A 57,158-nucleotide genomic window follows, 5' to 3' on the forward strand; every position below is an offset into this window, starting at 1 on the left:
CTCGCGACGCTCGATGCGGACGGCTACTGCAACATCGTCGGCCGGCTGAAGGACATGGTGATTCGCGGCGGCGAAAACATCTATCCGCGCGAGATCGAGGAATTCCTGTTCCGCCATCCGAAGATTCAGAGCGTGCAGGTGTTCGGCGTGCCGGACGCGAAGTACGGCGAGGAGCTGTGCGCGTGGATCGTGCTGCGCGCGGACGAGCAGATGACGGAGGACGACGTGCGTGCGTTCTGCAACGGGCAGATCGCGCACTACAAGATTCCGCGCTACATCCGCTTCGTCGACGAGCTGCCGATGACGGTGACCGGCAAGGTGCAGAAGTTCGTGATGCGCCAGCAGATGATCGACGCATGGGGGCTGAAAGCCGCCGATACCGCGTAGTACCGGACGGGCGGCCGCCGTGCCGCCCGCGACACTTGCGACAACCACCCGCCGGGCGGCTTTCCCAGCTGCCCTGTCCGCCCGGGGTAAAATGCGCGCCACGCCGCGATGTCGCGCGCGACGGACATCCACCGCCCCGACGAACGGTGCACGCAAATGTCCGGCGCCCGCACCGGGGCGTTCGAAGCGTCCCCCCGCATGAAAAGACCGGGCGAGGCAGCCGGCCGCCCGACAGGCACCCGATCCACGGATCGGCGGCTGCGTCGGCGCCCGGCGCGTTGCCGGCCTCCGATGCCCATCCTGCGCTTTCCCGATCGAACGGCCCGCATGCGGCCGGATCGTCCGATTCGTCGGATGAATGTCGCGCCGGCTTGCCCACGATGTCCGGCGGTTCGCCGGGGGCCATCGCGGGCTCATGTGCGGGCACGCTTCGCAGCTTCGTAACGGGTTTCGACAGGTCGAGTGGCGAGTTTTCCATCCAGAACAATGACGGTGAATAGAACAACAGCGTCGCGCGCACGGCGGCGGCGCGCGAAAGTCGGGCTTGGCGTCGGTCTCGGCATCACGCTTTTCGCGGCCCAGGCCGCCGCGGCGCAGGGCGATACGCCGGCGACGGACGCCAACGTAGCCGGCAGCGCGACGCTGCCGACGATCACGGTGAGCGGCGAGCGCGGCAATGCGCTGCGCGTACGCAACGCATCGGTCGCGGGGCTCGACGACACGCCGCTGCGCGACACGCCGGCGTCGGTGAGCGTCGTCACGCGCGAGCAGCTCGACGACCAGCAGGCAAAGCGGTTGAGCGACGTCGTGCGCAACGACGCGTCGGTCGTCAACGACTATGCGCCAGTCGGCTACTTCGAAGGCTTCGCGATCCGCGGCTTCCCGGTCGATCTCGCGAGCGCGATCCGGATCGACGGGCTGACGGTGTCCGGCGAGCAGAACGTGCCGCTCGAGAACAAGGAGCGCGTCGAGATCCTGAAGGGGCTCGCCGGTATCGACAGCGGTGTCGTCGCGCCGGGCGGCGTGATCAACTTCGTGACGAAGCGCTCGGCGAACGTCGCGAGCGTGACGGGCGGCGTCGACAGCCGCGGCTCGACGTCGGCGGCCGTCGATCTCGGCCGACGCTTCGGCCCCGACAATCAGTTCGGCTTCCGGATCAATGCCGCGAAGGAGAACATGCACTCGTACATCGACGGCACGAACGGACGGCGCACGTTCGGCTCGATCGCCGCCGACTGGGACATCAGCCCGCGCGCGAGCCTGCAGCTCAACGCCGAATTCCAGCAGTGGATCCAGCGTTCCGCACCCGGCTATCAGTTGCTCGGGGGCACCGTCGTGCCGTCGGTCAAGACGACGTCGAAGGCGCTCGGCACGCAGCCGTGGGCGAAACCGGTGACGACCGACGCGCTGAACCTGAACGCGCGCTTCGACTACCAGTTCAACGACGACTGGAAAGCCTACATCGCCGCCGGCCGCAGCCGCACGATGATCGACGACAACAGCGCGTTCGCGTACGGCTGCTCATATGCCGCGAGCTGCACGGCCGGCGCGACGTCGCCGTTCTTCTTCGGCGCGAACGGCGACTACGACGTCTACGACTTCCGCAGCCCCGGCGAATATCGTCGCAACGACGACCTGCGTGCGGTCACGACCGGCAAGTTCGCGACCGGCCCGCTGCGGCACGAGCTGACGCTCGGCGTGAGCGTGCAGCGCCGCGTCGTGAGCATGGCCGACGCCGTGTACGACTACGTGGGCAGCGAGAACATCTACGGGCCCGACACGGCGTTCTCGCCGTCGCCGAATTCGCCCGGCCCGTCGTATCCTCGCCTCGATGCGTGGCAGTACGGCGTGTTCGGGCTCGATCGCATCAGCATCGGCGAACACTGGCAGGTGCTCGCGGGCGGCAAGGAAGTGCTGCTGCGCCAGCGCAGCTGGAGCAGCCTCGACGGCGACGCGACGCATACCGACCGCTCGGTGTTCCTGCCGCAAGTGGCGCTCGTCTACAAGCCGGTGAACGTGCTGTCGCTGTACGCGTCGTACAGCAAGGCGCTGTCGCTCGGCGACCAGGCGCCCGTGCGCGCGACCAACGCGTATGCGTTCCTGCCGCCGGTCGAATCGCACCAGTTCGAGGTCGGCGCAAAATACGACTGGCTCGACCGACTGAGCCTCACGGCCGCAGTATTCTCGATCAGCAAGCCGTTCCAGTTCGCCGACCCGGACGCATCGGGCACGAGTTACACGTTCGTGCAGCGCGGCACGCAGCGGCACCAGGGAATCGAGCTCGGCGCGGCCGGGCGCGTGACCGAGCGCCTGGGGCTGACGGCCAGCGTCGCGGCGATCCGTGCGCGTGCGTACGATTCCGGGTCGCCGGCGTACGAAGGGCACCAGATCATCAACGTGCCGGCGCTGCGCGCGTCGCTGTACGCGGACTACGCGGTGCCGGGCGTCGCGGGGCTGAACGTGCTGGGCGGCGTCGAATACAGCGCGGCCCGCAACGCGAACGAGGAGGGCACCGCACGCGTGCCGTCGTGGTTCGTGTTCAATCTCGGCGCACGCTATACGACGAAGATCGGCGGCCATCGCACGGTGTTGCGCGTGTCGGTGGACAACCTGTTCAACAAGTTCTACTGGCGCGACGCGGGCGAGCAGCAGGGCGATGCGTACCTGTTCCGGGGTGCGCCGCGCACCGCGCGCGTGTCGTTGACCTATGATTTCTGATCGACCGGAACCGGCCGCGTGATGCGCGGCCCCGGTAGCCAACCTGGAGAGCACAGACGATGTCCCCACTCGAAATCGCCGGCGTGATCGTCAGCGCGCTCGCGATCTGGCTGACCGCGAAGCGGCGCATGCTGTGCTGGCCGGTCGGGCTCGTGTCGGTCGCGCTGTACGGCTGGATCTTCTTCGACGCGAAGCTGTATTCGGACATGCTGCTGCAGGGCGCGTTCGCGGTGCTGCAGGTGTACGGCTGGCAACGCTGGCTCGCGCAGCGTGCGAGCGAAGCCAATGGCAGTGCGGCACCCGCGGGCGACGTCGCACCCGTCACGGGCGTGCGGCCGCTGCAGATGTTGCCCGACCTGATCGCGGCCGTCGTCGGTAGCGCGCTGCTCGGCGGCGTGATGGCGCGCTGGACCGATGCGGCGCTGCCGTTCGTCGATGCATCGCTGACCGCGTTCAGCCTCGTCGCGCAATACTGGACCGCGCGGCGCTACATCGCGTCGTGGGGGCTGTGGATCGTCGTGAACGTCGTGTACGTCGGGATGTTCGTGTTCAAGGAACTGTATCTGACGGCCGGACTCTATGCGCTGTTCATCGGGCTGGCCGTCGTCGGCTGGCGCGACTGGAGCCGCACGGCCGCGGCGCTGCGCGCGGCGGCGGGCGGTGCGCTGGCAACCGGCGGTGGCGCGCGCTGATCCGCGTGCCGATCTGAATTCACCACGGAGCAACGTCGTTCATGTCATTCCCCCTCGAGCCGGACGGATCCCTGTCGCGTGACGTCGCGCCGCCGCAATTCGGCGTCGACGGCGAGCAGGCCGAACGCGACTGGCCGCTGATGACGCACGACGAGGTGGCGGCGGTGCTCGCCCGGATCGACGGCGCCGGGGAGCCGGCGCGGCTCACGTGGCACAGCCCGCGGCAGTTCGCGGCGGCCGTCCTGGTGCAGATGACGGACGGGCGCGGGCTGTTCGTCAAGCGTCATCACGTGAGCCTGCGCGATGTGGAAGGGCTCGAGGAAGAGCATCGCTTCATCGCGCATCTGCGCGAGCGCGGGATGCCGGTGGTCGACATTCTTGCCGATCGCGACGGCGCGACCGCATTCGCCTCCGGCGACTGGACCTACGAGGTGCACGTACGGGCGCCCGGCGTCGACCCGTATCGCGGCGTGATGTCGTGGCAGCCGTTCACGCATGCTTCGCACGCGTACGCGGCCGGCCGTGCGCTGGCCGAGCTGCATCGCGCGTCGGCCGGCTACGATGCGCCGGCGCGGCCCGTGCGGACGCTGCTGTCGAGCTTTCGCGTGCTGTCGTCCGCCGATCTGGCGGGCGCGCTCGAACGCTGGGTCGACGCGCAGCCGCTGCTCGTGCGCGCGCTCGGTGCGCGTGACTGGCGCGGCGACGTGGCCGACGCGATCGGCCCGTATCATGCGCGCCTCGTGCCTTTGCTGCCTGCGCTGCCGCCGCTGTGGACGCACGGCGACTGGCATGCGTCGAACCTCCTGTGGACCGAGGCAGGGCCCGGCGCGCAAGTGCGGGCCGTGCTGGATTTCGGGCTGTCGGATCGTACCTGTGCGGTGATGGACCTCGCGCTCGCGATCGAGCGCAATACGGTCGACTGGATGGCGCCGGCCGATGCGCGGCGCGTCGAGTACGCGCAGATCGATGCGCTGCTCGACGGGTACGAATCGCTCGAACCGCTGGGCGACGAAGCCTATGCGGCGCTGGTCGCGCTGCTGCCGATCGTGCATACGGAGTTCGCGCTGTCGGAAGTCGCTTATTTCGGCTGCATCATCGATGCGCCGGCCATCGTCGACATCGCATACGACGGTTACCTGATCGGGCATGCTCGCTGGTTCGGCGAGCGCGACGGGCGGCAATTGCTTGACTGGCTTGGGCAGCGGCGGCGCGCCAAGCGAGGGGCTGCCTGATTCGCAGGCGGAGAATCGCCGTGCACGTGTGCCGATTCTCCGTATCACCGTCATCCTCCGTGCGGCCGTCGCGCCGTACGTTCATCAAATCCTCCTGATCGCCGAAGCGGGGCATGACTCTCGCAGGGCGCCGCACGCGCGCACGCGGCCGCCCCCAACATGACGGAAATATCATCTTCGCCTCATGTTCGCACTGCGGCCGGACCGTAGCATCGGTCGCGAACCGTTACCGCAGAACCGAACATGCTCAAGCTCAACCTCGCCGTGGCCATCGTCTTCGCGATGGCCGCGACGGCTCATGCGCAGCCGTCGCTGTCGCCGGGGCCGGCCCCGTCTGCCTCCGGCAGCGTCGCGCCGATCAGCGTACCGCCCCCCGATGCTCTCCCTCCCAACTCATTGACGCTTGCCGACGCGCTATCGGTCGCGGCGCGGAACAACCCGGCGCTGCGCGGCGCGCGCGCGGACGTCGATGCGTCGGCCGGTGCACTGATGCAGGCCGGCGCGCGTCCCAATCCCGAAGTGTCGTTCCTGCAGGAAGGGTTCCGCCGCGCGGAACGCACGTCGACCGCGCTGATCAACCAGACGATCGAACTCGGCGGCAAGCGCAGCGCGCGGCTCGATGTCGCGTCGTACGGCAGGGAAGCGGCCAATGCATCGCTCGACGAGCAGGGCGCCGTCGTGCGCGCCGACGTGATCGCCGCGTTCTACGGGCTGCTCGCCGCGCAGCGCCAGCTTCAGGTGACCGAGGAATCGGCCGCGATCGCCGCGCGCTCTGCGGACCTCGCGAGCCGCCGGGCACAGGCGGGCAAGGTGTCGCCGGTCGAGGCGACCAAGGCGCACGTGGCGGCCGCCGGCGTGCAGATCGAAGTGGTGACGGCGCGCGGCCGTGTCGAGGTCGCGCGCGAAAAGCTGAACGCGGTGATGGGCGAAGCACGCGACGGCCGGCTTGCGGTGCAGGGCGACCTCGAAGTCGTGCCGCCGGTCGAGCAACTGTCCGCGCTGACCGCGCAGCTCGATGACGCTCCGCTGGCGCGGATCGCACGCGCCGAGATGCTGCGCTCGAACGCGGCCGTGTCGCTCGAACGGGCGCGGCGCATACCGGACGTCACGATCAGCGCGGGCGTGAAGCGCGTGACCACGGGCGGCGTGCCGGACAACCAGGCGGTCGTCGGCGTGTCGATCCCGATTCCGCTGTTCAACACGAACAAGGGCGCGCTGCTCGAGGCGACGCACAAGGCCGAGCGCGCGAATGCCGATCTCGATCGCGAACGCACGCGCCTGCGGCTGGACCTCACGCAGGCGTACGCGAATTTCGAAGCCGCCGCGCAGGAAGCGCAGCGGCTGAAGGCCGACATCCTGCCGGCCGCGCGCCTTGCACTCGATGCGATGTCGCGCGGCTACGAGCTCGGGAAGTTCAGCTTCCTCGACGTGCTCGACGCGCAGCGCACGCTGTTCCAGGGCCAGTCGCAATACGTGCGCGCACTCGCCGATGCCCATACGGCTCGCGCCGACATCGGCCGGCTGGTCGGAACGCCGCTCGCGCCGTTCGCACCGGCACCGGTCGCGCAATAGCGCAACGGACGCCTCTTTCACCTGAAGGATCACCATGTCACGCAACAGAATCCTGATCATCGCGGCGGTCGTGCTCGGCAGTGCCGGGATCGTCATCGGCGCACTCGGCGTTACCCGCAACGGCGGCGGCAACGGCGCGGCCGCGGCCGTTGCCGCTTCATCTACCGAAGCCACCGGCGAGCGCGGCGGTGTCGTGCTCACGCGCGGCAAGCTGTCCGTCGAAATCGTGATGACGGAAAAGCCCGGCGATGCGCGCCTCATCGTCTATCCGTTCGTCGACGGCAAGCCGGCCGACAAGGGCGTCACCGTGTCCGGCACGCTGGTCCGCTACGACCGCACGCACGAGCCGTTGCGTTTCGACGCGGCCGGCCAGAAGTTCGTGTCCGCGCAGTCGATCGGCAAGCCGCACGTGTTCGACGCGACGATCGACGTGAAGGCGGGCAATGAATCGGCATCGTTCCCGTTCGCGCGCGCCGACGGCGCGATCGCGTTGACCGACGCGCAGCTCGCGACCTCGAAGATCGCGCTCGCGAAGGCCGGCCCCGCGCAGATCGCGACGCCGTTCCAGTTGCCGGGCGAGATCAAGTTCAACGAGGATCGCACCGCGCACGTGGTGCCGCGCGTGGCCGGCATCGTCGAGCAGGTCTCGGTGTCGCTCGGGCAGAACGTGGCGAAGGGGCAGGTGCTGGCCGTGATCGCGAGCACCGATCTCGCCGACCGGCGCAGCGAGCTGCTGACGGCCGAGCGCCGGCTGTCGGGCGCCCGCGCGACCTACGAGCGCGAACGCACGCTGTGGAAGGAGCGCATCTCGGCCGAGCAGGACTACCAGCAGGCGCAGGTGCAGTTGCGTGAAGCCGAGATTGCCGTGCAGAACGCGCGTCAGAAGCTCGCCGCGCTGAACGCGCCGGTCGGCGCGGGCGCGCTGAACCGCTACGAACTGCGCGCGCCGTTCGCGGGCACGATCGTCGAGAAGCACGCGACGCCCGGCGAAGCGATTGCCGCCGATGCCAGCATGTTCGTGATCTCCGATCTCTCGACGGTATGGGCCGAGATGGCCGTGCCGGCGCAGCGGCTGAACGACGTGCGGGTCGGCCGCGATGCGACGGTCATCGCAACCGCGTTCGAATCGCGCTCGAGCGGCCCGATCGCGTACGTGGGGTCGCTGCTCGGCGAACAGACGCGCACCGCGCCGGCGCGCGTCGTGCTGCCGAACCCGGACGGCGTGTGGCGGCCCGGGATGTTCGTGAACGTGTCGGTCGACGCGGGCAAACAGGACGTGCCGCTCGCGGTCGCGAGCGACGCGCTGCAGGACGTCGACGGCGCACCGTCCGTCTTCGTCCGCTCGTCGAAGGGTTTCGTCGCGCAGGCCGTCGAAACGGGCCGGCGCGACGAACGCGCGACCGAAGTGTTGAAGGGGCTCAAGCCGGGCCAGGAATACGCGGCGTCGAACAGCTTCGTGCTGAAGGCCGAACTCGGCAAGGGGAGCGCGGAACATGAATGAGCGCTACATGTGTGCCATTGCACGCCTCGCGGCCCGATATGCGGCCCGCTTTCCGGCCCGCCGTGTAACTGGCCGGGCGGCTCGTCCGTCGAGGGTGACCGTGCCCCGTTTCAAGGAAACCCGCCATGTTTGAGCGCCTGATCCGCTTTGCGATTGCGCACCGCTGGCTCGTGATGCTGGCGATCGCGGCCGTGGCCGCGCTGGGCGTGTTCAGCTACCAGAAGCTGCCGATCGACGCGGTGCCCGACATCACCAACGTGCAGGTCCAGATCAACACGGCCGCGCCCGGCTATTCGCCGCTGGAGGCCGAGCAGCGCATCACCTATCCGGTCGAGACCGTGATGGCCGGCTTGCCAGGCCTCGAGCAGACGCGCTCGATCTCGCGCTACGGGCTGTCGCAGGTTACGGTGATCTTCAAGGACGGCACCGACATCTACTTCGCGCGGCAGCTCGTCAACGAGCGCATCCAGGAAGCGAAAGACAAGCTGCCGGCCGGCATCGCGCCCGCCATGGGGCCGACCTCGACGGGCCTCGGCGAAATTTACCTGTGGACCGTCGAAGCCGACGCCAACGCGCGCAAGCCCGACGGCACGCGCTATACGGCGGCCGACCTGCGCGAGCTGCAGGACTGGGTCATCCGGCCGCAGCTGCGCAACGTGCGCGGCGTGACCGAGGTCAACTCGATCGGCGGCTACGTGAAGGAATACCGTGTCGCGCCGAACCCGGCGAAGCTGATGTCGTACGGGCTGACGCTCGCCGACGTCGTGCGCGCGCTGGAGCGCAACAACGACAATGTCGGCGCCGGCTACATCGAGAAGCGCGGCGAGCAGTATCTGGTGCGCGTGCCGGGCCAGGCGCGCACCGTCGACGACATCGCCAGCATCGTGCTGACCAACGTCGGCGGCGTGCCGGTGCGGATGAAGGACGTCGGGCTGGTCGACATCGGCCGCGAGCTGCGCACCGGTGCGGCGACGTCGAACGGCGAGGAGGTCGTGCTCGGCACGGTCTTCATGCTGATGGGCGAGAACAGCCGCACGGTCGCGAAGGCCGTCGCCGCGAAGATGGAGGACGTGAACCGCACGCTGCCGTCGGGCGTGAAGGCGATCCCCGTGTACGACCGCACGGTGCTCGTCGAGAAGGCCGTCGCGACGGTGAAGAAGAACCTGCTCGAAGGCGCAATCCTCGTGATCGCCGTGCTGTTCCTGTTCCTCGGCAACATGCGCGCGGCGCTGATCACGGCGCTCGTGATCCCGCTGTCGATGCTGATGACCTTCACCGGCATGGTGAACGCGAAGGTGAGCGCGAACCTGATGAGCCTCGGCGCGCTCGACTTCGGGATCATCGTCGACGGCGCGGTGGTGATCGTCGAGAACTGCGTGAGGCGGCTCGCGCACGCGCAGGCCGCTGCCGGCCGGCCGCTGACACGCGACGAGCGCTTCGCGGAAGTGTTCGGCGCGTCGCAGGAAGCGCGTCGCGCGCTGATCTTCGGGCAACTGATCATCATGGTCGTGTACCTGCCGATCTTTGCGCTCACAGGTGTCGAAGGCAAGATGTTCCACCCGATGGCCATTACCGTCGTGATGGCGCTCGCGGCAGCGATGGTGCTGACCGTCACGTTCATTCCGGCGGCCGTCGCGCTGTTCATCGGCGAGCGTGTCGAGGAGAAGGAGAACCGACTGATGGGCTGGGCGCGGCGCGCGTACGAGCCGGCGCTCGCCGCATTCATGACGCGCCCGGCGCGCGTGATGGTCGGCGCGGCCGTGATCGTGCTGGCCACGCTCGCGCTGGCCACGCGGCTCGGCAGCGAGTTCATCCCGAGCCTCAACGAAGGCGACCTGGCCGTGGCCGCGTTGCGGATTCCCGGCACGAGCCTGTCGCAGTCGGTCGAGATGCAGAAGTCGATCGAGAAGACGCTGAAGGCGCGCTTCCCCGAGATCGAGCGCGTGTTCGCGCGCACCGGCACGGCCGAGATCGCGGCCGACCCGATGCCGCCGAACCTGTCGGACGGCTACATCATGCTGAAGCCGGCCGACCAGTGGCCCGACCCGAAGAAGCCGCGCGACCAGCTCGTGCGCGAGATCGAGGAAGCGCTCGCCGAGCTGCCGGGCAACGCGTACGAGTTCTCCCAGCCGATCCAGCTGCGTTTCAACGAACTGATCTCGGGCGTGCGCAGCGACGTCGCCGTGAAGATCTTCGGCGACGACATGGCCGTGCTGAACCAGACCGGCGAGCAGATCGCGGCCGCGCTGCAGAAAGTGCCGGGCGCGTCGGAGGTGAAGGTCGAACAGACCACCGGCCTGCCCGTGCTGACCGTCAACCTCGATCGCGACAAGCTCGCGCGCTACGGCGTGAGCGTGGCCGACCTGCAGGACTCGGTGGCCGCGGCCGTCGGCGGGCAGAAGGCCGGCACGCTGTTCCAGGGCGACCGCCGCTTCGACATCGTCGTGCGGCTGCCCGACGAGCTGCGCTCGGACATCGAGGCGATCAAGCGGCTGCCGATCGCGCTGCCCGCACCGGCGGCCGGCGCCAGCGCACCGCTCGCGGCGGCGCCGTACGTGCCGCTCGCGGAACTGGCGACGATCGACGTCGCGCCGGGCCCGAACCAGATCAGCCGCGAGGACGGCAAGCGGCGCGTGGTCGTCAGCGCGAACGTGCGCGGGCGCGACGTCGGTTCGTTCGTCGCCGACGCGCGCGAGCAACTGCAGCAGGACGTGCGCGTGCCGGCCGGCTACTGGGTGTCGTGGGGCGGTCAATTCGAGCAGCTGCAGAGCGCGAGCGAGCGCCTGAAGCTGGTCGTGCCGCTCGCGCTGTTCATGGTGTTCGTGCTGCTGTTCGTGATGTTCAACAACGTGAAGGACGGGCTGCTGGTGTTCACCGGCATTCCGTTCGCGCTGAGCGGCGGCGTCGTATCGCTGTGGCTGCGCGGGATTCCGCTGTCGATCACGGCGGCGGTCGGCTTCATCGCGCTGTCCGGCGTCGCGGTGCTCAACGGGCTCGTGATGATCTCGTTCATCCGCAACCTGCGCGACGAAGGGATGCCGCTCGAGGCCGCCGTGCGCGAGGGCGCGCTCACGCGGCTGCGGCCGGTGCTGATGACCGCGCTCGTCGCGTCGCTGGGTTTCCTGCCGATGGCGTTCGCGACCGGCACCGGCGCCGAGGTGCAGCGCCCGCTCGCGACGGTCGTGATCGGCGGTATCCTGTCGTCCACGGCGCTGACGCTGCTGGTGCTGCCGGTGCTGTACCGTGTCAGCCATGCGGTGTCGTGGCGCGCGGCGTTGCGCGGCGGCTTCGGCTCGGGCGTGCTGCGCCGGCTGGGTTTCTTCAAGGGTAATGCGTGATGCGAATTCTGATTGTCGAAGATGAACCGAAGACGGGCGCGTACCTGCGCAAGGGGCTGACCGAGGCCGGCTATGTCGTCGACTGGGTCGAGGACGGCATCACGGGCCAGCACCAGGCCGAGACCGAGGAGTACGACCTGCTCGTGCTCGACGTGATGCTGCCCGGCCAGGACGGCTGGACGCTGCTGCAGAACTTGCGGCGCAGCAAGTCGACGCCCGTGCTGTTCCTCACCGCGCGCGACGATGTCGGCGATCGCGTGAAGGGCCTCGAGCTCGGCGCCGACGACTATCTCGCGAAGCCGTTCGACTTCGTCGAGCTGACCGCGCGCATCAAGTCGATCCTGCGGCGCGGCCAGCCACGCGATTCGAACACGCTGCGCGTGGCCGACCTCGAACTCGACCTGACTCGCCGCAAGGCCACCCGGCAGGGCGACACGATCCTGCTGACCGCGAAGGAGTTCGCGCTGCTGTGGCTGCTGATGCGCCGCGAGGGCGAGATCCTGCCGCGCGCGACGATCGCGTCGCAGGTGTGGGACATGAATTTCAACAGCGACACGAACGTCGTCGATTCGGCGATCCGGCGCCTGCGCTCGAAGATCGACGACGCATACGACCCGAAACTGATCCATACGGTGCGCGGCATGGGCTACGTGCTCGAGGCGCGCGGCGGCAGCGCGGCATGATCGCGCGCCTGCTGCCGCGCACGCTGCGCGGACGCCTGACCGCGCTGATCATCCTGTCGACGTCGGTGATCCTCGCGTCGAGCGGCGTCGCGCTGTACGAGGCGCTGAGCAATCGCGTCGAAACCGCGGCGGCCGAGCAGATGGCCGGCATTTCCGCCGCGCTGGGCGCGCATCTGGCCGAAGCGCGCTCGACCGCCGACGTCGCGCGCAACACCGACATCTGGATCGACCAGCTGCATGGTCATCCGAACATGGATCTCGCGATCTTCGACGCCACGGGCGCGCGCCTGGTCGGCACGCCCGGCTTCCGCCTCGTTGCGCCGCTGATGTCGCTGAATGCCGGGCGCGTGCCGGTCGGCGTCGCGCCGCCGGGCTCACGGCAGCAGTATCTGGTGACGAATGTGCCGCTTGCAGGCACGGGCACGGGTGCGCCCGTGGTGCGCGTCGTGGTGCAGTACGACCGCAGCGCCGACGTGCTGCTGCTGCGCACGCACGCTTATACGATCGTCGTGATCGAGGTGTTCGGCGTGGTGCTCGCGGCCGTGATCGCCTACGGCATCGCCGCGCTCGGGCTGAGCCCGCTGCGGCGGTTCGCGGCGCGCGCCGAACAGATGTCGACGAGCCGGCTCGCCCATCCGCTGCCGGCGCTCGATACGGCCGGCGAGCTGAAGGAGCTCGAGCACGCGTTCAACGGCATGCTCGAGCGGTTGAACGAGTCGTTCACGCGGCTGAGCCAGTTCTCGTCGAACCTCGCGCACGACATGCGCACGCCGCTCACAAACCTGCAGGCGGCCGCGCAGGTCGTGCTGTCGCAGCCGCGCAGCGCGGACGAATACCGCAACGTGATCGAGTCGAGCATCGACGAATACCAGCGGTTGTCGCGGATGATCGAGGACATGCTGTTCCTGGCGCGTTCGGAACAGGCCGGCACGTCGATCAGCGTGCGGCGCCTGGATGCGTCGGAAGAGGCAGGGCGCGTCGCGGGCTATTACGAGCCGCTGGCGGAGGATGCCGGCGTGACGGTGAAGGTCGACGGCCATGCGTGGGTCGACGCGGATCTGACGTTGTACCAGCGCGCGCTGAGCAACCTGCTGTCGAATGCGCTGGCCTACGCGCCGCGCGGCAGCATCGTGACGATCGATTGCGTGGAGCAGGGCGGGGTGACGACGATCGCCGTGTCGGATGCGGGGCCCGGCATCGAGGCCCAGCATGTCGGAAGGATCTTCGAGCGCTTCTATCGCGTCGATCCGTCCCGGCACAATTCGGCGCAAGGGACGGGGCTGGGGCTCGCGATCGTCCGGTCGATCATGGACAACCACGGCGGCGAATGCGGCGTCGACAGCGACCCGGGCCGGCGCACGACGTTCTGGCTGCGCTTTCCGCGCCGGCCGGCCGAGCTGAAACGGCCGGCGGCCCTCCCTACCTGACACCGCCGGCGGGCGTGCCCGCGCGTTCGCCATGAGGCGGCCGCGCGTGGCGCGCTGCCCGCGGTCGGTTGACCGAGCGTCATTTCTGCGCGGTCAGGTTGTCGTGGTTGTCGGGCTGCGGCTTCTTCTCGCCGCCATGCACCGAAACCCCGTGAAGCTCCTTGTTGCGCGCGACGAGCTCGCCGGTCGGCGGGTACTGCGTCTTGCTCACCGGCACGACGCCGTCGTGCTGCGCCTGCTTCAGTTCATTGACGACCTGCGTGCGGGTCTTGCCCTGCGTTTGCGTCTGCGCGAACGCGGCCTGCGTGGCCATGCCGAGCGACAGCGTGGCGGTGACGAACAGTGCAGCGAGTTTTGCGGTTTTCATCGAGTGCTCTCCTTGATCAGGGCCGCCGGGTGGCGAACCATGGACCCAGTATGCGAAAGCAGCCGTGCGTGATCGTGATCGCGAGATGAAAAATGCGTCAGATTGCGTGAGGTGGCGAGGCGCGGTTCGGACGCGACCGGCATGACGCATTCGTCATGTTCCCGTCATGGGTGCGATGAGCGGGAAGCGGAACATGAAGTCTGCCGATGGCCGACGTGGCCGGCGGCATTCATGCCGTTTGCGATAGCTGTATGGAACGCGGGCGGCGTTGTTCTGACTTTCACACCGGACTTGAAACGTGCCTCGTCCCGCCATTCGTCTCAGCTTGATCGCAGTCCTGATCGTCCCGTTGTTCGCGGGCTGCGCATCGACACGCTCCGGCACTACGCCAACTTCGCGGGCCACACCGGCCGCCGCGAAAAAGCCGGTGCCGGCCGATCTCATGCCCGGCGAGCAGATCGATTATGCCGGGCATCGCTGCGGCAATCCGAACCTGTATGTGAAGACGCATAACTGCCTGTTTCCGCAACGCAATTCAACGCCTTGATCGCCGGCGCGCGATCAAAAAAAGGCCCGGCACTCGATGTGTCCGGGCCTAACGCGTGACGTGCCGTGCGGCAGCGACTCGCTTGCGTGGTCTGGAACGGGCGCTGCCCGTCACGTTTCCGATCGTAGCGATGCGACGCTTCGCGAACCTGATCGGAACATTAAATTTTCGTCACACGGCGCGCGTCATGCCGCAGCGATCAGAACCGGTGGCGCAACCCGAGATTGACGATGCCCTGCGTGCGCGTTCCGCCATAGCCGTACGACCCGATCGACGCCTGCGCCGTTTGCGTGCCGCCGTCGAGCGTGCGCTGTTCACCGTTCGCGCGTTGCCATGCGCCGACCGCGTAGAGATCGGTGCGCTTCGACAGCACGTAGTCGGCGCCGGCGGACACCTGATGATAGGTCGCGCTCGTATCGCCGCGGGCACGCGTGTAGCTGTAGCCGATGCCGACGAGCAGGCTGGGTGTCGCTTGATAGTTGAAGAAGCCGCGCGCGGTGTCGTACTTCTGCGTGCTGCGAAACGCGGACATCGCATCGGCCTTGTACAGCGCGTTGCTGTAGTCGATGCCGACCGCGAACGGCGCGAAGTTATAGCGCAACGCGCCGCGCGCGATACCGATCGATATCGCGGAGATATAGCCGCCGTTGACCAGCGACCCGTCGAACGTGCCGTCGGATGTGCCATTCCAGCCGGTGCGGATACCGTTGGTGAGTGACGAGCGATTGGCTGCGTAGTAATAGCCGCCCGCCGCGTCGACCGGGCCGTTGCTGTACGACAGGCCGGCCGACCAGGTTTGTCCGGCGCCGCTCTTGCCGGCCACGCCGCCCAGCGCGTACATGCCGACGAACTGGAGTCCGCCGATCACGGGCGATGTGTATTTCACCGCGTTGTCGGTGCGCGACGACGTGTCGTAGTTGTCGACGTCGCCGGGTGTCGCGTAGACGCTGCCGAAGTAGAAGTCGCCGGTGACCGGCCACGCGACATCCGCGAGCGCGTCGTACTGGCGGCCGAATGTCAACGTGCCCCAGCGCGCGCTGTCGAGGCCGACGAACGCCTGCCGGCCGAACATCCGGTTGCCTTGCCCGAGCGCGCCGGTGTTCGGATTGAAGCCATTTTCCAGCGTGAAGATCGCTTTCAGCCCGCCGCCCAGGTCTTCCGCACCTTTCACGCCGAAGCGGTTGCCGAGCAGATTGCCGTTGCCGAGGCCGACGAGATTCTTGCCGTCCGCATTGGCGTTCCATACATACGTCAGCGACGTATCGAACAGGCCGTATAACGTGACTTCCGCTGCATGTGCCGCGTGAGCGGTCGCGAGCAGCGCACCCGACATCATGGCGAGCCGAACTGGAGTTTTCATGGTGTTCCCCTGGGATTCAAGATGATCGTTTCGTGCATCGATCGATTCCGCGCCGCGCGTGGCACCGGCGGGCGCGGAATGTCGCGATGGCGTTGCCGATTCTGGAAAGCGTTCGGATCGTGAAGGTGAGGGACAAATGAGAAAAATGTCATCGCCGCGTCATGCGCGCGGAAACGCGTCACGTATTTTCATTCGTAGTGCGATACAGGGAAGGTCGCGGTGGTGACGAAACCGTCATGCTGCGATCACGATTCCGCACCGCTGCCGGCTCAAAGTGAACGCTCCCGTCACGGTTTTCCAGGCAAGGAGCGAACCACATGACCATTCCGCGACCGATGATCGTCATCGCCGCTGCCGCACTGTCGATGGCGGTCTTTTCACAGGCCGTGGCCGCGCAGCAGAAGACGCGGCAGGAGGTCCGTCAGGAACTGGCACGGGCGCGCCACGACGGCGTGATCCCGAGCCCGAATCACGACTACCCGGCGAGCCCGGCCGCCGTCGCGCGCAACCAGGAAATCCATCGTGCGACGGTGCATCGCGGGGAGAGTGCGCCGCTGGTCGATGCGCACGACAACCGTTTCGCGGTGCGTTGACCGTTCATTCGCGGCCGGCAGGCGCGGTGCCCGCCGGCCGCACCCCACACGAAGAGGAGCGTGCCCATGCGCCATTTCATGAAAGGAATCGTGCTTGCGGCGTGCCTGATGTCGACGGCCGCGATGGCGGCCGGCTGGCCGGAGCGGGCTTTGTCGCACGCGTCGGCGCATGACGTCGGCCGGCGCGCGAGCGAGCGGATGCGCTGCGAGTTCGCGGCCGTGCCGGCCGGCGAGTGGAGCGCGACGTTTACGCGCGGGCAATGCGAGGTCGACAACGGCCGGCTGACGTTCGTGCCGGCGGATGCAGGCGGCGAATCGACTGTCGCCGAGCAGCGGATCGTGCTCGGCGACGTCCGCACCGCGTCGCATCAGTCACGCAAGCTGAATGAGCAACTGCAACTGACGACACGCGACCAAGTGATCGCGTTGAACGTGCTGACCGACGACGGCAGCCGCAAGTCGCGCGAACATGCGATCGACCTGTGGGCCGCGCTGCGCAACGCAGGCGTGACGCCCGTCAACGGCACGCGCATCGTCGAACCGTACCCGACGGGCGCGACGACGTGGTAGCCGGCGCGCCGGCGCGCGTGGCTTATCCGGCCTTCACCGATCCTTCGAGCAGGAAGAACACGATGAAGCCAATGAAGAACGCGGCCGTCGCGAACGGCGTTTCGGGTACTTCGTGCGCTTCGACCAGCAATTCCTCGGTGACGAGGTACAGCAGCGCGACGGTGCCCAGCCCGAGCAGCGCCGCGTAGATATTGGGCGGAAGTCCGGCGAATGCCGCGTTGCCGGCCACGGCCGCGATGCTCAGCAGTGCCGCGAGCCCGACCGGTACGACGATCGACAGCAGGCGGCCGATGCCGGCGGCCGCGAGCGCCGCGCTGACCGACAGCGCGAGGAACAGCACCTCGAGCGTCAATGCGACGGTCAGGATGATGCCGCTTTCGTCGCTGGCCGAGAACGCGATGCCGAGCACGAGGCCGTCGATGACGAGGTCGATCGCGGTGACGATGATCAGGCTCACGGGCAGCCGCGCTTGCTCGAAGCGCGTCTCGATCGCGCCCGACAGTGCACGGATCGCGAGCATCAGCGCGATGCCGAGCACGAAGCCGACGACGACCGGAAACAGCGCATGCGCGCGATCCTGCGGCAGCAGTTCGAGCGCGGCGGCCGCGAACACGATGCCGCCGGTGAAATGCTGGATGACGCTCGATGTTTTCGGGCCGGGTGCGCGCCAGGCAGCCGCGAGGGCGCCGAAACAGGCCGCGAGCAAGGGCGGCAACGTGAGCAGCGCAAGCTTCGCGGTCGGTGTCATGAGGCCTCTCGGACGGTTGGCGTACCGCAGCGGGCTCGGCGTCTGGCCATCCGGCTGCAGGGTACGGGTGGTTCGTACACGCCGGGCATCGCCCCGGCACCAACCGGGGATTGAACACCTTGAAGCCGCTTCAAGGTCAACCCATTCGAGGCAGGGCGCACCGGCAAACCGGCGCGCCCGTGGCGGTCAAAGCTGCGCGAGCGCCTGGTCGAGATCGGCGAGCAGGTCGTCGATATGCTCGATGCCGATCGATAGCCGCACCGTTTCTTCCTTCACGCCGGCCTTCGCGAGTTCGGCCGGCGACAGTTGCCGGTGCGTCGTCGATGCCGGGTGCGTCGCGAGCGATTTCGTGTCGCCGATGTTGACGAGCCGCGTGAACAGCTTCAGCGCGTCCTGGAACTTCGCGCCTCCGTCGCGGCCGCCTTTCACGCCGAACGTCAGGATGCCCGGCGCGCGGCCCGACAGGTAGCGCGCGACGAGCGGATGGTCCGGGTGATCGGGCAGGCCCGCGTAGTTCACCCATTCGACGTTTTCGTGGCGCGCGAGATGCTGCGCGATCTTCAGCGCGTTGTCGCTGATGCGCTCGACGCGCAGCGCCAGCGTTTCGATGCCTTGCAGAATCTGGAACGCATTGAACGGCGAAATGGCCGCGCCCATGTTGCGCAGCGGCACCACGCGTGCGCGGCCGATATAGGCGGCCGGCCCGAACGCTTCCGTGTAGACGACACCGTGATAGCTGACATCGGGCTCGTTCAGCCGCTTGAAGCGGTCCGCATGCTCGGCCCACGGGAACTTGCCCGAATCGACGATCGCGCCGCCGAGGCTCGTGCCGTGCCCGCCGAGATACTTCGTCAGCGAATGCACGACGATGTCCGCGCCGTGCTCGAACGGGCGCAGCAGATACGGCGACGGCACCGTGTTGTCGACGATCAGCGGGATGCCGTGGCGATGCGCGACTTCCGCGAGCGCGGCGATGTCGGTGACGTTGCCGAGCGGGTTGCCGACCGATTCCGCGAAGATCGCCTTCGTGCGCGCGTCGATCAGCGGCTCGAACGACGCGGGGTCGCGCGGATCGGCGAAGCGCGTCGTGATCCCGTATTGCGGCAGCGTATGCGCGAACAGGTTGTAGGTGCCGCCGTACAGCGAACTCGCGGACACGATGTTGTCACCGGCTTCGGCGATCGTCTGGATCGCGTACGTGACGGCCGATTGCCCCGAAGCCAGCGCCAGCGCGCCGATGCCGCCCTCGAGCGCGGCGATCCGCTGCTCGAGCACGTCCGTCGTCGGGTTCATGATCCGCGTGTAGATGTTGCCCTGCACCTTCAGGTCGAACAGGTCGGCGCCGTGCTGCGTGTCGTCGAATGCGTACGCAACGGTCTGGTAGATCGGCACGGCGACCGCGCGCGTGGTCGGGTCGGGACGATAACCGCCGTGTACGGCGATGGTTTCGAGGCGCCAGTTCGATGCGGCCTGATCGGTCATGGGTGCTCCGTCTGTTGTTGTGGTGGTCGAGCGATTATAGGAGCACGATCGCCACGGCCCTTAGAACGAATGGTGTGTTGCTTATGGCCGTGCGGCGCATAAAATGCCTGTTCCGCAAACAAGGGGCGCTCGATGAATCAGGATCATTGGAACCAGGTGGATGCGTATTTCTCCGCGACGCTCGTGCCGTCCGACGACGTGCTCGACGCCGCGCTCGCGGCAAGCGACGCAGCGGGGCTGCCCGCGATCAACGTCGCGCCGAACCAGGGCAAGCTGCTGCAACTGCTCGCGACGATCCGCGGCGCTCGGCGGATCCTCGAGGTCGGCACGCTCGGCGGCTACAGCACGATCTGGCTCGCGCGCGCGTTGCCGCCGGGCGGCACGCTCGTGACGCTTGAACTCAATCCCGCGCATGCGAAGGTCGCGACGCAGAACATCGCGCGTGCCGGGTTGGCGGAAGTCGTGACGGTGGTGGTCGGCAGTGCAAAGGACAGCCTCGCGCGGCTCGTCGACACGGGCGAAGCGCCGTTCGATTTCATCTTCATCGATGCCGACAAGGACAACAACCCCGTCTATCTCGACGCGGCGCTGAAGCTGTCGCGGCCCGGCACGGTGATCGTCGTCGACAACGTCGTGCGCGGCGGGCGCGTGGCCGATCCGGACAATCGCGAGCCCGACGTGGTCGGCGTACGCGACGGGTTCGCGCGTCTCGTGGCCGCGCCGAATCTCACGACGACGGCCGTGCAGACGGTCGGGCAGAAGGGCTGGGACGGGTTCTCGATCTCGATCGTCGGTGTGTGAGGTGGTGCGTCAGCGCGGGCTGGCTGCCGCATCGGCCCGTCGATACAAGCGTGGCCACTGATCGTCGAACAGGCCGTTGCAAGTACCGTGCGTGGCGATATCGCCGAGCATGAAGCGCCGGCCGTCGAAGATCCACGAGGCGGTCGATCCGCAGTCGCCGGCACTGCGCAGCCTCACCTTGCTCGACAGCGTCGCGCTGGCGGGATCGTAGCCGGCGTCGGTCAGTTCGTTCGCGAAGGAGGCCGAATCGAGTCCCGCGTTCGCGTTCTCGCCGAAATTCATCGCCGTCGGAGAGTAGGGCGCCGTCCGTCGCACGCGATACCACAGGTCGGTGTGGTTATACATGCTGCTCGTCTGGCACGGTATCGCGACCAGCGCTTCGTCGGCGGAAATCGCCACGGCGCGCGATGCCTTCCTGCGATCGTTCGCCGACATTTCGTCTTCGACATCGGCCGCACATTGCTTCACGTCGCCGCCGAACTTCGCGAGCACCGCGTCGACGAGCGGGCGTTGCTCGGCGGCCGACAGGTCCGCGACGGCCGGTGCCGGCGTGACGGCGGGCGGCAGTGCCGGCGCGGCCGGCACCGACGACGCGGGCCGGGTGCCCGGGCGTAGCAGCGCGGTGACGGTGCCGACCCGGCCCTGCGTGTCGTCGATCAACAGCAGCGCGGCATTCAATCCCGTCAAAGGCGTGCGGGCGGTTTGCGCCGATGCTGGATCGCCGAAGCTCAGCAGTTGCGCATTGCGCGACGCGGTGAGCCAGGCGGCAACCGTTGCCGGATCGTTGGTGCGGACCCGGAACGGGTGCGCTTCGTCATCGTCCGGCTTGCCGCCGAATGCATGCCATTGGGCGGCCATGGCATCGAACGGGCGGCCATCCATGCGTGCGCTGCGCAGGTCCAGCGGCGCCGACGCGTAGAGGTCGAGCGACGCTTGTGCGTCCGGGCCCGCATCGCGCGTCACGCGCAGGATGAGGCGGGTGCGTGCGTCGTCGATATCGTCGGCGTGGCTTTCGGCAATGCAGCGGTTGCCGTTGTCGCAGACGACCGACCAGTTCTTGAAATCGCGCTCGACCGGCGGTCGCGCGAGCGGGCGAGCCTGGGCAACGATCGGGGAAACGGCGAGGAGGGCGGCGATGGCGAGCGAAAGGCGGTGCGACATGACGGTTCGTATCGACGGTGGATGGGCGGGCGGAAGACGTCGGACTGCAAGCGCATCGTCAGCAAACGAGGCAGGTCGAAGGCTGCGGCGCATGCGGCGGCGCGCGTTACCGAACGGCATCGAGTATACCGCCGCAATGGGCTGCAACCGTGACGGCGGCGCGTAGTGTGCGGGCGCGACCGTTGCTGGCCGGTATGGGACGGACGCATGCACATGCAAAAACGGCGCGACGCCCGCAGGCACCGCGCCGTTCGTTTTTCATCGTGCGCAGCCGCGCACCGCGCTATCCCTTCACGCACACCACCTGGCGCAGCGTATGCACCACTTCGACGAGGCTGCGCTGGGCCGCCATCACCGCGTCGATGTCCTTGTAGGCCATCGGGATTTCGTCGACGACGCCCGCGTCCTTCCGGCATTCGACGCCCTGGGTCGCCTTCACCTGGTCGTCGACGGTGAAGCGGCGCTTCGCTTCGGTACGGCTCATCGTCCGGCCCGCGCCGTGGCTGCACGAGCAGAAGCTGTCCGGGTTGCCGAGCCCGCGCACGATGAAGCTCTTCGCACCCATCGAGCCCGGGATGATCCCGAGCTGCCCCTTCTGCGCGGACACCGCACCCTTGCGCGTCACGAGCACGTCTTCGCCGAAGTGGCGTTCGCGCTGCACGTAGTTGTGGTGGCAGTTCACCGCGTGTTCGTCGACCGAGAACGGCTTGGCGATCACGCCGCGTGCTGCCCCGATCACCGCATCCATCATCGCCTGCCGGTTGCGGCGCGCGTAGTCCTGCGCCCAGCCCACCGCTTCGACGTAGTCGTCGAAGTGGCGGCTGCCCTCGGTGAAATACGCGAGGTTGCGATCCGGCAGGTTCGCGATGTGCTGCCGCATGTCGGCCTGCGCGAGCTCGATGAACAGGCTGCCGATCGCATTGCCGACGCCGCGCGAGCCGCTGTGCAGCATGAACCACACGTGGTCCGCTTCGTCGACGCACACTTCGATGAAGTGATTGCCGGTGCCGAGCGTGCCGAGATGCGCGTAGTGGTTCGTCTTTTCCAGCTTCGGATACTTGTCGACGATCCGCTGGAAGCCCGGTTGCAGCGCCTTCCACGATTCGGTCACGGCGGCCGGCGTGCGGTCGCCCCACGCGCCCGGATCGCGGCGGCCCGGCGCGCGGCCGTGCGGCACCGCGCGTTCGATCGCGCTGCGCAGGCCTGCCAGCGAATCCGGCAGGTCGGACGCCGTCAGCGTCGTGCGCGCGGCCATCATCCCGCAGCCGATGTCGACGCCGACCGCGGCCGGAATGATCGCGCCCTTCGTCGGAATCACGCTGCCGATCGTCGAGCCCTTGCCGAGGTGGACGTCCGGCATCACCGCGACGTGCCTGAAGATGAACGGCATCTGCGCGGTGTTGCGCAGTTGCGCGCGCGCTTCGTCTTCCACGGCCACGCCTTGCGTCCACATCTTCACCGGCTTGCCGTGCGCCAGTTCCATCACCTGGTAATCCATTTCACTCATGTTCATCACCTTGCTACTTCGTTCATGAGACACGGCGCGCGTGCGCCGTGCCTAATCGTTCATGACGCGCCCTTGATGCTGACGAGTCCGTTCAGCACCTGGTCGAGACCGCCGAACACCGAGATGCGGTCGATCCGTTCCGCGACGCGCTCGAGCGTTTCCAGCTCCTTGAGCCGCAGCGCGGTCGGGTTTTCTTCCATCACCTTCGCGGTGTTCAACAGCGAGCGCGTGGCCGCCGTTTCCTCGCGGCGGCGAATCACGTTCGCCTGTGCGGATTTCTCCGCCTCGACCACCTGCGCGAGGATCGTCTTCATGTCGCCCGGCAGCACGATATCCTTCACGCCGACGCTGCGCACGTCCACACCCGATTGGCCGAGGCGGGCACGCACCTGCGCGATCACGACGTCGTCGATCGACTGCTTGTCTTCCAGCAGCTCGTCGAGCGAGCGCGTGCCGACGGCCGATCGCAGCGCGAACTGCAGCTCGCGATACAGGTGCTCGACCGGCTTCTGCAGCTGGCCGAACGCATGCAGCACGTCCGCATAGCACCACGTCGCCGACAGGTTCAGCCGCAGCGCGACCTTGTCGCGCGTCAGGATTTCCTGTCCGCCGACTTCGATCGCCTGCAAACGCAGGTCGACCAGCTCGACCGCGACGTCGCGGTTGAAGCGCCAGAACGCCGCGACGCCCGCGTCCAGCAACCGCTCGATCTTGCCGTCGATCTTCAGCACGCCGACGTGGTACGCCGGCACCTGCGCCAGCAGCACGCCCGTCAGGCCCGCCACGCCGCGCGCACGCAGCGCCGGTTGCGCGATGCGCTTCACGAGCGCGGCCGGCAGCAGGCTGTCCTGCGCGAGATCGACGCGCTCGAGACGGTGCGCGGTCAGGCCGCGCCAGTACAGCCGGCGCGTGCCCGGCGCCAGGATCTCGACGAGCACGTCGTCTTCGTAGCGCAGGCCCGCTTCATCGTCGGCGAGATCCATCGCGACGAAGTGCTGCGCGAGCACGTCCGGCGCGTCGTGACGCAGGTAATCGGCCAGGGCCGCGTCGGCGAGCGGCGCGTCGAGACGCGCGGTCTGCACCGACAGGCGCTTGAACGGATCGAAGGCCTTGAGCACGCCCGGTTCCAGCACCTTCACGAAATCGCCCTCGTTCATCAGCAGCGCGCGTTCGTTCTTTTTCACAACATGTCGCATCCACATATTCTTGTCCTTTTCTTCATTGACCGCCGGGTAACACGCATCGTGCGGATCGCGGGGCGACGCAACCGGGCGGGCGGCGCGCTGGCCCGGCGTCGACGTGCACGGCGACGCATCCTGCATCGCGTCGTCGTGCGCGTTCGCGCGGGCCGTGCGGCCGTCCGGCCGATCGCGCGGAACCGCAACCGGTCCGACGCACGGCGGGCCTTGCGGCCCGCACCGGCGGGTACTGCTTCCATCAAGAGACTGTCCTTGCGGACAGTGTTCGAGCGGGATTCGAACCCGCTACACACCGGCTTGCGCCGGCTGCTCTACCTATGAGCTTCCGAACAGAGGGCGCCCCGGGATTCGAACCCGGGCGCAGCACCTTGCGCGCCCGTTTGCCTTCGTCTGCCCATGGCGACATGCGCTGCCGCGACGAACCAGGTTCGGCGGCGGCGCACCAGCAGGGCTTGGTGAACCCTGACTCGTGGGCCAGCGGGACATCCGGCGCTTTATCTTTAGCGAGGAGCGTGCCAGCGGGTGACTTGGTGCTCGATAAAAATCTCAAGCTATTGAAGTAAAAGGAGAAATTGCTTTTGTCGGCAGGTGAGGCCTGAATATCCGATGGTGGCTCGATCCGGAATATTCGATACAATCGGATCGCTTCTTATCCCATGAGATAAACATGCGAAAGACTGTTGCGATCGGTTTTCTCGGTACCGTGCTCGACCAGGGCGGCGGCTCGCAGCGCCGCTGGCGCAACTGGCGGCCGACGATTTCGCTGTGCGAGCAGCGCGACACGCCGATCGACCGGCTCGAACTGCTGCACGCGCCAAACTACGCGCGGCTCGCGGACCGCGTGAAGCAGGATCTCGAACGCGTGTCGCCGCACACCGACGTGCGGCTGATCCCGATGGAGATTTGCGATCCGTGGGATTTCGAGGAGGTCTACGCCACGCTGCACGATTTCGCGCGCGCCTACCCGTTCGATCTCGACCGCGAGGACTACCTGATCCACATCACGACCGGCACGCACGTCGCGCAGATCTGCTGGTTCCTGCTGGCGGAGGCGCGCTACCTGCCCGCGCGTCTCGCGCAGACGGCGCCGCCGCAAAAGACCGACGAAGGACCGAGCGGGCCCGGCACGATGTCGGTGATCGATCTCGACCTGTCGCGTTACAACCGCATCGCGCAGCGCTTCACGCGCGAGCGCGACGAAACGGTGTCGTTCCTGAAGGCCGGCATTGCGACGCGCAACGCGCGCTTCAACGCGCTGATCGAGCAACTGGAGCGCGTGGCCGTGCGGTCGCGCGCGCCGATGCTGCTGGTCGGGCCGACGGGTGCCGGCAAGTCGTTTCTCGCGAAGCGCGTGTACGAGCTGAAGCGCGGCCGTCATCGGCTCGCGGGCCCGTTCATCGAGATCAACTGCGCGACGCTGCGCGGCGACGCGGCGATGTCGACGCTGTTCGGTCACGTGAAGGGCGCGTTCACGGGCGCGCAGTCGGCGCGGGCCGGGCTGCTGCGCGCGGCGGACGGCGGCCTGCTGTTTCTCGACGAGATCGGCGAACTCGGGCTCGACGAACAGGCGATGCTACTGAAGGCGATCGAGGAGAAGCGGTTCCTGCCGGTCGGTGCGGACGTCGAGGCGACCAGCGATTTCGAGCTGATCGCGGGCACGCACCGCGACCTGCGGCAGATGGTGGCGGCCGGCACGTTCCGCGAGGATCTCTACGCGCGGATCAACCTGTGGACATACGAACTGCCGGGGCTGGCCGAGCGGCGCGAGGACATCGAGCCGAACCTCGAATTCGAACTCGACCGCTTCGGCCGCGAGCAGGGCGAGCAGGTGCGGTTCAACGTCGAGGCGAAGCGGCGTTATCTCGCGTTCGCTTCGTCGCCACGCGCGGCGTGGGCCGGCAACTTCCGCGAGTTGTCCGCGTCGGTCACGCGGATGGCGACGCTGGCCGATGCGGGACGGATTACCGAAGCGCTCGCCGAGCAGGAAGTCGAACGGCTGACGCTCACGTGGTCGTCGCGGGGCGCTGCGGGTGCTGCCGATGCATGTGTCGACGCGGTGTTCGGTGCGCGTGCGGCGGAACTCGACCTGTTCGACCGTGCGCAGCTCGAACGCGTGCTCGACGTGTGCCGTGTGTCGGCAAGCTTGTCGGAAGCCGGGCGCACGCTGTTCGCGGTGTCGCGGCAGAGCAAGAAGCAGCCGAACGATGCGGACCGGCTGCGCAAGTATCTCGCGCGATTCGGGCTGGATTGGGACGGGGTGCGGCAGGCGCTCGACGGGGCATGACGCGTCCGGCGGCGCGGGCGCCGCGTGCAGCCGGAGTGCCCGGCACGCGGCCAGCGATCGGGAGGGGTTACACCGCCGCTGCCTCGTGAAACGGCGCCAGGAATGCCCACTCCGGCTGCGCAGCCGCCACATCCGCGAGCCCGCGCGCGAATGCGTGCGCCGGACGACCTGCTCGCGCAGTTCGCACGCCACGACGGCCGCTTCGTCGACGGCACCGCGATGTTGTGCGGCACGCGTGCGGCGATCGGCGGCATCCGGCCGGCCGAGCGGTTCGAGATCGAGCTGGAAGATCCGGTGCTGGGGCGCACATTGCGGCATGCGTATGCGGTGGACACGCTGCCCGTGGCGGGCTGACGCGGTAGCGGCGCGCGCAAGCACTCAGGCGCGGCAGATCGCGATGATCTCCGCGCTGGTCGCTTCGTCGAACGGCGCGTGCTGCCAGTCGCCGTACCAGTCGGCCGACGAGAATCCGGCTGCGATCACGCGTGCCAGCAGGTCGGGCTGCGCGGTGAAACGCAGCCGGCTCGTGTTCGTCAGCACCGTGCCGTCGCGGCGGAAGCGGTAGTGCGTGTCGAACGTCACGGTCGCACCGTCCACCGAGCGCACCGCATGATGAAGATCGACGATGCCTGCCTCGCGCGACTCGACGCTGCGTGCCGAATGCTCAGGCGTCCATGCAAGCCACGGCTGGATGCGCGGATTGCGCGTGTCGAACAGGAAGCGGCCGCCGTCGGCGAGTACGCTCCGCACGGCGCGCAGCGTCGCGTCGATTTCGGTGTCGGTCAGCAGGCACTGGAACGCATGCCCGGTCATCACGACCGCATCGAACGGTGGTGCATCGGGCGGCAAGCTGTCGAGCCCGCATGCAAGCCAGCGCACGGTGGCGGCGCCGGGCTGGCGTCGGGCGTATTCGATCATCGCCGGCGCGGGATCGATCGCGACGACGTCGTGCCCGGCTGCCGCGAGCCGGCGCGCGAACGTGCCGGTGCCGCAGCCGAGATCGAGAATGCGTTGCCGCGCGGCACCGATCACGGACGCGTAGAACGCGAAATCCTGGTCGCCCGCGTTGAACAGGTCGTAGAGCGCGACGAGGCGCGGGTCGGTGTAGAGGGTTTCGCCGGCGGGCGCGGCGGCAGACGTCATGCGGTCGCGCATGTCAGCGCTGCTGCACCGCCACGCGCAGCCCGAGCGCGATGAAGATCGAGCCGATGATCTTCCCCTGCCAGCGCGTGAGCCACGTGAGCCGCTTCACGATGCGGCCGAGCGGGCGGATCGAGCACGCGATCAGCGTCGTGTAGAGCGAGCTGAGCACGACGAAGATCAGCCCGAGCACCGCGAACTGCACGAACGTCGAGCCGCGTTCCGGATGCACGAACTGCGGCATGAACGCGAGGAAGAACAGCGCGGTCTTCGGATTCAGCACTTCGGCGGGAATCGCCTGCAGGTACGCCTTGAGCGGCGTGACCGGCGACACGCTCGGCAGCGACGGATCGGACGGCTTCTCGATCAGCGCGCGCACGCCGAGGTAGATCAGGTACGCGGCGCCGACCACCTTCACGACGTTGAACGCGAGCGCCGACGTCATCAGCAGCGCCGACAGGCCGACGGCCGCGAACAGCGTATGCACGAAATCGCCGCTGGCGACGCCGAGGCCGGTCAGGATGCCGGTCCTGCGGCCACCCTGCACGGTGCGGCTCAGCACGAGCAGCACGGCGGGGCCGGGAATCAGGAACAGGCCCAGGACGACGGCCGTGAAGGTGGTCAGCGTGGTCAGGTCGAACATGGCGGCTCCGGCAGGTGGGCGCAGCGACGGGGGATCGGGGCATTGTATTCGTTTCGCCGCCCGACTGCAGACGCAGCCCCGGCACCCGCACGGCCCCACCGGCCCCTTTCTGGTATAAGCACGAAAGGACGCGCGGGCAGCGCGTCCGGCTTCCTCCATCGTCCATCGTTTCATGCGCGAGCTTCCACCGACCACCGATCCCGCAGCGGATGACGAAGTCTTCCACGTGCCGCGTCCGCTCGTCGTGTTCGGCGGCTCGGTCGTCGAGCCCGAATGGCGACTGGAGCGGCACAGCCATCCGCAGGCGCAACTGCTCTATACGCTGAGCGGCGTCATCTACTGCGAGGTCGACGGCGGCGTGTGGAGCGCGCCGCCGCAATGCATGGTGTGGATTCCCGGCGACGTCCCGCACTCGGCGCGCGGCTCGGCCGGCGCGACGTTCTACGCGGTGCTGGTCGAACCCGATGCCGCGCTCGACCTGCCGGTGCGCTGCTGCACGCTGTCGGTGTCGCCGCTGCTGCGCGAACTGCTGCTGAAGGCGGCGAGCTTCCCGAACCTGTACGACGTCGACGGGCCGCAGGGGCGATTGATCGCGACGCTGCTCGACGAACTCGTCGCGGCACCGGTCGAGGATCTGTACCTGCCGATGCCGGTCGACCGGCGGCTGCGCAAGCTGATCGACCATCTGCTCGACGACCCTGCCGACAAGTCGCCGCTGCCCGAACTCGCGCGACGCGTGGGCATCAGCGAGCGCAGCCTGACGCGGCTCGCGGCGAAAGAGCTCGGGATGAGCCTCGGCGACTGGCGCCGGCGGCTGCACGTCGCGCTGTCGCTGCGGATGCTGACGGCCGGCCGCCGCGTGCACCAGATCGCGATCGATCTCGGCTACGAGAGCGCGAGCAGCTTCGTGACGATGTTCCGCAAGGCGACCGGCAAGTCGCCGACGCAATTCCTGACCGACCGGCAACGCTGAGCGATGAAGGCCGTGCCTTCGTGCCTGCGCGATTGGCCGGATTGAGCAAGCGGTTGGCCGGGACGATAAATGACGCCACAGGCCTCGATCCATAAAATGAGAATCGTTCTCATCTGGAGGCCGACATGCAAATCGTCACGACTGAATTCCCGTTTGTCTGGTTGCGTTACACCGGTTCGACGCACACCGATCCCGTCCGCCTGATCGCCGAGCTCGACGCGTTGCTGGCGCGTCGCGAACCGTTCGTTCTGCTCACCGACGATGCGCCGTCCGGCGACGATCGCGGCGGGGACGATCACGAGTTGCGCAAGCAGCTCGCGAAGTGGAGCAAGGCCAACCGCGCGCAGTCGCGCGAATGGATTCCCGCGATGATCGCGATCGAGCCCGACGCGGCGCGACGTGTGGCGCTCAACGCATTCTCGGGTGCGTTCGAGAAGGTATGGGGCTATCCGCTGAACGCGGCTGCCACCCGCGACGACGCGCTCGCGCTGGCGCAGCAACTGCTCGACGAACCGGCGCGCGGCGCCGCGGCGGCGAACGGCTGAAGCCACGCTGCCGCGCCGGCGGCGCGGCGTTCCTCGATACGCATGCACGGCGCGCCAGCGCGCCGCGGCATGCGGCCAACATGCAGGGGTGTCCGGTGGACAATCCGATCCGCGCGATGCGCATCTTCACGCGCATCGTCGAAATGAACAGCTTTACGCGTGCGGCGCAGGCGCTCGGCATTTCGCGCGCCACCGCGACGCGGACCGTGCAGGAGCTCGAAACGGCGCTCGGCATGCCGTTGCTGGTGCGTACGACGCGTGCGCTGCGGGCGACGCCCGAAGGCGACGCGTATTACCGGCGCTGCGTGCGCATCACGGCCGACGTCGACGAACTCGAAGCCAGCATTCGCGGCGCGGCGCTGCGTCCGAGCGGGCCGTTACGCGTCGAGCTGCCGGCGGCGGTCGCGGACGCGATCGTGCTGCCGGCGCTCGGTGAGTTTCATGTGCGGCATCCTGATCTGGTGCTGACGCTGGGTGTCTCCGGGCGCGCGGCCGATCGCGTCGGCGATGCGATCGACTGCAGTGTCCGGCTCGGCGAACTGCCCGATTCGTCGCTCGTCGCGCGCCGGCTCGGCATGCTCGAGCGGGTGACCTGCGCGAGCCCCGCGTATCTCGATCGCCACGGCGTGCCGCGCACGCTCGACGATCTGGCCATGCATCGCGCGGTTGGCCTGTCGTCCGTTCAGGGCCAGCGCACGGCCGAACTCGATTTCCTCGTCGATAGGGCGGTGCGCAAGGTGCGGATGGACGGAATCGTCAGCGTGGACGACGAGCCTGCGTATCTGGCGTGCGGCGTGCACGGCCTCGGGCTGATCCAGCCGCCGCGCGTCGCCGCGCAGCCGCTGATCGATGCGGGGCGGTTGCGGGAAGTGTTGCCGCGCTGGCGGCCCGATGCGGTTTCGGTGTCGGCCATGTATGTGAAGCGGCCGCATGTGTCGCCCGGCGTGCGCGCGTTTGTCGACTGGGTCGCCGAGCGTTTCGAGGCGGCGGTGAGCGGCCATGCGGGCATGATCACCGCCCGGGTGTGGCGGCCGACGGCGGGCGTCGCGGACAGGGTTGATCAGGTGGACGCCCAGATGGCCGCAGCTTGATCAGCAAGTGTCGAGTCAGGCGCGCTCAGCGGTTCGCAATCGTCGTGGGTGCGCGCTCTTGACCGACGAGATGGCGGAAGCGGATCGATGATCCCGCCGGGTGGCCGTGGCGAAGCGGACAGCGGCGGCCGGGCGCTGGCGGTTCATATGGAAGTGTCAATATTCTGGCGATTTTTTGACGAAATAGCTGAAATACTGGCGCTTTTGAGCGAGCCGCACGTTGGTCTCTCCTGAGTCGACGGACGTCGTTTCGTGCGTCCCGATCACTGCCCCAGTTCGTCCGCCAGAAAATCGACGAACGCGCGAATCCGCGTGGACATCTGGTGGCGCTGCGCATACACCGCATAGATGTCGGCGCTCGGCGTCTCATGGTCGGGCAGCACGACCACCAGGCGGCCGTCGGCTAGATAGTCGCGCAGATCCCATTCCGCACGCATCAGGATCCCGTGCCCGTCGAGCGCCCATTTCACGGCGATCTCGCCGTCGTTCGTCGTCAGGTTGCCGTTGATCCGCACGGCTTCCGTGTGGCGTGATGCGCCGCGCCCGCTCGTCAGGCGCCAGATTCCGTAACCTTCGTCCCCCTGCCGGATGCCGATGCAATTGTGGCGCGTCAGGTCGTGCGGCGTTGCCGGTGTGCCGTGCCGCGCGAGATACGCGGGCGCCGCGCACAGCAGCCGGCGGTTCGGCGCGAGCCGCCGCGCGACGACCCGCGTATCGGGCGGCTCGCCGAAGCGGATGCACACGTCGAACGCGTCGTCGGTGAGCGGCGGCGGCATGACCGACAACTGCAGTTGCACCGACACCTCCGGATAGCGCGCGACGAAGCGCGAGATCGCGGGGCCGACCTGGTTGCGCCCGAAGCCGAGCGTCGCGTTCACACGCAGCAGCCCCTTCGGGCGCTGCTTCGCGCTGCCGAGCAGTTCGCCGAGCTCGTCCATCTGGTCGAGAATCCGGCGCGCATAGTCGAGATACACGTCGCCTTCCGGCGTCAGCATCATCCGCCGCGTCGTGCGGTTCACGAGCGTCACGCCCGCGCGCCGCTCCATCTGCGTGAGCCGCTTGCTGACGGCCGCCGCGGTCAGCCCGAGTTCGCGCGCGGCCGCGCTCAGGCTGCCCGACGCGGCCAGCGTCGAGAAGAAGCCGAGATCGGCCGGCTGAACGGTATCCGCCATGTCGAGATTCGTGAATTCAAGTTAAAGATGCTTTGAGTCTAGCACCGGTTCCCACACTGCTGGTTCGGTAAAGTGCCTTCACGCTGACGATCAATCGAGGATGTGCGCATGAAGACCTACCGTATCGCAACGATTCCCGGCGACGGGATCGGCAAGGAAGTCGTGCCTGCCGGCAAGCAAGTGCTGGAAGCGCTGGCCCGCGGCAGCGACCGCTTTGCGTTCGAGTTCGAGGATTTCGACTGGGGCGCCGATTACTACCGCCGGCACGGCGCGATGATGCCGGCCGACGGCCTCGACGCCTTGCGCGGCAAGGACGCGATCCTGTTCGGTTCGGCGGGCGACCCCGACGTGCCCGATCACGTGACGCTGTGGGGGCTGCGCCTGAAGATCTGCCAGGGCTTCGACCAGTACGCGAACGTGCGCCCGACGCGCATCCTGCCCGGCATCGACGCGCCGCTGAAGCGCTGCGGGCCGGACGACCTGAACTGGGTGATCGTCCGCGAGAACTCGGAAGGCGAATATGCGGGCGTCGGCGGCCGCGTGCACCAGGGCCATCCGATCGAGGCCGCGACCGACGTGTCGATCCTCACGCGTGCCGGCGTCGAACGCATCATGCGGTTCGCGTTCCGGCTCGCGCAGTCGCGCCCGCGCAAGCTGCTGACCGTGATCACGAAGAGCAACGCGCAGCGCCACGCGATGGTGATGTGGGACGAGATCGCGAAGCAGATTGCGCAGGAATTTTCCGACGTGACGTGGGACAAGGAGCTCGTCGATGCGGCGACCGCGCGCATGGTCAACCGGCCGGCGTCGCTCGACACGATCGTCGCGACCAACCTGCACGCGGACATCCTCAGCGATCTCGCGGCCGCGCTTGCCGGCAGCCTCGGCATCGCGCCGACCGGCAACATCGATCCCGAGCGCCGCTATCCGTCGATGTTCGAGCCGATCCACGGCTCCGCGTTCGACATCATGGGCAAGGGGCTCGCGAATCCGGTCGGCACGTTCTGGTCGGTCGTGATGCTGCTCGAGCACCTCGGCGAAACGGCCGCCGCCGCACGGGTGATGCAGGCGATCGAGGCGGTGACGGCCGATCCGTCGCTGCATACGCGCGATCTCGGCGGCAGCGCGACGACCGCGCAGGTGACGGCGGCGGTGTGCGAGCGCGTCGCGCACGCGGCGGTCGCCGCCTGACGACAAGCGCGGCGATGGGTGGGCGGGCCGCGACATAGCGGCTCGCGACCGGTGGCTGGCGGCTGGCGGCGGCGCGCGGGCGCAACCGGTTACCGTTCGTCGCCTGTTCATCGTCCCCGGATGTTCCTGCCCCGCGACTCGCGCGTCCGACGCGAGCCGGGCGTCGGCCCACGCGCTTCGTCGCGACGCCGGCGAGCATTCAAACACCGAGTACGACTCGACGGCTCGACCTCGAAGGAGGAGACACATGCAAGCGGATCTGGAAACCCGCGTCGCGCGGAAACTGATGTGGCGCATCATTCCGTTCGTGATGCTGCTTTACTTCGTCAGCTTTCTCGATCGCGTCAACGTCGGCTTCGCAGCGATGACGATGAACAAGGCAATCGGCCTGTCGCCGACCGCGTTCGGGTTCGGCGGCGGCCTGTTCTTCATCGGCTACTTCCTGTTCGAGGTGCCGTCCAACCTGATTCTTCATCGCGTCGGCGCGCGCATCTGGATCGCGCGCGTGATGATCACGTGGGGGATCGTGTCGGCCGTGTCCGCATTCGCGGCCGGGCCGACGAGCTTCTACGTGCTGCGCTTCCTGCTCGGCATGGCCGAAGCCGGGTTCTTCCCCGGCATCATCCTGTACCTGAGCCTGTGGTTTCCCGCGAAGCAGCGCGCGGTGGCCGCCGCGTGGTTCATGGCGGCCGCGCCGATCTCGACCGCGATCGGTTCGCCGCTGTCGGGCGCGATCATGCAGATGCCGCCGATGTTCGGGCTCGCCGACTGGCAGATGCTGTACATCGTCGAAGCGTTGCCGGCGGTCGTGCTCGGCTTCGTCGTGCTCAGGTGCCTGACCGATGCGCCGTCGAAGGCGGCGTGGCTGCGCGCGGACGAGCGCGACTGGCTGGTCGCGAAGCTGAAAGCCGAAGCCGATGCGCGCCACACGCATGCCGGGCATACGGCCGGCGCGTGGCAGGCGCTGCGCGACCCACGCGTGCTGGCGCTCGCGCTGATCTACTTCGGCACGTCGGCGGGGCTGTACACGCTCGGCCTGTGGGCGCCGCTGATGGTCAAGCAGTTCGGCTTCACCGCGCTGCAGACGGGCTTGCTCACCGGCATCCCGAGCATCGCCGCCGTCGTCGCGATGATCGCGTGGGCGCGGCATTCGGACCGCACCGGCGAGCGCACGTGGCACGTCGTGACGCCGTGCGTGCTTGCCTGCATCGGCTTCGTGTTCGCGGGGCAGGCGAGCACGGCGCTGCTGACGGTGCTCGCGCTGGTCGTCGTCAACATCGGGATCAGCGCCGCGAAGGCACCGCTGTGGGCGATGCCGAGCGCGTTCCTGTCCGGCGCCGGCGCGGCGGCGGGCATCGCGATGATCAACTCGATCGGCAATCTCGGCGGGTTCGTCGGGCCGTTCGCGATCGGCTGGTTGAAGCACGTGACGGGCGGGTATGCGGCGGGGCTCTACGTGGTGGCGGGCACGCTCGCGGTGTCGGCGGTCGTCACGCTGATGTTGAGCCGCAAGGGCGCGAGGGATGCCGCCGTGTCGGGGGTGCGGCATCACTCGTAGGCTCGACGCGTGCATCGAAACGCCGGACGGTCGCATAGGACGTGCGCCCGTCCGGCTTCATGCGTCGTGCCGCGCGGTCAGCTGTGCGTGAGCGTCAGCGCATAGAACTTCACGACGGTGCCGGGCGTCGTCAGCGGCGTGCCGGACACAGCCGTCTGGTCGTAGTCGCCCGCCTTGAAGTAGAAGCTCTCGCCATCGAAGCTCGAATCCATCGTGAAGGTCTTGGTCGTGCCGTTCGCGGTGACGGTGATCGTCGTGCCGCTCAGGCTCAGCGCGTAGCTGAACTTCTGCCCGACGCCGACCGTGGTGATCGGCGTGGTCGTCGACTTGCCGCCCTGGTTGGTGCTTTCGAGCAGCAATTGCACGACGCCGCCGGACGTGAACTGCAGCTCGCACAGCGGCTTGCTCGGGCCGGTGCCCTGGAAGATCTGGCCGATCGTCGTGTGATCGGGCACCTGCGTGACGGCCACCGTCGCGTTCAGCCGATTGGTGCCGGAAGTCGGCCAGATCGTGTTCTCGCGCAATTCGGTGCGCGGATGCAGCGAGCCTGACGTCGTCCAGCCCTGCGTCGGGTCCATCATCACCATCGATCCGTCGCTGGCGTCCGTGTAGAAATACGTCGGGTTCACGTAGCCGCCCGCGAGCGACGAACCGCTCACCGTGTCGACCTTGCCGGACGAGCCGGTCGGCAACTGCAGCGTGAACGGCGCGAGGTTGAAGTTCGAGCCGGGCGGGTTCGACGGGCTGAGCGCCATCGCGGTGGCCTGCTGGCGGGCGGCGGCCGGGCTGGCCGGATCGTCGCCGCCGCAAGCGGGCAGGCACGCAACGGACAGAACGGCGACGACGCACGGGATGATCCTGTTCTTCATGGTGTCTCTCTCTGATGGTCCGTGGCTGGGCGCCACGTTGTGGATAACGTTTTCCTATTCGGGTGCCTGATCGTTGAAACGAGATCGGTGCCCATAGAATGCACGCCAAAATACAGAAAGCAGATGAGGCTCTAAGGCTGGAACAGTGATACCATGAATTGCGGGGTTTTCAACGCTTGCAATCGGCTTTCCATGAACGCGCGCAGGCCGACCGAGGATGATCCTAGCAAGAAGCGTCGGAAGAGTAAACGTTTTCCTATTCGGGCTGGAGAGGCGGTCTTTCGCTGGTTGCTGCGAGGTATCCGCGTGCCGGCGTGAAGGGCGCGGGCAAGTGTGCCGGTTACGACTCCGTCGCCGCGACGTGTTGCGCGATACGCGCCGCACAAGCATCGGGCGTCGCATCGGACGTATCGAGCACCATCTGGCTGAACGGCCGCGACGCATAGCCTTCGCGATACATCTCGGCAATCCGGTTGCGCTCCCAGTCCGTCAGCGCACGCGAGCCGCGATTCGACGCTGCGACTGCTTCGGGCGGCGCGAGCGTCACGATGAAGAGCCGCGCATCGCGCGCGTCGCAGGCCGCGCGCAGCCGCTCGAACTCCGTTTCGCCGATCGGATAGGCGATGACCAGATGACGCTCTTGGGCGTGCGTGATCTGTGTGACGAGACGTTCGAGCGCGATCGCCCACTGCACGTCGAACGGTGCATCCTCGGGCGCATCGTGATCGTCGCCGTCGATGAAGCGTGCGTCGGGCAGCAAGCGTGCGAGCGCGAGACCGATCGTCGTCTTGCCGCTGTTGATCGGGCCGTTCAGGTGGATGACGGTAAGGGCGGTCATGGGTGAGCGCTGGAATCGGAAGACTCGCAGCTTGCCATGACTGGCGCGGCGATGCCGTGGCGTCGGTACGTCACGCGGGGCGATGCGATTGCGGAGGGAAAGCAGACAGGCGAGGGGGCGGAGAAAGCGGCAGGCCGAGTGCGCGAAGCGGATGCGCTCACCCGGCCTGCCCGACCGTACCGCATCCATCGATGCGGCACGGCGTCGAGCGAAGCGACTTACTTGTCGTCGCCCTTGATCTGCGGCAGCGCCGACGCTTCACCCGGCGTCAGCAGCCCGACTTGCGAGTACACGCGCAGCTTGTCACGCGTATCGGTGATGTCGAGGTTGCGCATCGTCAGCTGGCCGATCCGGTCGCGCGGCGAGAACGTCGATGCGACCTTCTCCATCGACAGGCGTTCCGGCTGGTACGTGAGGTTCGGCGACTTCGTGCTCAGGATCGAGTAGTCGTTGCCGCGGCGCAGTTCGATCTTCACTTCGCCGGTGATCGCGCGTGCGACCCAGCGTTGTGCCGTTTCGCGCAGCATGATCGCCTGCGGGTCGAACCAGCGGCCCTGGTACAGCAGGCGGCCGAGGCGGCGGCCGTTCTCGCGGTACTGCTCGATGGTGTCTTCGTTGTGGATGCCGGTGACGAGGCGCTCGTACGCGATGTACAGCAGCGCGAGGCCCGGGGCTTCGTAGATGCCGCGGCTCTTCGCCTCGATGATGCGGTTCTCGATCTGGTCGCTCATGCCGAGGCCGTGGCGGCCGCCGATGCGGTTCGCTTCCAGCAGCAGCTCGACCTGATCCTTGAACTCGACGCCGTTCAGCGCGACCGGCTGGCCGGCTTCGAAGCGCACCGTCACTTCTTCGGCGGCGATCTTCACGTCGTCGCGCCAGAACGCGACGCCCATGATCGGGTTCACGATCTTGATGCCGCTTTCGAGGCTTTCGAGATCCTTCGCTTCGTGCGTCGCGCCGAGCAGGTTCGAATCGGTCGAATACGCCTTCTCGGCCGACATCTTGTACGCGAAACCGGCCTGGTTCATGAATTCAGACATTTCGGCACGGCCGCCGAGCTCGTCGATGAACGTCTGGTCGAGCCACGGCTTGTAGATCTTCAGATCCGGGTTCACGAGCAGGCCGTAGCGGTAGAAGCGCTCGATGTCGTTGCCCTTGTACGTGCTGCCGTCGCCCCAGATGTTGACGCCGTCTTCCTTCATCGCGGCGACGAGCATCGTGCCCGTCACGGCGCGGCCGATCGGCGTGGTGTTGAAGTACGTGACGCCGGCCGTCGTGATGTGGAACGCGCCGCTTTGCAGCGCCGCGATGCCTTCGGCGACGAGCTGCGCGCGGCAGTCGATCAGGCGGGCGCCGGCTGCGCCGTATTCGATCGCGCGTTTCGGGATCGCGTCGTAATCGTCTTCGTCGGGCTGGCCGAGGTTCGCCGTGTATGCGTACGGGACGGCGCCCTTGAGTTTCATCCAGTGCAATGCAGCGCTGGTGTCCAGGCCGCCGGAGAAGGCGATACCGACCTTCTGGCCGGTCGGGAGGCTTTCGAGAATCGTGCTCATAGGAATTACCGTGGATTGAAGCCGGTGGGATCGTATTTCGCGGAATATGCGAGTATCGGCTGTCCCGGAGGTTGGGGCAAGGGCTGATTTTCGCGCGGAACCGTCGTCGAGCCTGTCGCGGCGGGCCTGGCGGGCGGTTAACCGGGTGGAGAACACCCCGCCGGCCGGCGCGAAATCGCCGTAAAAACGGCGCCGACGTGCCCGGCCGCGAGCCGTGTTTCCGGGGCCGGATCGACTGAGAGGCGGGGTGGCTCGCCGTATGGATGCCGATGTGCCGCTATGTAAGTTATATGAAAGACTGGCGCGCGAAACCCGGATTCCCGCGACCGTCAGATATTCCACGACTGCGCGGTATCGAGCAGCTTCTCGCGCAGCTGATCGACCTCCCCGGCCAGCTTGGCCGTGATCGACACGTAGCCGGACACCTGCGGCGGCGGCGCGTCGTGCGGCCGGTCGACCGGCTGGCGGCGCGGCGAGAGCCGGCTCGGTGTGCCGAACTTGAGCGCGCGGCTTGCGCCGACCAGCGTGTCGCGGATGCGCCGGTTCAAGGCCTTCATGTCGACGCGCATGTACTCGCGGGCCGCGATGTCGTCGCGGGCCGGCAGCGCGCTCGACAGGATCTCCAGATAGCCGATGCACAGGCGCAGGCTGCGCTGGATCGCCTCGAGCTGCGCCATCGACGTCTCGCATTCCTTCGACACCGACGGCATCAGCGAGCGCAGCTGCACGAGCAGCGCGCTCAGCGCGGCCATTTCCTTCAGGTGCGCGTCGTCGCTGACCTGGCGGTCGCCCGCGAGCCGCGCATGCACGGCCGCGCACGCACGCAGCGCGTCGGCGAGCTTGTAGCGCCACGAGTAGGTCGCGTAGAGCGGCAGCGCGAACGAGAACGCCAGCGCGATCGCGATGCCGACCAGCACGTTCACCGCGCGCCACAGGCCGTCGACGATCTCGTTGTCGCCGTGCCCGGCGACGATCACCATCGTGATCGCCGACAACAGCGCGATGTAGCCGGCCTTGCCGATCGCGTGATACGCGCAGATACCGCACCCGACGGCCATCAGCAGGTAGATCGCGAACGGCGCGTGCAGGAACGAGTAGAGGAGGATCAGCCCGAGCCCGGCGAGCGCGCCGATCGACGTGCCGAGCGCGCGCTCGGCCGCCTTCTTGCGGATGTTGCCGTGGTGCTGCAGCCCGCCGACGACGATCAGCACGGTGATCGTCGACCACTCGCCGTGCGGCACGTTCAGGCCGGTGGACAGCGCGATCGACACGAGAATCGCGAGCGACACGCGCGCCGCATGGATCAGCTTCGCGTGCCGGTAGCGGCGATACGGGTCGAGCAGCGGGCGGAGCGCGTGGCGCAGGAACGGCGGCAGCCGGGTAGGGAGCGGGGTGGTCATGGCGGAACGGGAGTGGCTGGAACGCGCACGGCGGCCTGCGCGGGCCGGCGCCGCGCCGCGTGCGCAGCAGGTGTCACGCTAACCGAACGCGGGAAGGCTGTCCACGGTGCGGTTATCCGGCCAGGCCGGCCGCCGCGCGACTTCACGCCACGTCACGGCGACGTCATGCGCCGGCGGCGCTCGGTTGCGCCTCCAGCACGCGATTGCGGCCGCCGGACTTCGCGCGGTACAGCGCCTCGTCGGCCCGCTGCAGCAGCGTCGCGGCGTTCACGCGGCCGTCGGTGGCGGTCGCCGCGCCGATGCTCGCCGTGACGCGCCCGTACGGGCTTTTCGCGTGCGCGATGTCGAGCGCCGCGATCGCGCGCCGGATGCCCTCGGCGACGGTCAACGCGCCCGGCGCATCGGTGTCGGGCAACGTGACGACGAATTCCTCGCCGCCGTAGCGCGCGACGTGATCGCTGTCGCGGCGCAGGCAGCGCGACGCGGTTTGCGCGACGCGCCGCAGCACGTCGTCGCCGGCCGGATGGCCGTAATAGTCGTTGAACGCCTTGAAGTGATCGACGTCGACGAACAGCACCGACAGCGGGCGGCCGCTGCGCGACGCACGCTGCGCCTCCTTCGCGAGCACCGTGTCGAACGTGCCGCGGTTGTCGAGGCCCGTCAGCGCATCGGTGTGCGCGAGCCGGTACAGCTTCGATTCGGCGACCTGGCGGCGCTTCAGTTCGCGCGACAGCGCCAGCGACCCCCACGCGATGAACCCGGTGAACAGGCACATCAGCACGACGGTCCAGATCGCGCGGTGCTGCCACGACGCGTAGACGTCGACCTCGGCGGGCGCGACGTCGACGATCAGCGGCAGCGCGGCGAGATGCTTGTAAACATAGATGCGCCGGATGCCGTCGATCGCGCCGACCCCGGCCAGCTCGCCGTCGGGCGCGCGCTGCGATTCGATGAACAGCGGCGAGCTGTGCAGGTCGAGGCCAACCACGTGCGGGTCGTACGGCAGGCGCGACACGAGCGTGCCGTTGTCCTCGACGATCGCCGCGCTGCCGTGCTTGCCGACCGCGAGGCCGTCGAGCAGCGCGCGGAAGTAGTCGATGCTGAGCGTGCCGACCACGATGCCGGCGAACGTGCCGTCGGGCCGGTTGATCCGCCGGCTGAGCGCGATCGTCAGGGCACCGCCGCGTAGCCGGGCCGCATACGGCTTGCTGATGTAGAGGCCCTGCGCGAGCCCGTCGCGATGGACGGCGAAGTAGTCGCGGTCGGCGAAATTGCCTTGCCGCGCGGGCGACGCGCTCGAATCGATCACGATATTGCCGTGCGCGTCCATCACGAAGATCGACCCGAGAAATTCGCCGGTGGCCGCGCGGTCGAACAGCAGCCGGTGACGCTGGCGCGGCGGCAAGGCCATCAGTTCCGGGTCGGCAATGCCGTCGACGACGTTCTGCAGCGACAAATCGTAGAGCGCGATATTGCGGGCGATATCGCGTTCGATCAGCAGCATCAGGTTGCGTGCATTTTCGACCGCATGGTCATTTGCGTCGCGCCGCGCCTCGATTAAAAGCGACGTGGAAAGCCCCCAGCTGAACATCAGCAGCACGATTCCCGCCACGAGTACGCCGCGTGGCGACAGAATGCGTGCCACGATCGACGCGGTATGGCGGCGCAGCGCGGCGGGCAGCGTGAGTGACTTCATCCTCGATGGGCGGCGGGCGGCGGATTTTCGCGTCGTTGGCGATTCCGTACGCTGTTTATTTTGAATCGGGCCGCATTATCTCGCGAATTCCGGCGATTCGCGTGCGCATGCAAAACATGCATGCGGATACGGCGATTCCGAATTGTTACGCATCGTTACTGCTTTACACGCACGTGATTTGATTTGAATCAATCGCCGATATCGGTTGTATTGTCTGAATAATTCAGCGATTACCCGGTGATTATGCGCGCTGGCGCGGCATCGGGCGGATTGCGACGGGATAGTGGTGAAACCCCGTCGGGATCGCGGAAGCGGATAACCATCCGTGGCGCGGGATTTTGAGCCGACCTGCGACGGCGGCCCGGTTCGACGCGGCCAACTCCTTGATTCTGCGAAGTCTCCGTGGCGGCGGCGGGCGGCGCCACGTGAGCTGTCCCCGTGACGAATCAGGTAGAATCCGCGCTTCGCCGCAGGCGCCCGCCGCGCAACGCGTATCGGGGCCGCATCGAATGCATCGCAGGACGCGCACTGCGCTCCGATTTCGCATGCGCCGGCTACGGATGCCGGCCCGCTCAACGTTCGTCTCGTTTATGTCCGCAATTCCGAAATCCGACCCATCCGGTTCGTCAGCGAACCCACCCAAGCTTCATCGCGCGCTGAAGGCGCGCCACCTGACGATGATCGCCATCGGCGGCTCGATTGGCACGGGCCTGTTCGTCGCGTCCGGCGCATCGATCTCGCAGGCCGGCCCCGGCGGCGCGATGGTCGCGTACATGGCGATCGGCCTGATGGTCTACTTCCTGATGACGAGCCTCGGCGAAATGGCCGCGTTCATGCCGGTGTCGGGCTCGTTCGCGACCTACGGCGCGAAGTACGTGGACGAAGGCTTCGGTTTCGCGCTCGGCTGGAACTACTGGTACAACTGGGCCGTGACGATCGCGGTGGAGCTGGTCGCCGCGCAGCTCGTGATGCATTACTGGTTCCCGAACGTGCCGGGCGTGTGGTGGAGCGCGGCGTTCCTCGGCGTGATGTTCCTGCTCAACGCGCTGACCGTGCGCGGCTTCGGCGAAGCCGAATACTGGTTCGCGCTGATCAAGGTCGTCACCGTGGTCGCGTTCATCGGCGTCGGCCTGCTGATGATCTTCGGCATTCTGAAGGGCGCGCCGAGCAATGGCTGGGGCAACCTGACGATCGGCGACGCACCGTTCGCGGGCGGCCTGCCGGCGCTGATGGGCGTCGCGATGATCGCGGGCTTCTCGTTCCAGGGCACCGAGCTGATCGGCGTCGCGGCCGGCGAATCGGAAAACCCGCGCACGACGATCCCGCGCGCGGTGCGCCAGGTGTTCTGGCGGATCCTGCTGTTCTACGTGTTCGCGATCTTCGTGATCGGCGTGCTGATTCCCTATACCGACCCGAACCTGCTGAAGACGGACGTGACCGATATCGGCGTAAGCCCGTTCACGCTCGTGTTCCGCCACGCGGGCCTTGCGTTCGCGGCCGGCGTGATGAACGCGGTGATCCTGACGGCCGTGCTGTCGGCCGGCAACTCGGGCATGTACGCGTCCACGCGGATGCTCTACAACCTCGCGACCGAAGGCCGCGCGCCGAAGATCTTCGCGAAGCTGTCGGCGGGCGGCGTGCCGCGCAATGCGCTGTACGCGACGACGGCCGTCGGCGCGTTGTGCTTCTTCACGTCGCTGTACGGCGACAAGACCGTGTACCTGTGGCTGCTGAACACGTCGGGGATGACCGGTTTCATCGCGTGGCTCGGCATCGCGGTCAGCCACTACCGGTTCCGCAAGGGCTACGTGAAGCAGGGCTACGCGCTCGACCAGCTGCCGTACCAGTCGAAGTGGTTCCCGTTCGGCCCGCTGTTCGCGTTCGTGCTGTGCCTCGTGATCGCGCTCGGCCAGGACTATCAGGCGTTCCTCGCGAACCGGATCGACTGGGCGGGCGTGGCCGCGACCTACGTCGGCATTCCGCTGTTCCTGGCCGTGTGGCTCGGCTTCCGGCTTCTGAATAAGAGCCGCTTCGTGCGCTACGAAGACATGGAAATCGCGCCGTGGATCGCCGCGAGCCGCGGCGCGCAGCGGGAGCCGGTGGCGAACCGCGAAACCGCGGGCTGACGCGGGCGCGGCACGTGGCCGCGTGACGTACGACGCAACGGGAAGCCTCGCGCTTCCCGTTTTTTTTGCCCGGCTTTTGCCTGCACGGGGTCAAAGCCGGTTATATTGCCCGACCCTACCGGGCCACGGCCCGGCCGGCGCGAGGCGCGCCGCGCGGATCGGCATCCGGCGCGCGCGACAGGCGGCGGCCGGCGAAACGCCCGGCGTTCTCATCGTTCCATCCGGGCCGATCCGGCCCGCGGAGCGCGCAACCCAGAGGAATCCATGAGCGCATCACCCGCCGAGCGGAAGGCCGGACCCGTTTCCATCGTGCGACTCGAAGCCGCGATCAACGCGTGGCGCGAAGTGTACCCGCCGGCCCCGGACGGCGAGGACGGCTACGCGCTCGACGCCGGCAGCAATTGCCTCGCCGAGTTGTACGGCACGATGATCTGCTACCAATTGCCGGACGTGCCGCTCGACTCGCTGAGCGACGCGCAGCGCGACGCGCTCTACGCGACCGAGGTGTGATGCTCGGCCTGCACGGTGCCGCGGCGCGGTATCGGTGAACGAACGGGAAGCGTTGCGGCTTCCCGTTTTGCTTTGCGCGGCGCCGGTCGCCGCTGCGCGCGCCATGCGGTTCGCGCCGGGAGCGGTGCCGGCTGAGGTATCGTGACGGGATCGGGAAGCAGGTGGCCGACAGGGCCGGTGTGGACGGCCGGCGCGCGCGCCGTGCGCGGTGCGGAATCAACATCCGTCGCCTGCCCGGGAGGATTCGAACATGGAGTTGAGACACCTCCGCTACTTCGTCGCGGTCGCCGAAGAGCGGAATTTCACGCGGGCGGCCGAACGGCTGCATATCGCGCAGCCGCCGCTGAGCCGGCAGATCCAGCAGCTCGAGGAAGCGCTCGGCGTGCCGCTGTTCGAGCGCAACGCGCGGCCGCTGAAGCTGACCGACGCGGGCCGCTTCTTCTATTCGCACGCGGTGCAGCTGCTCGCGCAGACGACCGAGCTCGAATCGATGACGAAGCGGGTCGGCAAGATCGAGCGCAGCATGTCGGTCGGTTTCGTCGGCTCGACGCTGTACGGGATGCTGCCGAAGATCATCCGGCGCTTTCGCAGCGAGTATCCGGCGGTCGAGCTGAGCCTGCACGAGATGTCGACGATGGACCAGATCAAGGCGCTGAAGGAAGGGCGCATCGACGTCGGGTTCGGGCGCATCCGCCACGAGGATCCGAGCGTGCGGCGCGTCGTGCTGCGCGAGGAGCGGATGATCGTCGCGCTGCCGGTCGGCCATCCGCTCGACAGCGCGAAGCCCGTGCTGTCGCTGCACGATCTCGTGAACGACACGCTGATCATCTTTCCGAAGGCGCCGCGTCCGAGCTATGCGGACCAGGTGCTCGCGGCGTTTCACGATCGCGCGCTGCAGCCGCGCAAGATCTACGAGACGCGCGAACTGCAGATCGCGCTTGGCCTCGTCGCGATGGGCGAGGGCGTGTCGGTCGTGCCGCACAGCGTGTACGGGCTGAAGCGCGACGACATCAGCTACAAGCCGCTCAACGATCCGAACCTCGTGTCGCCGATCATCATGAGCATGCGGATGCTCGACGAATCGGAGGATCTCCGCGCGATGCAGGCGCTGATCTACCGGCTGTATGACGAGGCGCAGATGGAGTATCTGCCGCCGCAACCCGAATGAACGCGCGGCCGGTGGGGGCTTGCTTGACGCTGTGTGCGGGCAAGGGCCAACATCGCAGGATCCGATGCGGCCGCCGAGGGGCGGCCGCTTTCATGCAGACGACACACACATGACCGATATCCCGATTGACGAGACCACCGTCGAGACGCCGCAAGGGCGCCGCTTTGCGAAACGCTGGCGCGGTGGTCTGGCGCAACCGGCGACGGATGCGTCGAAGCACCACGCACCGGTCGTCCTGCTGCACGATTCGCTGGGCTGCGTCGAACTGTGGCGCGACTTCCCCGCGCAGCTGGCGAGCGCCACGCAGCGCGACGTGATCGCCTACGATCGCCTCGGCTTCGGTCGTTCCGATCGTCATCCGGGGCAACTCGGCACGACGTTCGTGCGCGACGAGGCCAATCACGCGTTCGCGGCGCTGCTCGAACAACTGGGCGTCGACGCGTTCGTCGCGCTCGGGCACAGCGTCGGCGGCGGGATGGCGGTCGGGTGTGCGGCCGCGCATCCGGAGCGTTGCCGCGCGCTGGTGACGATCGCCGCGCAGGCGTTCGTCGAGGATCGCACGCTGGCCGGTATCCGCGATGCGGGGCAGCAGTTCGACGAACCGGGCCAGCTCGACCGGCTCGCGCGCTATCACGGCGACAAGGCCGAATGGGTGCTGCGCGCGTGGGTCGACACGTGGCTGTCGCCGGCGTTTCGCGACTGGAATCTCGACGACGACTTGCCGCGCGTGCAATGCGCGACGCTCGCGATTCACGGCGAAGACGACGAATACGGATCCGACGTGCATCCGAAGCGGATCGCCGCGCGCGTCGCGGGGCCGTCGTCGTATCTGTTGCTCGGCCGGTGCGGGCACATGCCGCATCGCGAGCGAACCGGCGACGTGCTGGCCGCCGTGACGACGTTCCTGCGCGACGCGCGCGCCTGAGCGCGCTCGCGATCGCCAGCGGGCGGACGCCCGCCGGCCGTCAGAACGCGATCTGGATCGCGAGGTCGATCGCGAGCACGGCGATCGAGAGGCCGATCCCGAGGACCACGTTCGGCAGCCGGTGCTCGAAGTCGCGATTGTCGCGACGCATCGCGGCGCCGAGCAGGAAGATCGCCTCGACGACGATCTGCAGCCCGACGAACAGCAGCATCAGCAAATACTCGTAACCCATCTGCTTGAACGCGGCGAATTGCATCCCGTGATCGCGGATCCATTGGCCGACGCGCAGCAGTTCGTACACGAACAGCAAGGCGGGGAACAGGTAGCTGATGAAATAGGTCGGCGCGGTGGCGTGCCGTAGTTCGAGGTGGAAGTGCTGATGCGTGGTTGCCATCACGAATCCCTCCTTGCAACGCATGATTGCGGTCGCGACGGCGGCGCGACAACGTGCAAACGAAGGGATTACCCGAAGCGTCGCGCGCGGCCGTACGACATCAGCATACTGCTGCGCGGGAAATTTGGCATGCGATGCGTGCGGCCGTCGTAAAAATGCATCGGCGCCGCGCGACGCCTTTATCGCACCGTATGCGCCGTATGCGCGCCCCGACCGCCTCAGTGGCGCTCGCTCCTCGCGGTCGTGCCCGGGCGCTTGCGCCCGGCGAGCGCCCGACTGGCACCGGTCAACGCTTACCGGTGCCGCTCACCCTTTCGCTCGAGCACCTTCGACGAACAGCTTCGCGACCGCCTGGAACTCCCGTTTCAGCGACAGCCCCGGCACGGTCAGCCAGCGCAGCATCGCCGCGAGATACAGGTGATGGAACCACGTCGCGAGCTGGTCGGCCGGCAGCGTGCCGTTCAGTTCGCCGGATTGCTGCCCGGCCGCGATCAGTTGCTGCCACACGAGCGCGATATCGCTGCCGTTCTCTCCACCACCTTCCGCTTCAACCGTTCCGATGCTCAGGAAGCGATGGCGCAAATACGCGAGCAGATACGCGGGATGCTGCTCGCACCACGCAGCCGACGCATCGAGCACGCAGCCGATGCGTGACGCGAAAGTCTTGCGCCGCGCGACGTCGCGTTGCAGATGCGCGAGATCGCGTGCGAGTTCACCCTCCAGCCAGTGCGCGAGCACGGCTTCCTTCGTTGCAAAGTGGTTGTACAGCGTGCGCTTCGCGACATCGGCCTGCGCGGCGATCTGTTCCATCGTGACGGCTTCATAGCCGTGCGCGTCGAACAGGCGTGCACCGGTGGCGGCGAGATGCGCAAGCATCTGGATGCGCTTGCGGGCGCGGCGGCCCGGATCGTCGGTCGGATTCGTCATGGCGGAGGGATTGACTGAAAGTGCACGAGTTGCATTAGTATACGACGTGCATTTTTCTGAATCCACCCAATGCCGCCGGGCACGAGGAGTCACGCATGAAGCTCGCCATCGCCACCTACGGCACCGAAGGCGACACGCGTCCGCTCGCTGCGCTCGGCCGTGCGTTGATCGATGCCGGCCACGATGTCCGGCTGCTGGCCGATGCGGCGACGCTCGGGTCGGCCGCGGTGCTCGGCGTACAGTCGGCGCCGTTGTCCGGCGATATCCGCCGCGCGATTGCGCCGGATGGCGCGTTGGCCGATGCGGTGCGCGGGCGCGGCGGCTTCAACGACACGTCGAAGGCGCTCGCGGCAATCTCCAATGCGAACACGGCCGCGTGGATGCGCGAAATCGCGGATGCATCGGAAGGCTGCGACGCGATCCTCGCGTCCGGGCTCGCATCGTTCGTCGGCTTGTCGGTCGCCGAGTATCGCGGCGTGCCGGCGATCGGCACCGGCATGATCCCGATCACGCCCACTGTGGAATTCGCGTCGCCGTTCCTGCCGCCGGGGAAGGTGCCGCGCTGGCTGAACCGCGCGAGCCACCGGTTCGTGAACGCGCTGCTGTGGCAGGCGTTCAGGAAGGCGACGAATGCGGCACGCGCGAGCGTGTGCGGGTTGCCGCCGCGCAAGCAGGTGTGGGCCGATCATCCGATGCTGTACGGCGTGTCGCCGGCGCTGCTGTCCGGGCCGGGCGACTGGCCGTCGAATGTGCAGGCATGCGGCCAGTGGCGGATCGATGCGCATGCCTGGGCGCCATCGTCCGAACTCGCGGCATTTCTCGAAGCGGGCGATCGCCCCGTGTACATCGGTTTTGGCAGTATGGCCGGCTTCGATCGCGCCGCGATGGTCGGAGCGCTGACGCACGCGCTCGCCGGCCGGCGCGCGTTGTTCTATCCGGGCTGGAGCGGTATCGACGCGTCGATGCTGCCGAAGAACGTACACGTGATCGGCGATACGCCGCATGACCGGCTGTTCCCGCAGGTATCGATGGCAATCCATCACGGCGGATCGGGCACCACGCATTCGGCGGCGCGGGCCGGCATTCCGTCGGTCGTCGTGCCGTTCGCGGGCGATCAGTTCTTCTGGGCGAACCGGCTGCAGCGACTCGGCGTGGCGGATGCGCCGGTGGCGGGGCGGCGCATGGACGCCGCTGCACTGGCGCAGGCCATCGCATTTGCCGAACGGGACGAAACGAAAGCGCGCGCGATGGAACTCGGCGCGCGCATCGCGCAAGAGGAGGGCTTGAAGCGGGCCGTCGGTGCGATCGAGCGATGGAGGCAGCCGGGCGCGCGGTAAGCCCGGACATCCACCTCAGCTCAGAAATGCCCGGTGAACCGGTACCGGCTGCCCGGGTGCCACAGATTGGCGACCGACGCGACCATCCCCTGCGACCACGTGCGCCGATGCAGCAGCAGGCACGGCTCGCGGTCGTCCATCGTCAGGTGGCGGCGCGTTTCGGTGTCGGGCATCGCGGCCTCGATCCGGTATTCGACGCGCTGCAGCGGCGCGACGCGCGTCAGGTACTGGTTCGGCGTCGTGGTCGTGAAGTCCTGCAACGCATACTCGGGTGCGCAGGCCGGATTGACCCAGCGTTCCTCGAGCTGCACGGGCGTGTCGTTCTCGAAGTGCAGCACGCGCGAATGGAAGATCGGGCTGCCCGTGTCGATCTGCAACTCGTCGGCGAGCTTCGCATCGGCGACGGCCGCGCCGACCTGCAGCACCTGCGCGCGATAGCCATGGCCGCGCGCGGCGACTTCGTCCGAGATGCTGCGGATCGCGACGAGCGTCGATTCGTACTTCGGCGACGCGACATACGTGCCGGAGCCGCGCGTGCGCGTGAGCACCTGCTCGGCCGTCAGCTCGCGCAGCGCGCGGTTGACGGTCATCCGCGCGACGTTGAATTCGCGCGCGAGCTCGTTCTCCGACGGCACCTGGTCGCCTTCCGCCCATTCGCCGGCATGAATGCGCGCGAGGATGAAGTCCTTGATTTCCTGATAGATCGGTGTGGTCATGGGATCACGATTCCAGAGTCGGCAGCGGCCCGCCGCCGAATTCCGATCCGGCGCGCGCCCGGCGCCGAGTGTACCGGTTTCGCAGGCGCGCGGGCCCGGATTCCCCGAATGATCCCTGTTCGGCCGGCGCGCGTCCATGCGGGATTGCACAGAGCGGCCGGCCTTGGGCAACTGGCGTACGGTCAGAACCGATGCCGGATGCCGACCGTCCCGACCACCTGCGTGTTGGTCGACGAAGGCGCGAGCCCCGTGACGTTCGCGAACCCGAGCGTCGCACCCGCCGGCGCGCCGAACTGGTGCTGGTAGACGGTTTCCGCGTACACGTCGGTGCGCTTGCTCAGCGCGTAGTCGGCCATCAGCGTCACCTGGTGCCATTTCGGCCGATGGCTGCCGGTTGCGTCGTCGTAGCGGCCGTGGGTGAACGTATAGGCGCCCGCGAACGAAACGGCCGGCGTCAGCGCATAGCGCGCGTTGACCTCGAAGTTGTCGAAGCGCAGCGCATTCTGCGCGCCGGGTAGCGACGACGCGGCCGTGTCGTCGAACATCGAATGCGTCCACAGCGCGCCGACCGTCAGCCGGTCGAACGCGTAGCTGCCGCCCGCGCCCATCACCCGCTGGCGCACGGCCGGGAAGTTCGGGCCGTCGTTGGTCGACAGCGCACCGCCGGCCGTCAGCCCGCCGCGGTTGAGCTGCAGGTACGCGGCGCCGAGGCTGACCGGCCCGTTCGCATACGACACGCCCGCGCTGTACGCGCGGTTGTTCGCGAAGCCGCCGGCCGCGTTGCTGAACCCGTACAGGCCGCCGAACTGCCAGCCGGCAAGCGTCGGGCTCGTGTACTTCACCGCGTTGTCGATGTAGAACGAGTCGTCGAGGTTGTCGTTGTCGAACGGATGGGACGCGAGATTGTTGCCGTCGCCGTTGTTCGCCATCGCGAGCGGGCCGAGATAATCGACCACGGCATCGTACTGGCGGCCGAGCGTCAGCGTGCCGTACGGGTCGCTCTGCAGGCCGACGTACGCGCGGCGGCCGAACATCGTGTTCTTGTAGGACTGCGTGCCGTTGTTCAGGTTGAAGCCGTTCTCGAGGCGGAACAGCGCATGCAGGCCGCCGCCGAGATCCTCGTTGCCGCTCAGACCGAAGACCGTGTTCGACAGCAGGCCGCTGCCTTGCTGCCACGCGCTTTTACCCGACTGGTTGTTCGTATAGACGATACCCGCATCGAGCATCCCGTAGAGCGTGACGCTGCTTTGCGCATGCGCGGCCGCGCTGAGGAACGCGAGGGAGAGGGTACCGGCGACTGCTTTTTTCATTGTGAGTGCTTCCTGGAAAGGCCCGTAGCGACGGGAACGACGATCCGGCGCGCATGCCGGTGGCGAGCGTACGCGGCTCGTGATGAAAACGAACCGCACGCGTTCGCGTCGGCAACGCGCGTTCGAATCGATGAAAGGGGAGCGGGCGCGTGACGCGTGTCACGCGCGACCGCAATGGACGCCGGCTAGTGCTGCAGCAGGCGGATCGTGCCGAATTCGGCGGCCGGCAGCAGGCGCAGGATCGACAGGATGGCGGGCGACGCCTGCGAGCGCGCGACTTCGAGCTCGATGCACGCGCGCCCGGTGCGGTTGTCGATCGCGGCCGTGTAGAAATTGAGCGCGGTGCCGACTGCCTGGTGCAGCAGGCGCCGCACGACGGCGAGGTTGTCCGATTCGACGCGGATCGACAGCAGCACGAGTTCGTCGGCGGGGCACCGGCGCCGCGCACGAACGGGCGGCAGGTCGCGTGAGGCGGCGGTTTCGGTTCTGGTCGGTTTCATGCTGGCATCCCCGGGTCGCATCGTGCTCCGCACCGCGGAGATCTCGTCTTGGACATGCCGCTCATTCTAGGAATGGCGATGAAGATACGGTGTATAGACTCGTATTGGCCCTGAAAAGAACGCATAAAAACGCCATCGCCGCCGGCTTTCGTCTTTACGGCTTTTTTACTTTGCGTAAGGAAATTGAACACCGCTTTGATACGCGGATTTCTACACTGTCGCATCCCATCCGCCAACTGAGCATGGGGGCGTCACACGAGCCTGCGCCAGCGCGGCGAGGCCCGATGCGCCGACGATCGCGCGGCGTTGCCGCGCATACAGAGAAAAGGGGAAAGCCATGTTGTGGATCACCGGCGCGTTGTCGCTCGCGCTCTTTATCTATCTGTTTCATGCGTTGATCCAACCCGAGCGGTATTGATCGGCGCGATTCAACAGGAATTCGAAAATATCGGTGAATGTCATGAGCGATCTGCTTTTCATCTTGTTCACGCTCGCGTTCTTTGCCTTGACGGCGGGTTTCATCACCGGCCTTGACCGGATCTGAGCGAGCGTCGACATGTTCAACAATCTCATTCAATTCGCGATCGTTCTCGCGATCATGCTGGCGCTGGTGCCCGTCGTCGGAAAATGGCTCGCGCACGCCTTGACGAGCCCGCGCCACGCGTGGGTCGAACGCCGTACCTATGCGCTGCTCGGCGTGAATCCCGACGAAGCGATGTCGTGGCAGCGCTACGGGATGGTGCTGCTGCTCAGCAATGCCGGGATGATGCTGCTCGGCTATCTGCTGCTGCGCATCCAGGACACGCTGCCGTTCGACGCGCTGCAGCGCGCGTCGCAAAGCCCCGACCTCGCGTTCAACACCGCCGCGTCGTTCATCACGAACACGAACTGGCAGGCGTATGCGGGCGAAAGCAGCCTGTCGAACTTCTCGCAGATGGCCGTCATCACGTTCCTGATGGTGGTCAGCGCGGCCACCGGCGTCGCGGCAGCGGGCGGCTTCATCCGCGGGCTGAGCCGCAAGAGCGCGGCGGACATCGGCAACTACTGGGTCGATTTCACGCGCGTGACCTATCGTGTGCTGCTGCCGCTCAGCTTCGTGATGGCGCTCGTGTACGTGTGGCAGGGCATGCCGCAGACGCTCGCGTCCGACGCATGGGCGACCACGCTCGAAGGCGCGCGCCAGCAGATCGTGATGGGGCCGGTGGCCAGCCTCGAATCGATCAAGCACATCGGCACGAACGGCGGCGGCTTCTTCAGCATGAACGCCGCGCATCCGTTCGAGAACCCGACGCCGCTCACCAACACGCTGCACATGCTGTCGATGCTGCTGATTCCGTCCGCGCTGACCTACACGCTCGGCACGATGATCGGCCGGCGCCGCCAGGGCTGGGTGATTCTTGCCGCGTTCGTCGTGATGTTCGTCGGCTTCCTGGCCGTGATCTATTCGGCCGAGCAGCACGGCAATCCGCTCGTGACCGGGCTCGGCGTCGACCCGCAACTGAGCGCCACGCAGCCGGGCGGCAACATGGAAGGCAAGGAGATGCGTTTCGGCATCGCCCAGACGAGCCTGTTCGCCACCGTCACGACGGCCGCGACCACCGGGTCGGTCGATGCGATGCATGACTCGCTGACGCCGCTCGGCGGGCTCGTGCCGATCGCGCAGATGATGCTGAACAACGTGTTCGGCGGCGACGGCGTCGGGCTGATCAACCTGTTCACGTTCGCAATCCTCACGGTGTTCCTGGTCGGGATGATGATCGGGCGCACGCCGGAGTTCCTCGGCAAGAAGATCGAGGCGCGCGAGATGAAGCTCGTGATGCTCGCGGTGCTCGCGCATCCGTTCAGCATCCTCGGCTTCACCGCGGTGGCGTCGATGCTGCATTCGACGATGGACAGCCTCGCGAACCTCGGCCCGCACGGCTTCAGCGAAGTGCTGTACGCCTACACGTCGGGCACGGCCAACAACGGCTCCGCGTTCGCGGGCCTGAACGCGAACACGCCGTTCTTCAACACGACGATCGGCTTCGCGATGCTGATCGGCCGCTACCTGACGCTGCTGCCGATGCTCGCGGTCGCCGGCAGCCTCGCCGCGAAGAAGGGCGTGCCGGAAAGCGCGGGCACGCTGTCGACGTCGACGGGCCTGTTCGCCGGCCTGCTGGTCTTCGTGATCCTGGTCGTCGGTGGTCTCACGTTCCTGCCGGCGCTCGCGCTCGGCCCGGTCGTCGAGCACCTGATGATGTCGGGCGGCCAACTGTTCTGAGGAAAACATCATGATGCAAGGCAATCGCCAGGCCGCGGCCGCCGCCGCGCCGGCACCCGGTTCTTCGTTCGGCGCGGCGACGCGCGGCCTCGTGCGGCCCGTGATCGCGTCGTCGGTGCTGTTCATGCTCGTCACCGGCATCGCGTATCCGCTGCTCACCACCGGCGTCGCGAACGTGCTGTTCCCGTCGCAGGCGCGCGGCAGTCTCGTGCAGCAGCACGGCACGACGGTCGGCTCGGCGGTGATCGGGCAGCCGTTCACGCGGGCCGGCTACTTCCACGGGCGGCCGAGCGCGACGGTCGGCACCGATCCGGCCGATCCGTCGAAGACGGTCGACCAGCCGTACAACGCAGCCGGCAGCGGCGCGAGCAACCAGGGCGCGACGAGCAAAAAGCTGCTCGCGGATATCGCGAAGCGTGTGCGCATCTACCGGCAGGAGAACGCGCTCGCCGCGGGCACGCCGGTGCCGGCGGATGCGGTGACCGCGTCGGCGTCGGGGCTCGATCCCGAGATCTCGGTCGCGAACGCGCGGCTGCAGGCGGCGCGGGTCGCGCAGGCGCGCGGCGTGGATGCCGCGCAGGTCGCGGCGCTCGTCGATCGGATCGCCCTGCCGCGCCAGCTCAGCGTGCTCGGCGAACCGCGCGTGCGCGTGCTCGACCTGAACCTCGCGCTGGACCGCGCATTCGGCCAGGCGGCCGGCGCGAAGCAATAGCAGGAACCACGGAGTCACTCATGTCCCATATCGAAACCCCGATCAATCCAGTGGCGATGCCGGCCGGCGGCGTGCCGCCGATGCGCTGGACGGCCGTGCTGCGCGAGGCGTTCCGCAAGCTCGCGCCGCGCGTGCAGTTGAAGAATCCCGTGATGTTCGTCGTGTATCTCGGCAGCATCGTCACGACCGTGCTGTGGCTGCAGGCGCTGGCCGGCACGGGCGACGCGCCGGCCGGCTTCATCTTCGCGGTCGCGTGCTGGCTGTGGTTCACCGTGCTGTTCGCGAACGCGGCCGAGGCGCTGGCCGAAGGGCGCGGCAAGGCGCAGGCCGATGCGCTGCGTGCGGCGCGCAAGCGCGTGTACGCGAAGGTGCTCGACGAGCCGAAGCAATTCGGCAGCACCAGCCATCGTGTGCCGAGCGACGAGCTCGCGGCCGGCAGCATCGTGCTCGTCGAAGCCGGCGACACGATTCCGGCCGACGGCGAAGTGATCGACGGCGTCGCGTCGGTCGACGAATCGGCGATCACCGGCGAATCCGCGCCGGTAATCCGCGAGTCGGGCGGCGATTTTTCGTCGGTGACGGGCGGCACGCGCGTGCTGTCCGACTGGATCATCGTGAAGATCACCGCGCAACCGGGCGAGGCGTTCCTCGACCGGATGATCGCGATGGTCGAAGGCGCGAAGCGCGGCAAGACGCCGAACGAGGTCGCGCTGACGATCCTGCTCGTCGCGCTGACGATCATTTTCCTGCTCGTGTGCGTGACGCTGCTGCCGTTCTCGCAGTTCAGCGTGCTGCTGAACGCGTCGGGCACGGCGGTGAGCCTGACGGTGCTGATCGCGCTGCTCGTGTGCCTGATCCCGACGACGATCGGTGCGCTGCTGTCGGCGATCGGCATCGCGGGGATGAGCCGCATGATGCGGGCGAACGTGCTCGCGACGTCGGGCCGCGCGATCGAGGCGGCCGGTGACGTCGACGTGCTGCTGCTCGACAAGACCGGCACGATCACGCTCGGCAATCGCGAGGCCGTGCAGTTCCGGCCGGCGCCGGGCGTGGACGAGCGTGCGCTGGCCGAGGCCGCGCAACTGTCGTCGCTCGCCGACGAAACGCCCGAGGGGCGCTCTATCGTCGCGCTCGCGAAGCAGCGCTTCTCGCTGGACGTGGCCGCGACCGCCGGCAGCGTCACCGTGCCGTTCAGCGCACGCACGCGGATGAGCGGCCTCGATATCGGCGACCGTCAGGTGCGCAAGGGCGCGGCCTCCGCGGTCCGCGCGCACGTCGATGCGCTCGGCGGTGTGTTTCCTCAAGCGGTCGAGACGGCCGTCAACGACATCGCGCGACGCGGCGGCACGCCGCTCGTCGTGGCCGACGGTGCCCGCGTGCTCGGTGCGATCGAGCTGAAGGACATCGTCAAGCACGGGATCGCCGCGCGTTTCGCCGAGCTGCGCAAGGTCGGCGTGAAGACCGTGATGATCACCGGCGACAACCGGCTCACCGCGGCCGCGATCGCGGCGGAAGCCGGCGTCGACGACTACCTCGCCGAAGCGACGCCGGAGGACAAGTTGCGGCTGATCCGCGAGCACCAGGCGAAGGGCCATCTCGTCGCAATGACGGGCGACGGCACCAACGACGCGCCCGCGCTCGCGCAGGCCGACGTGGCCGTCGCGATGCACAGCGGCACGCAGGCGGCGAAGGAGGCGGCCAACATGGTCGACCTCGACAGCAACCCGACGAAGCTGATGCAGGTGGTCGAGGTCGGCAAGCAGATGATCATGACGCGCGGTGCGCTGACCACGTTCAGCGTGGCCAACGATCTCGCGAAGTACTTCGCGATCATCCCGGCCGCGTTCGTCGCGACGTATCCGGCGCTCGGCGCGCTGAACGTGATGGGGCTGCACACCCCGACGTCGGCGATCCTGTCGGCGGTGATCTTCAATGCGCTGATCATCGTCGCGCTGATCCCGCTCGCGCTGAAGGGCGTGAAGTATCGCGCGGAGCCGGCCGAGAAGCTGCTGGGGCGCAACCTGCTGATCTATGGCGTGGGCGGCATCATCGCGCCGTTCATCGGCATCAAGCTGATCGACATGCTGTTGACGCCATTTATCTGACCGAACGCGCCGTCGCGGCCCCGCTCACGCCTTCATGGCGTGCGCGGGGCCGTTCGGCGTTTCAATTGCCGGAAGCGATCATGGATGTGAATGTGAACGTGAGCGAAGCGAATCGACGCGCAACGGGGCCGCGGGACACCGCCGCCCGCCGCAGTGGGGGAAGCGTGCGCCGCGACCGCTGGCGCGGCGTGCTGCGCGTAGGCGCGACGCTGGCCGACCGCATCGCGGGCGCCGGGCCCGACACGCAGCCGACGCTGGCCGTGCGCGAAGCGCGACCGCGCACGCACGTGTGGATGTCGCAGTACGCGGTGCCGCTGCTGCTCGCCACGCTCGTGTGCGCGCTGGCGACGCTGGCGGCCAGCGCGCTGCTGCGCGTGTTCGACCTGTCGAACGTCGTGATGCTGTTCCTGATGACCGTCGTGCTGATCGCGCTGCGGCTCGGCCGGCTCGCCGGCGCGTGGGCCGCATTCGTGTGCGTCGGCTGCTTCGACTTCTTCTTCGTCGAGCCGAGGCTGTCATTCGCGGTGTCCGATACGCAGTACGTGTTCACGTTCGCGCTGATGCTGGCGGTCGCGCTCGCGATCGGCCAGCTTGCGGCGAGATTGCGTGCGGAGGCGCGGGCCGCGCGTGCGAACGAGAAGCGCTCGGCGGCGCTGGCACGGGTCGCGCATGACCTGTCGGCGGCGATCGAGACCGAGCAGATCGCATCGATCTGCACCGGCACGATCGCGCCGCTGCTCGGCGTGCGCGTCGCGCTCGTGCTGCCGGATGCAAATGACCATCTGATGCCGGCGCAGCACGCCCGGTTCGTCGAAGCACCGATCGCCCGCTGGGTCTACGAGCATGCGCGTGGCGCCGGGTGCGGGCTGCCGCCGTTCGAGCGCGCGACCGCGCAGTACCTGCCGCTGAAGGCGCCGATGCGCGTGCGCGGCGTGCTCGTGCTGTTCGGCGACGCGCAGCCGGTGCCCACCGATCCCGACGATCGCCGCCTGATCGACGCATTGTGCTCGTCGATCGCGATGGCGCTCGAACGCGTGCACTACGTCGGTGTCGCGCAGCACACGCTGGTTCGCATCGAAGGCGAGCGGCTGCGCAACGCGCTGCTCGCCGCGGTGTCGCACGACCTGAAGACGCCGCTGACCGCGATCCGCGGGCTCGCCGAGACACTGGAGCGGCCCGAGCGGCTCGCCGACGGGCAGCCGGCCGCGCTCGCGCACGGCATCCGCAACCAGGCCGAGGCGCTGCACGGGCTCGTCGTCAACCTGCTCGATCTCGCGCGCATGCAGAGCGAGGGCGTGCGGCTGAATCGCGAATGGCACATGCTCGACGA

General features: G+C 67.8%; 49 protein-coding genes, 1 tRNA gene and 1 pseudogene (2 of these 51 only partly in view). 30 read left to right on the top strand and 21 right to left on the bottom strand.

The genetic code is table 11. From position 1 onward, the window contains the following. From CFB41_RS20570 to CFB41_RS20610, 9 genes are all read left to right on the top strand, one after another. On the top strand, positions 1-387 hold the final stretch of the coding sequence (locus CFB41_RS20570; protein ID WP_089457712.1) for an AMP-binding protein. 1,332 nt of this gene lie to the left of the window's left edge; only the last 387 of its 1,719 coding nucleotides appear in the window; its start codon lies beyond the left edge, outside the window; it ends in the stop codon at positions 385-387. Between the two features lie 486 nt (positions 388-873). Continuing rightward, entirely contained in the window at positions 874-3,105 is a 2,232-nt protein-coding gene (locus CFB41_RS20575) for a TonB-dependent siderophore receptor (protein WP_089457713.1), read from the top strand. A 59-nt stretch (positions 3,106-3,164) separates the two neighbouring features. Next, positions 3,165-3,797: a nicotinamide riboside transporter PnuC gene (pnuC, locus tag CFB41_RS20580; protein ID WP_089443130.1), complete on the top strand. Its 633-nt coding sequence runs from the start codon at positions 3,165-3,167 to the stop codon at positions 3,795-3,797. 41 nt (positions 3,798-3,838) lie between these two features. Then, a complete protein-coding gene (locus CFB41_RS20585; protein WP_089457714.1) occupies positions 3,839-5,029 on the top strand; it encodes a phosphotransferase enzyme family protein in 1,191 nt (396 codons plus the stop codon). Between the two features lie 243 nt (positions 5,030-5,272). Further along, a complete protein-coding gene (locus tag CFB41_RS20590; protein WP_089443128.1) occupies positions 5,273-6,601 on the top strand; it encodes a TolC family protein in 1,329 nt (442 codons plus the stop codon). 34 nt (positions 6,602-6,635) lie between these two features. Further along, a complete protein-coding gene (locus tag CFB41_RS20595) occupies positions 6,636-8,102 on the top strand; it encodes an efflux RND transporter periplasmic adaptor subunit (RefSeq protein WP_089443127.1) in 1,467 nt (488 codons plus the stop codon). 125 nt (positions 8,103-8,227) lie between these two features. Next, positions 8,228-11,440 carry an efflux RND transporter permease subunit gene (locus CFB41_RS20600; protein WP_089457715.1) on the top strand — a complete coding sequence of 1,071 codons (3,213 nt, stop codon included), beginning with the start codon at positions 8,228-8,230 and terminating at the stop codon, positions 11,438-11,440. Then, positions 11,440-12,123: a heavy metal response regulator transcription factor IrlR gene (irlR, locus tag CFB41_RS20605; protein ID WP_039349341.1), complete on the top strand. Its 684-nt coding sequence runs from the start codon at positions 11,440-11,442 to the stop codon at positions 12,121-12,123. Before CFB41_RS20600 ends, irlR begins: the two co-directional genes overlap by 1 nt. Further along, entirely contained in the window at positions 12,120-13,550 is a 1,431-nt protein-coding gene (locus CFB41_RS20610; RefSeq protein WP_089457716.1) for a heavy metal sensor histidine kinase, read from the top strand. Before irlR ends, CFB41_RS20610 begins: the two co-directional genes overlap by 4 nt. A 79-nt stretch (positions 13,551-13,629) precedes the next feature. Here CFB41_RS20610 and CFB41_RS20615 read toward each other — a convergent pair whose 3' ends face one another. Further along, positions 13,630-13,917 (bottom strand): DUF4148 domain-containing protein, encoded by a 288-nt coding sequence (locus CFB41_RS20615; protein ID WP_089457717.1) that lies wholly within the window; start codon positions 13,915-13,917, stop codon positions 13,630-13,632. Between the two features lie 298 nt (positions 13,918-14,215). Between CFB41_RS20615 and CFB41_RS20620 the strand changes: the two genes are divergently transcribed. Further along, positions 14,216-14,464 (top strand): hypothetical protein, encoded by a 249-nt coding sequence (locus CFB41_RS20620; RefSeq protein WP_256941108.1) that lies wholly within the window; start codon positions 14,216-14,218, stop codon positions 14,462-14,464. A 199-nt stretch (positions 14,465-14,663) separates the two neighbouring features. Here CFB41_RS20620 and CFB41_RS20625 read toward each other — a convergent pair whose 3' ends face one another. Continuing rightward, positions 14,664-15,824, bottom strand: a complete 1,161-nt coding sequence (locus CFB41_RS20625; protein WP_089457718.1) for a porin — start codon at positions 15,822-15,824, stop codon at positions 14,664-14,666. Positions 15,825-16,141: 317 nt separating this feature from the next. On the opposite strand from CFB41_RS20625, the gene CFB41_RS20630 reads away from it, so the two are divergent. After that, positions 16,142-16,417 (top strand): DUF4148 domain-containing protein, encoded by a 276-nt coding sequence (locus CFB41_RS20630; protein WP_089457719.1) that lies wholly within the window; start codon positions 16,142-16,144, stop codon positions 16,415-16,417. A gap of 66 nt (positions 16,418-16,483) precedes the next feature. Beyond that, positions 16,484-16,987 (top strand): hypothetical protein, encoded by a 504-nt coding sequence (locus tag CFB41_RS20635; RefSeq protein ID WP_089457720.1) that lies wholly within the window; start codon positions 16,484-16,486, stop codon positions 16,985-16,987. Between the two features lie 22 nt (positions 16,988-17,009). Here the strand turns inward: CFB41_RS20635 and CFB41_RS20640 are convergent, their stop codons facing one another. After that, positions 17,010-17,735 (bottom strand): ZIP family metal transporter, encoded by a 726-nt coding sequence (locus CFB41_RS20640; protein ID WP_089457721.1) that lies wholly within the window; start codon positions 17,733-17,735, stop codon positions 17,010-17,012. A gap of 186 nt (positions 17,736-17,921) precedes the next feature. Beyond that, on the bottom strand, positions 17,922-19,217 hold the full coding sequence (locus CFB41_RS20645; RefSeq protein WP_011356015.1) for an O-acetylhomoserine aminocarboxypropyltransferase/cysteine synthase family protein: 1,296 nt from the start codon (positions 19,215-19,217) through the stop codon (positions 17,922-17,924). 132 nt (positions 19,218-19,349) lie between these two features. Between CFB41_RS20645 and CFB41_RS20650 the strand changes: the two genes are divergently transcribed. Continuing rightward, the gene (locus CFB41_RS20650; protein WP_089443118.1) at positions 19,350-20,018 is read left to right on the top strand and encodes an O-methyltransferase; all 669 of its coding nucleotides are present in this window, start codon (positions 19,350-19,352) and stop codon (positions 20,016-20,018) included. Between the two features lie 9 nt (positions 20,019-20,027). Here the strand turns inward: CFB41_RS20650 and CFB41_RS20655 are convergent, their stop codons facing one another. The 4 genes from CFB41_RS20655 to CFB41_RS20670 form a co-directional block, all read right to left on the bottom strand. Next, the gene (locus CFB41_RS20655) at positions 20,028-21,179 is read right to left on the bottom strand and encodes a DUF1176 domain-containing protein (protein WP_179250117.1); all 1,152 of its coding nucleotides are present in this window, start codon (positions 21,177-21,179) and stop codon (positions 20,028-20,030) included. 283 nt (positions 21,180-21,462) lie between these two features. Continuing rightward, complete coding sequence (locus CFB41_RS20660) at positions 21,463-22,686, bottom strand: RtcB family protein (RefSeq protein WP_089458937.1); 1,224 nt, start codon at positions 22,684-22,686, stop codon at positions 21,463-21,465. 59 nt (positions 22,687-22,745) lie between these two features. Next, positions 22,746-23,888 (bottom strand): slipin family protein, encoded by a 1,143-nt coding sequence (locus CFB41_RS20665; protein WP_089458938.1) that lies wholly within the window; start codon positions 23,886-23,888, stop codon positions 22,746-22,748. Between the two features lie 258 nt (positions 23,889-24,146). Next, positions 24,147-24,217 (bottom strand) — tRNA-Cys (locus CFB41_RS20670). A 335-nt stretch (positions 24,218-24,552) separates the two neighbouring features. Between CFB41_RS20670 and rtcR the strand changes: the two genes are divergently transcribed. Together rtcR and CFB41_RS20680 are read left to right on the top strand one after the other, a co-directional pair. Beyond that, a complete protein-coding gene (gene rtcR, locus CFB41_RS20675; RefSeq protein ID WP_089457723.1) occupies positions 24,553-26,169 on the top strand; it encodes an RNA repair transcriptional activator RtcR in 1,617 nt (538 codons plus the stop codon). Between the two features lie 150 nt (positions 26,170-26,319). Next, positions 26,320-26,523 (top strand): annotated as a pseudogene (locus CFB41_RS20680) (DUF2848 family protein); the annotation flags it as partial. Between the two features lie 24 nt (positions 26,524-26,547). Here CFB41_RS20680 and CFB41_RS20685 read toward each other — a convergent pair. Both CFB41_RS20685 and CFB41_RS20690 read right to left on the bottom strand, forming a co-directional pair. Next, the gene (locus CFB41_RS20685) at positions 26,548-27,312 is read right to left on the bottom strand and encodes a bifunctional 2-polyprenyl-6-hydroxyphenol methylase/3-demethylubiquinol 3-O-methyltransferase UbiG (protein WP_089458939.1); all 765 of its coding nucleotides are present in this window, start codon (positions 27,310-27,312) and stop codon (positions 26,548-26,550) included. A 13-nt stretch (positions 27,313-27,325) separates the two neighbouring features. Next, positions 27,326-27,952, bottom strand: coding sequence for a LysE family translocator (locus tag CFB41_RS20690; RefSeq protein ID WP_047851713.1), 627 nt, complete (start codon positions 27,950-27,952; stop codon positions 27,326-27,328). A gap of 172 nt (positions 27,953-28,124) precedes the next feature. Here CFB41_RS20690 and CFB41_RS20695 point away from each other — a divergent pair, with 172 nt between their 5' ends. From CFB41_RS20695 to CFB41_RS20705, 3 genes are all read left to right on the top strand, one after another. Beyond that, positions 28,125-28,925 carry a helix-turn-helix domain-containing protein gene (locus tag CFB41_RS20695; RefSeq protein WP_089457724.1) on the top strand — a complete coding sequence of 267 codons (801 nt, stop codon included), beginning with the start codon at positions 28,125-28,127 and terminating at the stop codon, positions 28,923-28,925. 125 nt (positions 28,926-29,050) lie between these two features. Next, entirely contained in the window at positions 29,051-29,470 is a 420-nt protein-coding gene (locus CFB41_RS20700) for an ATP--cob(I)alamin adenosyltransferase (protein WP_089443112.1), read from the top strand. Positions 29,471-29,565: 95 nt separating this feature from the next. Continuing rightward, on the top strand, positions 29,566-30,561 hold the full coding sequence (locus CFB41_RS20705; protein ID WP_256941111.1) for a LysR family transcriptional regulator: 996 nt from the start codon (positions 29,566-29,568) through the stop codon (positions 30,559-30,561). Positions 30,562-30,824: 263 nt separating this feature from the next. On the opposite strand, the gene CFB41_RS20710 is transcribed toward CFB41_RS20705, so the two are convergent. Then, the gene (locus tag CFB41_RS20710; RefSeq protein WP_089443111.1) at positions 30,825-31,733 is read right to left on the bottom strand and encodes a LysR substrate-binding domain-containing protein; all 909 of its coding nucleotides are present in this window, start codon (positions 31,731-31,733) and stop codon (positions 30,825-30,827) included. A 108-nt stretch (positions 31,734-31,841) separates the two neighbouring features. Here CFB41_RS20710 and CFB41_RS20715 point away from each other — a divergent pair, with 108 nt between their 5' ends. Continuing rightward, positions 31,842-32,924 (top strand): tartrate dehydrogenase, encoded by a 1,083-nt coding sequence (locus tag CFB41_RS20715; RefSeq protein ID WP_089443110.1) that lies wholly within the window; start codon positions 31,842-31,844, stop codon positions 32,922-32,924. A gap of 247 nt (positions 32,925-33,171) precedes the next feature. Continuing rightward, on the top strand, positions 33,172-34,482 hold the full coding sequence (locus CFB41_RS20720; RefSeq protein ID WP_089443109.1) for an MFS transporter: 1,311 nt from the start codon (positions 33,172-33,174) through the stop codon (positions 34,480-34,482). A gap of 77 nt (positions 34,483-34,559) precedes the next feature. Here CFB41_RS20720 and CFB41_RS20725 read toward each other — a convergent pair whose 3' ends face one another. From CFB41_RS20725 to CFB41_RS20745, 5 genes are all read right to left on the bottom strand, one after another. Continuing rightward, complete coding sequence (locus tag CFB41_RS20725) at positions 34,560-35,351, bottom strand: polysaccharide lyase family 7 protein (protein ID WP_089457725.1); 792 nt, start codon at positions 35,349-35,351, stop codon at positions 34,560-34,562. A gap of 340 nt (positions 35,352-35,691) precedes the next feature. After that, positions 35,692-36,189, bottom strand: coding sequence for a shikimate kinase (locus CFB41_RS20730; RefSeq protein WP_089457726.1), 498 nt, complete (start codon positions 36,187-36,189; stop codon positions 35,692-35,694). 218 nt (positions 36,190-36,407) lie between these two features. Beyond that, positions 36,408-37,742, bottom strand: a complete 1,335-nt coding sequence (argG, locus tag CFB41_RS20735) for an argininosuccinate synthase (protein ID WP_044848086.1) — start codon at positions 37,740-37,742, stop codon at positions 36,408-36,410. Positions 37,743-38,071: 329 nt separating this feature from the next. After that, positions 38,072-39,142 (bottom strand): FUSC family protein, encoded by a 1,071-nt coding sequence (locus CFB41_RS20740; RefSeq protein WP_089457727.1) that lies wholly within the window; start codon positions 39,140-39,142, stop codon positions 38,072-38,074. A gap of 163 nt (positions 39,143-39,305) precedes the next feature. Next, the gene (locus tag CFB41_RS20745) at positions 39,306-40,838 is read right to left on the bottom strand and encodes a diguanylate cyclase (RefSeq protein ID WP_089457728.1); all 1,533 of its coding nucleotides are present in this window, start codon (positions 40,836-40,838) and stop codon (positions 39,306-39,308) included. A 590-nt stretch (positions 40,839-41,428) separates the two neighbouring features. Between CFB41_RS20745 and CFB41_RS20750 the strand changes: the two genes are divergently transcribed. The 4 genes from CFB41_RS20750 to CFB41_RS20765 all read left to right on the top strand — a co-directional run bounded on the left by CFB41_RS20750 (position 41,429) and on the right by CFB41_RS20765 (position 45,567). After that, the gene (locus CFB41_RS20750; RefSeq protein WP_089458940.1) at positions 41,429-42,964 is read left to right on the top strand and encodes an amino acid permease; all 1,536 of its coding nucleotides are present in this window, start codon (positions 41,429-41,431) and stop codon (positions 42,962-42,964) included. 264 nt (positions 42,965-43,228) lie between these two features. Further along, on the top strand, positions 43,229-43,474 hold the full coding sequence (locus CFB41_RS20755; RefSeq protein WP_043178075.1) for a DUF3717 domain-containing protein: 246 nt from the start codon (positions 43,229-43,231) through the stop codon (positions 43,472-43,474). Positions 43,475-43,724: 250 nt separating this feature from the next. After that, positions 43,725-44,642 carry a LysR family transcriptional regulator gene (locus CFB41_RS20760; RefSeq protein WP_089457729.1) on the top strand — a complete coding sequence of 306 codons (918 nt, stop codon included), beginning with the start codon at positions 43,725-43,727 and terminating at the stop codon, positions 44,640-44,642. Positions 44,643-44,751: 109 nt separating this feature from the next. Continuing rightward, the gene (locus CFB41_RS20765; protein ID WP_089457730.1) at positions 44,752-45,567 is read left to right on the top strand and encodes an alpha/beta fold hydrolase; all 816 of its coding nucleotides are present in this window, start codon (positions 44,752-44,754) and stop codon (positions 45,565-45,567) included. A gap of 40 nt (positions 45,568-45,607) precedes the next feature. On the opposite strand, the gene CFB41_RS20770 is transcribed toward CFB41_RS20765, so the two are convergent. Further along, positions 45,608-45,961 carry a hypothetical protein gene (locus CFB41_RS20770; RefSeq protein ID WP_089443102.1) on the bottom strand — a complete coding sequence of 118 codons (354 nt, stop codon included), beginning with the start codon at positions 45,959-45,961 and terminating at the stop codon, positions 45,608-45,610. 306 nt (positions 45,962-46,267) lie between these two features. Further along, a complete protein-coding gene (locus CFB41_RS20775) occupies positions 46,268-46,888 on the bottom strand; it encodes a TetR/AcrR family transcriptional regulator (protein ID WP_089457731.1) in 621 nt (206 codons plus the stop codon). A gap of 95 nt (positions 46,889-46,983) precedes the next feature. Between CFB41_RS20775 and CFB41_RS20780 the strand changes: the two genes are divergently transcribed. After that, entirely contained in the window at positions 46,984-48,225 is a 1,242-nt protein-coding gene (locus CFB41_RS20780) for a glycosyltransferase (RefSeq protein WP_089457732.1), read from the top strand. A gap of 20 nt (positions 48,226-48,245) precedes the next feature. On the opposite strand, the gene hutC is transcribed toward CFB41_RS20780, so the two are convergent. The 3 genes from hutC to CFB41_RS20795 form a co-directional block, all read right to left on the bottom strand. Continuing rightward, positions 48,246-48,941, bottom strand: a complete 696-nt coding sequence (gene hutC, locus CFB41_RS20785) for a histidine utilization repressor (RefSeq protein ID WP_039349239.1) — start codon at positions 48,939-48,941, stop codon at positions 48,246-48,248. Between the two features lie 182 nt (positions 48,942-49,123). After that, positions 49,124-50,251 (bottom strand): porin, encoded by a 1,128-nt coding sequence (locus CFB41_RS20790; RefSeq protein WP_089457733.1) that lies wholly within the window; start codon positions 50,249-50,251, stop codon positions 49,124-49,126. A gap of 185 nt (positions 50,252-50,436) precedes the next feature. Next, positions 50,437-50,751 (bottom strand): hypothetical protein, encoded by a 315-nt coding sequence (locus tag CFB41_RS20795; RefSeq protein ID WP_089443098.1) that lies wholly within the window; start codon positions 50,749-50,751, stop codon positions 50,437-50,439. 337 nt (positions 50,752-51,088) lie between these two features. Between CFB41_RS20795 and kdpF the strand changes: the two genes are divergently transcribed. The 5 genes from kdpF to CFB41_RS20820 form a co-directional block, all read left to right on the top strand. Then, positions 51,089-51,169, top strand: a complete 81-nt coding sequence (gene kdpF / locus CFB41_RS38975) for a K(+)-transporting ATPase subunit F (protein WP_076841383.1) — start codon at positions 51,089-51,091, stop codon at positions 51,167-51,169. Between the two features lie 138 nt (positions 51,170-51,307). Continuing rightward, a complete protein-coding gene (gene kdpA / locus CFB41_RS20805) occupies positions 51,308-53,011 on the top strand; it encodes a potassium-transporting ATPase subunit KdpA (RefSeq protein WP_089443097.1) in 1,704 nt (567 codons plus the stop codon). A 10-nt stretch (positions 53,012-53,021) separates the two neighbouring features. Next, positions 53,022-53,723, top strand: coding sequence for a potassium-transporting ATPase subunit KdpC (kdpC, locus tag CFB41_RS20810; protein ID WP_179250119.1), 702 nt, complete (start codon positions 53,022-53,024; stop codon positions 53,721-53,723). A 56-nt stretch (positions 53,724-53,779) separates the two neighbouring features. Further along, positions 53,780-55,828, top strand: coding sequence for a potassium-transporting ATPase subunit KdpB (gene kdpB, locus CFB41_RS20815; protein ID WP_089458942.1), 2,049 nt, complete (start codon positions 53,780-53,782; stop codon positions 55,826-55,828). 80 nt (positions 55,829-55,908) lie between these two features. After that, positions 55,909-57,158 carry the 5' portion of a DUF4118 domain-containing protein gene (locus CFB41_RS20820; RefSeq protein WP_089458943.1) on the top strand. It continues 457 nt past the right edge of the window, so the window shows 1,250 of its 1,707 coding nt (coding positions 1-1,250); the start codon lies at positions 55,909-55,911; its stop codon lies beyond the right edge, outside the window.

The sequence above is a fragment of the Burkholderia sp. AU33803 genome, assembly GCF_002223095.1.
Taxonomy (GTDB): Bacteria; Pseudomonadota; Gammaproteobacteria; order Burkholderiales; family Burkholderiaceae; genus Burkholderia.

Coding starts and splice junctions, on each gene's coding strand:
- CFB41_RS20575 (WP_089457713.1), top strand. CDS start 874: ATGACGGTGAATAGAACAACAGCGTCGCGCGCACGGCGGCGGCGCGCG.
- pnuC (WP_089443130.1), top strand. CDS start 3,165: ATGTCCCCACTCGAAATCGCCGGCGTGATCGTCAGCGCGCTCGCGATC.
- CFB41_RS20585 (WP_089457714.1), top strand. CDS start 3,839: ATGTCATTCCCCCTCGAGCCGGACGGATCCCTGTCGCGTGACGTCGCG.
- CFB41_RS20590 (WP_089443128.1), top strand. CDS start 5,273: ATGCTCAAGCTCAACCTCGCCGTGGCCATCGTCTTCGCGATGGCCGCG.
- CFB41_RS20595 (WP_089443127.1), top strand. CDS start 6,636: ATGTCACGCAACAGAATCCTGATCATCGCGGCGGTCGTGCTCGGCAGT.
- CFB41_RS20600 (WP_089457715.1), top strand. CDS start 8,228: ATGTTTGAGCGCCTGATCCGCTTTGCGATTGCGCACCGCTGGCTCGTG.
- irlR (WP_039349341.1), top strand. CDS start 11,440: ATGCGAATTCTGATTGTCGAAGATGAACCGAAGACGGGCGCGTACCTG.
- CFB41_RS20610 (WP_089457716.1), top strand. CDS start 12,120: ATGATCGCGCGCCTGCTGCCGCGCACGCTGCGCGGACGCCTGACCGCG.
- CFB41_RS20615 (WP_089457717.1), bottom strand. CDS start 13,917: ATGAAAACCGCAAAACTCGCTGCACTGTTCGTCACCGCCACGCTGTCG.
- CFB41_RS20625 (WP_089457718.1), bottom strand. CDS start 15,824: ATGAAAACTCCAGTTCGGCTCGCCATGATGTCGGGTGCGCTGCTCGCG.
- CFB41_RS20630 (WP_089457719.1), top strand. CDS start 16,142: ATGACCATTCCGCGACCGATGATCGTCATCGCCGCTGCCGCACTGTCG.
- CFB41_RS20635 (WP_089457720.1), top strand. CDS start 16,484: ATGCGCCATTTCATGAAAGGAATCGTGCTTGCGGCGTGCCTGATGTCG.
- CFB41_RS20640 (WP_089457721.1), bottom strand. CDS start 17,735: ATGACACCGACCGCGAAGCTTGCGCTGCTCACGTTGCCGCCCTTGCTC.
- CFB41_RS20645 (WP_011356015.1), bottom strand. CDS start 19,217: ATGACCGATCAGGCCGCATCGAACTGGCGCCTCGAAACCATCGCCGTA.
- CFB41_RS20650 (WP_089443118.1), top strand. CDS start 19,350: ATGAATCAGGATCATTGGAACCAGGTGGATGCGTATTTCTCCGCGACG.
- CFB41_RS20655 (WP_179250117.1), bottom strand. CDS start 21,179: ATGTCGCACCGCCTTTCGCTCGCCATCGCCGCCCTCCTCGCCGTTTCC.
- CFB41_RS20660 (WP_089458937.1), bottom strand. CDS start 22,686: ATGAGTGAAATGGATTACCAGGTGATGGAACTGGCGCACGGCAAGCCG.
- CFB41_RS20665 (WP_089458938.1), bottom strand. CDS start 23,888: ATGTGGATGCGACATGTTGTGAAAAAGAACGAACGCGCGCTGCTGATG.
- rtcR (WP_089457723.1), top strand. CDS start 24,553: ATGCGAAAGACTGTTGCGATCGGTTTTCTCGGTACCGTGCTCGACCAG.
- CFB41_RS20685 (WP_089458939.1), bottom strand. CDS start 27,312: ATGACGTCTGCCGCCGCGCCCGCCGGCGAAACCCTCTACACCGACCCG.
- CFB41_RS20690 (WP_047851713.1), bottom strand. CDS start 27,952: ATGTTCGACCTGACCACGCTGACCACCTTCACGGCCGTCGTCCTGGGC.
- CFB41_RS20695 (WP_089457724.1), top strand. CDS start 28,125: ATGCGCGAGCTTCCACCGACCACCGATCCCGCAGCGGATGACGAAGTC.
- CFB41_RS20700 (WP_089443112.1), top strand. CDS start 29,051: ATGCAAATCGTCACGACTGAATTCCCGTTTGTCTGGTTGCGTTACACC.
- CFB41_RS20710 (WP_089443111.1), bottom strand. CDS start 31,733: ATGGCGGATACCGTTCAGCCGGCCGATCTCGGCTTCTTCTCGACGCTG.
- CFB41_RS20715 (WP_089443110.1), top strand. CDS start 31,842: ATGAAGACCTACCGTATCGCAACGATTCCCGGCGACGGGATCGGCAAG.
- CFB41_RS20720 (WP_089443109.1), top strand. CDS start 33,172: ATGCAAGCGGATCTGGAAACCCGCGTCGCGCGGAAACTGATGTGGCGC.
- CFB41_RS20725 (WP_089457725.1), bottom strand. CDS start 35,351: ATGAAGAACAGGATCATCCCGTGCGTCGTCGCCGTTCTGTCCGTTGCG.
- CFB41_RS20730 (WP_089457726.1), bottom strand. CDS start 36,189: ATGACCGCCCTTACCGTCATCCACCTGAACGGCCCGATCAACAGCGGC.
- argG (WP_044848086.1), bottom strand. CDS start 37,742: ATGAGCACGATTCTCGAAAGCCTCCCGACCGGCCAGAAGGTCGGTATC.
- CFB41_RS20740 (WP_089457727.1), bottom strand. CDS start 39,142: ATGACCACCCCGCTCCCTACCCGGCTGCCGCCGTTCCTGCGCCACGCG.
- CFB41_RS20745 (WP_089457728.1), bottom strand. CDS start 40,838: ATGAAGTCACTCACGCTGCCCGCCGCGCTGCGCCGCCATACCGCGTCG.
- CFB41_RS20750 (WP_089458940.1), top strand. CDS start 41,429: ATGTCCGCAATTCCGAAATCCGACCCATCCGGTTCGTCAGCGAACCCA.
- CFB41_RS20755 (WP_043178075.1), top strand. CDS start 43,229: ATGAGCGCATCACCCGCCGAGCGGAAGGCCGGACCCGTTTCCATCGTG.
- CFB41_RS20760 (WP_089457729.1), top strand. CDS start 43,725: ATGGAGTTGAGACACCTCCGCTACTTCGTCGCGGTCGCCGAAGAGCGG.
- CFB41_RS20765 (WP_089457730.1), top strand. CDS start 44,752: ATGACCGATATCCCGATTGACGAGACCACCGTCGAGACGCCGCAAGGG.
- CFB41_RS20770 (WP_089443102.1), bottom strand. CDS start 45,961: ATGGCAACCACGCATCAGCACTTCCACCTCGAACTACGGCACGCCACC.
- CFB41_RS20775 (WP_089457731.1), bottom strand. CDS start 46,888: ATGACGAATCCGACCGACGATCCGGGCCGCCGCGCCCGCAAGCGCATC.
- CFB41_RS20780 (WP_089457732.1), top strand. CDS start 46,984: ATGAAGCTCGCCATCGCCACCTACGGCACCGAAGGCGACACGCGTCCG.
- hutC (WP_039349239.1), bottom strand. CDS start 48,941: ATGACCACACCGATCTATCAGGAAATCAAGGACTTCATCCTCGCGCGC.
- CFB41_RS20790 (WP_089457733.1), bottom strand. CDS start 50,251: ATGAAAAAAGCAGTCGCCGGTACCCTCTCCCTCGCGTTCCTCAGCGCG.
- CFB41_RS20795 (WP_089443098.1), bottom strand. CDS start 50,751: ATGAAACCGACCAGAACCGAAACCGCCGCCTCACGCGACCTGCCGCCC.
- kdpF (WP_076841383.1), top strand. CDS start 51,089: ATGTTGTGGATCACCGGCGCGTTGTCGCTCGCGCTCTTTATCTATCTG.
- kdpA (WP_089443097.1), top strand. CDS start 51,308: ATGTTCAACAATCTCATTCAATTCGCGATCGTTCTCGCGATCATGCTG.
- kdpC (WP_179250119.1), top strand. CDS start 53,022: ATGATGCAAGGCAATCGCCAGGCCGCGGCCGCCGCCGCGCCGGCACCC.
- kdpB (WP_089458942.1), top strand. CDS start 53,780: ATGCCGGCCGGCGGCGTGCCGCCGATGCGCTGGACGGCCGTGCTGCGC.